The 50,636-nt window shown below is 61.9% G+C and carries 52 protein-coding genes; 14 read left to right on the top strand and 38 right to left on the bottom strand.

The window, feature by feature from the left end:
• The 10 genes from AC1RTA_RS08350 to fliR form a co-directional block, all read left to right on the top strand.
• The coding region (locus tag AC1RTA_RS08350) for a FliI/YscN family ATPase (RefSeq protein ID WP_492784470.1) at positions 1-1,087 on the top strand (1,087 nt) is incomplete at its 5' end.
• Positions 1,088-1,136: 49 nt separating this feature from the next.
• Complete coding sequence (gene fliJ, locus AC1RTA_RS08345; protein ID WP_014236836.1) at positions 1,137-1,589, top strand: flagellar export protein FliJ; 453 nt, start codon at positions 1,137-1,139, stop codon at positions 1,587-1,589.
• Positions 1,590-1,649: 60 nt separating this feature from the next.
• The gene (locus AC1RTA_RS08340; protein WP_492784469.1) at positions 1,650-2,771 is read left to right on the top strand and encodes a flagellar hook-length control protein FliK; all 1,122 of its coding nucleotides are present in this window, start codon (positions 1,650-1,652) and stop codon (positions 2,769-2,771) included.
• A 64-nt stretch (positions 2,772-2,835) separates the two neighbouring features.
• On the top strand, positions 2,836-3,366 hold the full coding sequence (fliL, locus tag AC1RTA_RS08335; RefSeq protein ID WP_014236834.1) for a flagellar basal body-associated protein FliL: 531 nt from the start codon (positions 2,836-2,838) through the stop codon (positions 3,364-3,366).
• Between the two features lie 13 nt (positions 3,367-3,379).
• Positions 3,380-4,384 carry a flagellar motor switch protein FliM gene (gene fliM, locus AC1RTA_RS08330; protein WP_014236833.1) on the top strand — a complete coding sequence of 335 codons (1,005 nt, stop codon included), beginning with the start codon at positions 3,380-3,382 and terminating at the stop codon, positions 4,382-4,384.
• A complete protein-coding gene (gene fliN, locus AC1RTA_RS08325) occupies positions 4,377-4,814 on the top strand; it encodes a flagellar motor switch protein FliN (RefSeq protein WP_014236832.1) in 438 nt (145 codons plus the stop codon). The genes fliM and fliN overlap by 8 nt, the downstream gene beginning before the upstream one ends.
• A gap of 154 nt (positions 4,815-4,968) precedes the next feature.
• Positions 4,969-5,415 (top strand): flagellar biosynthetic protein FliO, encoded by a 447-nt coding sequence (gene fliO / locus AC1RTA_RS08320; protein ID WP_492784468.1) that lies wholly within the window; start codon positions 4,969-4,971, stop codon positions 5,413-5,415.
• Complete coding sequence (gene fliP / locus AC1RTA_RS08315; protein ID WP_492784467.1) at positions 5,412-6,164, top strand: flagellar type III secretion system pore protein FliP; 753 nt, start codon at positions 5,412-5,414, stop codon at positions 6,162-6,164. The genes fliO and fliP overlap by 4 nt, the downstream gene beginning before the upstream one ends.
• Entirely contained in the window at positions 6,161-6,430 is a 270-nt protein-coding gene (gene fliQ, locus AC1RTA_RS08310; RefSeq protein WP_152090747.1) for a flagellar biosynthesis protein FliQ, read from the top strand. The genes fliP and fliQ overlap by 4 nt, the downstream gene beginning before the upstream one ends.
• Positions 6,427-7,212: a flagellar biosynthetic protein FliR gene (gene fliR, locus AC1RTA_RS08305; protein WP_152090746.1), complete on the top strand. Its 786-nt coding sequence runs from the start codon at positions 6,427-6,429 to the stop codon at positions 7,210-7,212. Before fliQ ends, fliR begins: the two co-directional genes overlap by 4 nt.
• A gap of 15 nt (positions 7,213-7,227) precedes the next feature.
• On the opposite strand, the gene AC1RTA_RS08300 is transcribed toward fliR, so the two are convergent.
• The 12 genes from AC1RTA_RS08300 to flgB are packed head-to-tail and all read right to left on the bottom strand — an operon-like array spanning position 7,228 to position 18,325.
• Complete coding sequence (locus AC1RTA_RS08300) at positions 7,228-7,692, bottom strand: hypothetical protein (RefSeq protein WP_152090745.1); 465 nt, start codon at positions 7,690-7,692, stop codon at positions 7,228-7,230.
• Positions 7,692-8,660, bottom strand: coding sequence for a flagellar hook-associated protein FlgL (flgL, locus tag AC1RTA_RS08295; protein WP_152090744.1), 969 nt, complete (start codon positions 8,658-8,660; stop codon positions 7,692-7,694). Before flgL ends, AC1RTA_RS08300 begins: the two co-directional genes overlap by 1 nt.
• A gap of 36 nt (positions 8,661-8,696) precedes the next feature.
• On the bottom strand, positions 8,697-10,868 hold the full coding sequence (gene flgK, locus AC1RTA_RS08290) for a flagellar hook-associated protein FlgK (RefSeq protein WP_492784466.1): 2,172 nt from the start codon (positions 10,866-10,868) through the stop codon (positions 8,697-8,699).
• A gap of 57 nt (positions 10,869-10,925) precedes the next feature.
• Positions 10,926-11,939, bottom strand: coding sequence for a flagellar assembly peptidoglycan hydrolase FlgJ (flgJ, locus tag AC1RTA_RS08285; RefSeq protein WP_492784465.1), 1,014 nt, complete (start codon positions 11,937-11,939; stop codon positions 10,926-10,928).
• Positions 11,940-11,976: 37 nt separating this feature from the next.
• Positions 11,977-13,110, bottom strand: coding sequence for a flagellar basal body P-ring protein FlgI (locus AC1RTA_RS08280; protein ID WP_172974791.1), 1,134 nt, complete (start codon positions 13,108-13,110; stop codon positions 11,977-11,979).
• A gap of 22 nt (positions 13,111-13,132) precedes the next feature.
• Entirely contained in the window at positions 13,133-13,801 is a 669-nt protein-coding gene (locus tag AC1RTA_RS08275; RefSeq protein ID WP_152090741.1) for a flagellar basal body L-ring protein FlgH, read from the bottom strand.
• A 20-nt stretch (positions 13,802-13,821) separates the two neighbouring features.
• Entirely contained in the window at positions 13,822-14,604 is a 783-nt protein-coding gene (gene flgG / locus AC1RTA_RS08270) for a flagellar basal-body rod protein FlgG (protein ID WP_152090740.1), read from the bottom strand.
• A gap of 25 nt (positions 14,605-14,629) precedes the next feature.
• Positions 14,630-15,373, bottom strand: coding sequence for a flagellar basal-body rod protein FlgF (flgF, locus tag AC1RTA_RS08265; RefSeq protein ID WP_492784464.1), 744 nt, complete (start codon positions 15,371-15,373; stop codon positions 14,630-14,632).
• 43 nt (positions 15,374-15,416) lie between these two features.
• A complete protein-coding gene (flgE, locus tag AC1RTA_RS08260) occupies positions 15,417-16,775 on the bottom strand; it encodes a flagellar hook protein FlgE (protein WP_492784463.1) in 1,359 nt (452 codons plus the stop codon).
• Between the two features lie 14 nt (positions 16,776-16,789).
• A complete protein-coding gene (locus tag AC1RTA_RS08255; protein ID WP_152090737.1) occupies positions 16,790-17,470 on the bottom strand; it encodes a flagellar hook assembly protein FlgD in 681 nt (226 codons plus the stop codon).
• A 23-nt stretch (positions 17,471-17,493) separates the two neighbouring features.
• Positions 17,494-17,898: a flagellar basal body rod protein FlgC gene (gene flgC / locus AC1RTA_RS08250; protein ID WP_152090736.1), complete on the bottom strand. Its 405-nt coding sequence runs from the start codon at positions 17,896-17,898 to the stop codon at positions 17,494-17,496.
• A 13-nt stretch (positions 17,899-17,911) separates the two neighbouring features.
• The gene (gene flgB, locus AC1RTA_RS08245; RefSeq protein WP_492784462.1) at positions 17,912-18,325 is read right to left on the bottom strand and encodes a flagellar basal body rod protein FlgB; all 414 of its coding nucleotides are present in this window, start codon (positions 18,323-18,325) and stop codon (positions 17,912-17,914) included.
• On the opposite strand from flgB, the gene flgA reads away from it, so the two are divergent.
• From flgA to AC1RTA_RS08230, 3 genes are all read left to right on the top strand, one after another.
• Positions 18,324-19,223 (top strand): flagellar basal body P-ring formation chaperone FlgA, encoded by a 900-nt coding sequence (gene flgA / locus AC1RTA_RS08240; RefSeq protein WP_492784471.1) that lies wholly within the window; start codon positions 18,324-18,326, stop codon positions 19,221-19,223. The genes flgB and flgA overlap by 2 nt on opposite strands.
• A gap of 121 nt (positions 19,224-19,344) precedes the next feature.
• The gene (gene flgM / locus AC1RTA_RS08235) at positions 19,345-19,671 is read left to right on the top strand and encodes a flagellar biosynthesis anti-sigma factor FlgM (RefSeq protein ID WP_492784461.1); all 327 of its coding nucleotides are present in this window, start codon (positions 19,345-19,347) and stop codon (positions 19,669-19,671) included.
• A 25-nt stretch (positions 19,672-19,696) separates the two neighbouring features.
• Positions 19,697-20,176: a flagella synthesis protein FlgN gene (locus AC1RTA_RS08230; RefSeq protein WP_492784460.1), complete on the top strand. Its 480-nt coding sequence runs from the start codon at positions 19,697-19,699 to the stop codon at positions 20,174-20,176.
• Positions 20,177-20,233: 57 nt separating this feature from the next.
• Here AC1RTA_RS08230 and motD read toward each other — a convergent pair whose 3' ends face one another.
• From motD to motA, 25 genes are all read right to left on the bottom strand, one after another.
• Positions 20,234-21,031, bottom strand: a complete 798-nt coding sequence (gene motD, locus AC1RTA_RS08225; protein ID WP_492784459.1) for a flagellar motor protein MotD — start codon at positions 21,029-21,031, stop codon at positions 20,234-20,236.
• A 4-nt stretch (positions 21,032-21,035) separates the two neighbouring features.
• Positions 21,036-21,776: a flagellar motor protein gene (locus tag AC1RTA_RS08220; RefSeq protein ID WP_014236811.1), complete on the bottom strand. Its 741-nt coding sequence runs from the start codon at positions 21,774-21,776 to the stop codon at positions 21,036-21,038.
• Positions 21,769-22,509 (bottom strand): RNA polymerase sigma factor FliA, encoded by a 741-nt coding sequence (locus AC1RTA_RS08215; RefSeq protein WP_014236810.1) that lies wholly within the window; start codon positions 22,507-22,509, stop codon positions 21,769-21,771. Before AC1RTA_RS08215 ends, AC1RTA_RS08220 begins: the two co-directional genes overlap by 8 nt.
• 12 nt (positions 22,510-22,521) lie before the next feature.
• Positions 22,522-23,412, bottom strand: a complete 891-nt coding sequence (locus AC1RTA_RS08210) for a MinD/ParA family ATP-binding protein (protein ID WP_130459970.1) — start codon at positions 23,410-23,412, stop codon at positions 22,522-22,524.
• Positions 23,405-24,784 (bottom strand): flagellar biosynthesis GTPase FlhF, encoded by a 1,380-nt coding sequence (flhF, locus tag AC1RTA_RS08205; RefSeq protein WP_152090730.1) that lies wholly within the window; start codon positions 24,782-24,784, stop codon positions 23,405-23,407. Before flhF ends, AC1RTA_RS08210 begins: the two co-directional genes overlap by 8 nt.
• Positions 24,781-26,862: a flagellar biosynthesis protein FlhA gene (gene flhA / locus AC1RTA_RS08200; protein ID WP_014236807.1), complete on the bottom strand. Its 2,082-nt coding sequence runs from the start codon at positions 26,860-26,862 to the stop codon at positions 24,781-24,783. The genes flhF and flhA overlap by 4 nt, the downstream gene beginning before the upstream one ends.
• Complete coding sequence (gene flhB, locus AC1RTA_RS08195) at positions 26,855-27,994, bottom strand: flagellar biosynthesis protein FlhB (protein ID WP_014236806.1); 1,140 nt, start codon at positions 27,992-27,994, stop codon at positions 26,855-26,857. The genes flhA and flhB overlap by 8 nt, the downstream gene beginning before the upstream one ends.
• A gap of 178 nt (positions 27,995-28,172) precedes the next feature.
• A complete protein-coding gene (locus AC1RTA_RS08190) occupies positions 28,173-30,062 on the bottom strand; it encodes a chemotaxis protein CheA (protein WP_416242985.1) in 1,890 nt (629 codons plus the stop codon).
• Between the two features lie 12 nt (positions 30,063-30,074).
• On the bottom strand, positions 30,075-30,941 hold the full coding sequence (cheZ, locus tag AC1RTA_RS08185; RefSeq protein ID WP_492784458.1) for a protein phosphatase CheZ: 867 nt from the start codon (positions 30,939-30,941) through the stop codon (positions 30,075-30,077).
• Positions 30,942-30,944: 3 nt separating this feature from the next.
• The gene (gene cheY / locus AC1RTA_RS08180) at positions 30,945-31,337 is read right to left on the bottom strand and encodes a chemotaxis response regulator CheY (RefSeq protein ID WP_014236803.1); all 393 of its coding nucleotides are present in this window, start codon (positions 31,335-31,337) and stop codon (positions 30,945-30,947) included.
• A gap of 18 nt (positions 31,338-31,355) precedes the next feature.
• Entirely contained in the window at positions 31,356-32,294 is a 939-nt protein-coding gene (locus AC1RTA_RS08175; RefSeq protein ID WP_014236802.1) for a chemotaxis protein, read from the bottom strand.
• Positions 32,295-32,315: 21 nt separating this feature from the next.
• Positions 32,316-33,284: a chemotaxis protein gene (locus AC1RTA_RS08170; RefSeq protein ID WP_014236801.1), complete on the bottom strand. Its 969-nt coding sequence runs from the start codon at positions 33,282-33,284 to the stop codon at positions 32,316-32,318.
• A gap of 179 nt (positions 33,285-33,463) precedes the next feature.
• Positions 33,464-35,044: a methyl-accepting chemotaxis protein gene (locus tag AC1RTA_RS08165; protein WP_492784457.1), complete on the bottom strand. Its 1,581-nt coding sequence runs from the start codon at positions 35,042-35,044 to the stop codon at positions 33,464-33,466.
• A gap of 161 nt (positions 35,045-35,205) precedes the next feature.
• Positions 35,206-36,960, bottom strand: a complete 1,755-nt coding sequence (locus AC1RTA_RS08160; RefSeq protein ID WP_492784456.1) for an ATP-binding SpoIIE family protein phosphatase — start codon at positions 36,958-36,960, stop codon at positions 35,206-35,208.
• Between the two features lie 14 nt (positions 36,961-36,974).
• The gene (locus tag AC1RTA_RS08155; protein WP_014236798.1) at positions 36,975-37,280 is read right to left on the bottom strand and encodes an STAS domain-containing protein; all 306 of its coding nucleotides are present in this window, start codon (positions 37,278-37,280) and stop codon (positions 36,975-36,977) included.
• A gap of 68 nt (positions 37,281-37,348) precedes the next feature.
• Positions 37,349-38,374, bottom strand: a complete 1,026-nt coding sequence (locus tag AC1RTA_RS08150) for a protein-glutamate methylesterase/protein-glutamine glutaminase (protein WP_152090727.1) — start codon at positions 38,372-38,374, stop codon at positions 37,349-37,351.
• Between the two features lie 6 nt (positions 38,375-38,380).
• The gene (gene cheD, locus AC1RTA_RS08145; protein WP_130459974.1) at positions 38,381-39,028 is read right to left on the bottom strand and encodes a chemoreceptor glutamine deamidase CheD; all 648 of its coding nucleotides are present in this window, start codon (positions 39,026-39,028) and stop codon (positions 38,381-38,383) included.
• Positions 39,003-39,881, bottom strand: coding sequence for a CheR family methyltransferase (locus AC1RTA_RS08140; protein ID WP_014236795.1), 879 nt, complete (start codon positions 39,879-39,881; stop codon positions 39,003-39,005). The genes cheD and AC1RTA_RS08140 overlap by 26 nt, the downstream gene beginning before the upstream one ends.
• Before the next feature lie 72 nt (positions 39,882-39,953).
• Positions 39,954-42,821, bottom strand: a complete 2,868-nt coding sequence (locus AC1RTA_RS08135; protein ID WP_014236794.1) for a methyl-accepting chemotaxis protein — start codon at positions 42,819-42,821, stop codon at positions 39,954-39,956.
• A gap of 70 nt (positions 42,822-42,891) precedes the next feature.
• Entirely contained in the window at positions 42,892-43,395 is a 504-nt protein-coding gene (locus AC1RTA_RS08130) for a chemotaxis protein CheW (protein WP_130459976.1), read from the bottom strand.
• A 16-nt stretch (positions 43,396-43,411) separates the two neighbouring features.
• A complete protein-coding gene (locus AC1RTA_RS08125) occupies positions 43,412-45,871 on the bottom strand; it encodes a chemotaxis protein CheW (RefSeq protein WP_492784455.1) in 2,460 nt (819 codons plus the stop codon).
• 49 nt (positions 45,872-45,920) lie between these two features.
• Entirely contained in the window at positions 45,921-46,286 is a 366-nt protein-coding gene (locus AC1RTA_RS08120; protein WP_014236791.1) for a response regulator, read from the bottom strand.
• A gap of 15 nt (positions 46,287-46,301) precedes the next feature.
• The gene (locus AC1RTA_RS08115; protein WP_416242991.1) at positions 46,302-47,462 is read right to left on the bottom strand and encodes a methyl-accepting chemotaxis protein; all 1,161 of its coding nucleotides are present in this window, start codon (positions 47,460-47,462) and stop codon (positions 46,302-46,304) included.
• 113 nt (positions 47,463-47,575) lie between these two features.
• Positions 47,576-48,523, bottom strand: coding sequence for a flagellar motor protein MotB (gene motB / locus AC1RTA_RS08110; protein ID WP_014236789.1), 948 nt, complete (start codon positions 48,521-48,523; stop codon positions 47,576-47,578).
• A 30-nt stretch (positions 48,524-48,553) separates the two neighbouring features.
• Positions 48,554-49,411: a flagellar motor stator protein MotA gene (motA, locus tag AC1RTA_RS08105; protein ID WP_014236788.1), complete on the bottom strand. Its 858-nt coding sequence runs from the start codon at positions 49,409-49,411 to the stop codon at positions 48,554-48,556.
• A 275-nt stretch (positions 49,412-49,686) separates the two neighbouring features.
• On the opposite strand from motA, the gene AC1RTA_RS08100 reads away from it, so the two are divergent.
• Entirely contained in the window at positions 49,687-50,235 is a 549-nt protein-coding gene (locus tag AC1RTA_RS08100; RefSeq protein ID WP_492784454.1) for an NUDIX hydrolase, read from the top strand.
• Positions 50,236-50,249: 14 nt separating this feature from the next.
• Here the strand turns inward: AC1RTA_RS08100 and AC1RTA_RS08095 are convergent.
• Positions 50,250-50,636 (bottom strand): energy transducer TonB (locus tag AC1RTA_RS08095; RefSeq protein ID WP_492784453.1); only part of this gene is annotated, 387 nt, incomplete at its 5' end.

The raw sequence follows: 50,636 nt of genomic DNA, 5'->3' as shown, positions 1-50,636 counted from the left end.
CCCCCCCTTCCGCCGCCGTTCAGTGGACAAGGCCAAGCTGGTTCCGGTCGGCATGGGTCTTCTGGGACGGGTGGTCGATGGCGCCGGCCGTCCCCTGGACGGCCTCGGCCCCCTCCATGCGGAAGCCCTGCGCCCCCTGCACAGCCGGCCGGTGAACCCCATGTCCCGGGCCCCCATCAGCCGTACCCTGGATGTGGGCGTGCGCGCCATCAACGGCCTGCTCACCGTCGGCCAGGGCCAGCGGATGGGCCTCTTCGCTGGTTCCGGCGTCGGCAAGTCGGTGCTGCTGGGCATGATGGCCCGCTATACCGAGGCCGAGATCATCGTCGTCGGCCTGATCGGCGAACGGGGCCGGGAAGTGAAGGAGTTCATCGAGCAGATCCTCGGGGAAGAAGGCCGGCGCCGTTCCGCCGTCATTGCCGCCCCCGCCGACACCAGCCCCCTGATGCGCCTCCAGGGCGCCGCCTACGCCACCTCCGTGGCCGAATATTTCCGCGACCAGGGCAAGCAGGTGCTGCTGATCATGGATTCCCTCACCCGCTATGCCATGGCCCAGCGGGAAATCGCCCTGGCCATTGGCGAGCCCCCGGTGACCCGGGGCTATCCGCCCTCCGTCTTCGCCCGCCTGCCCCAGCTGGTGGAGCGGGCCGGCAACGGCCCGGACGGCGGCGGTTCCATCACCGCCTTCTACACCGTCCTGGCGGAAGGGGACGATCAGCAGGACCCCATCGCCGACTCGGCCCGAGCCATCCTCGATGGCCACATCGTGCTCAATCGCCAGCTGGCCGACGCCGGCCACTATCCGGCCATCGACATCGAGCAATCCATCAGCCGGGCCATGGTGAACCTGATCACCCCGGCCCAATTCGACCTGGTACGGCGTTTCAAACAGCTCTATTCCCGCTACCAACGCTCCCGGGACCTGATCGCCGTCGGCGCCTATGTCGCCGGCTCGGACCCCATGGTGGACCAGGCCATCCAGCTGATGCCCCTGCTGGAAAAATTCCTGCAACAGGACCTCTCCGACCGCTCCAGCATTGAAGCCACCCTGGCCATGCTGCAACAGATATTTCCAAGCATCGGCTAGTTTCCCTTTCCCCATACTCTAGAATGGGGAACATGGACTGGAACCGCCAATGACCAAGCCTTTCACCCTGCAACCCCTGCTGGAACTGATGCAGAACCGGGCCGACGAAGCCAGCAAGGAACTCGGCCGGCGTATTGCGGCCGAGCAGGACACCAAGGCTAAGCTGAACATGCTGATCCAGTACCGGGACGAGTACGCCGAACGCTTCCGCCAGGCCTCGGCCCAGGGCCTGAGCCCGGCAGGCTGGCGCAACTTCCAGGAGTTCATCGGCCGCATCGATGAGGCCATCGCCCAGCAGCGGGTCGTGGTACTGACCTCGGAACAGCATACGGCCGCAGGCCAGGCCGAATGGCTGGCCCACCACCACAAGCTGAAAGCCATCGACACCCTGGCCGAACGCCATCTGGCTGCCGAACTGCAACGGGAAATGAAGCAGGACCAAAAGCAGCAGGATGAATTTTCGGCCCGCAAGGCCCGTTCCGATCAATCCGACGCAGCCTGACTCCCTGGCACGGGGATTGCTCATCCATCGACAGTTCCGATTTGCGGATGAGAGATAACCATGCCCAGCCCCGCCGTTGCCGCCCCCGTCAATATGCCTCCCGCCATGGCAGGGGCCGCCAATGCTGCCGCTGCCGCTTCTAGTGCCAGCAACAGCGGCGATGCATCGGCTTCGGCGGCGATCAATGGCCCGATTGGCGCCGATTTCGCCGCCCTGCTTCTGGCCCAGATGGGTACTGCGGTAGAAATGGTGGCGGGTGGCGACATCGCCGCCAATACCGAGTCCGCTGAATTGACGGAAGAAACAACCGACCCCACCGCCAACGCCAGCGACATGTCGGCATTGTTTGCCGCCCTCGCCTTTACGCAGACCCAGCCGACAACACCGGCAGCCCCGGTTCTTGCCAAGGAAGCCGGCAACGGCCCGCTGACAGCGCCGGAACTCAAGATCGGCGAAGGCACCGGTAGCGCCAAGGGAGCCGATCCCCTGGCTGCACAAGCAGAGGGTGGAGTGCCATCCCCGGTCATCGGCGGTAGCGCTGCGGAGAACAGCGGCAACGATTTTGGCGACAAGCCTGGCGGCAAAGCGGCAAACATTGCCGCCTTCGACACCACACTGAAGCAAATCGAGGCCAAAACGGACATTTCCGCCCCCGTGCTGCCGGATGCGCCGCCGGCCGTGCATGCCGCCCATCAGGCCCACGGCAGCGCCAATACGACTTCCTCCGTGACCCAGGCCCGGGTCGACACGCCGGTGCGGGACCCGGCCTTTGGCCAGGAATTCAGCCAGAAAATCGTCTGGCTTGCCGGCCAGGACAAGCAGTCCGCCCAGCTGACCCTGAATCCGCCCCAGTTGGGACCGGTGGAAGTCAGCCTGAAGATCAGTGGCGACCAGGCCACCGCCGTCTTCTCCTCACCCCACGCCGAGGTGCGTGAAGCCATTGAAGCCGCCCTGCCCCGCCTCCGCGAAATGATGGGCTCGGCCGGTCTGGAGTTGGGACAGGCCAACGTCAGCAGCCAGTCTTTCCAGCAGCAGCAACAGGAACAGGCAGCCCAGAACCAGGCTGCTGCCTCCCGGGGCGGCAGCACAGGCGGTATACTTGCGGAAGGTGGCAATGAACCGGCTGCAACTACAGGTACCGTGATTCGCCAGAGCAACGGCCTGGTGGACACCTTTGCCTGAGACAGACGGCCCTGCCGACAAAAACACGACCGCCAAAGCGGCATGACAAATAGAGGAGTCCACTATGGCGAAAGCCGAGGCCAAACCGGCCGCTGAAGGTGAACAGGCGCCAAAGAAAAAGGGCAAGCTGCTCATCATCATCATCGCTGCTGTCGTCCTGCTCGGCGCCCTGGGCGCGGGGGCCTTCTTCATGCTCGGTTCCTCCAACCATGATGAGGACGAAGAGGTTGCCGCCGATGCCCCCAAGGCCAAGAAGAAGAGCGGCAAGGAATCCCCGCCCGTCTATGTGGCCCTGGAGAACTTTACGGTCAATCTGGTGCCCGACCAGGGAGAGCAGTATCTCCAGGTGGCGGTATCCATCGAATTGGGTGATGCTGCGGCCGGTGAGCAGATCAAGCTGCACATGCCCAAGCTACGCAACAAGGTGATGCTGCTGCTGTCGAGCAAGAAAGGCTCCGACCTGGTTTCCAAGGAAGGCAAGGAAACCCTGGCCGAGGAAATGAAGCAGGAAATGAACGGCGTTCTCGACCCTGCAGGCAAGGGCAAGGACGGCCCCATCAAGGAAGTGCTTTTCACCTCCTTCATCATTCAGTAGAAACCGGAACCCAATGTCCCAGGATTTCCTGTCCCAGGAAGAGGTCGACGCCCTGCTCAAGGGCGTGACCGGCGAAAGCGACGAACCGGAGCAATCCGGCGACGCCGAGGCCGGCGTTCGCGCCTACAACCTGGGCACGCAGGAACGCATCGTGCGTGGGCGCATGCCCACCATGGAGTTGATCAACGAGCGCTTCGCCCGTTATCTGCGCATTGGCCTGTTCAACTACATGCACCGCAACGCCGAAATTTCGGTGGGGCCCATCAAGGTGCAGAAGTACAGCGAGTTCATCCGCAATCTGGTGGTACCGACCAACCTCAACCTGGTGTCGGTCAAACCCCTGCGCGGCACGGCCCTGGTGATCTTCGATCCCAACCTGGTGTTCCTGGTGGTGGACAACATGTTCGGCGGCGACGGCCGCTTCCATACCCGGGTCGAAGGGCGGGACTTCACCGCCACCGAGCAGCGCATCATCCAGGGCATGCTCAACGTGGTTTTCGGCGAATACGAGCGTTCCTGGAAGCCGGTGCACGAACTGAAGTTCGAGTACATCCGCTCGGAAATGAATTCCCAGTTCGCCAACATCGCCACCCCTTCCGAAATCGTCGTTTCCACCTCCTTCACCCTGGAATTCGGCGGCGCCACTGCCGACATGCACATCTGCATGCCCTATTCCATGGTGGAACCGATCCGGGACCTGCTCTACAGCACCATGCAGAGCGACCAGCTGTCCACCGACAAGCGCTGGGTGGGCACCCTGCGCCGGCAGTTGCAGACGGCGGAAGTGGAGCTGGTGGCAAATCTGGCCCATGCCACGGTTTCGCTGCGGCAGGTACTGAAGATGAAACCGGGCGACGTCATCCCGGTAGTCATTCCCGAAGTCCTGAACGTGGAGGTCGATGGTGTCGCCATCATGGAATGCAAATACGGCCAGCAGAGCAACCAGTACGCTCTCAAGGTAGAACGATTCATCGCGGCGGACAACCCCGACGCCCCGCAGGGAGAAGCCAATGGCTGACGAAAACACCGAGAACCCCCAGGACGCGGCCGACGCCATCGGCGAAGACGATTGGGCCGCCGCCATGGCCGAGCAGGCCATCGCGGAAAGCACCCCGGAAACCCCGGCAGCCCAGCCGGCCGACATCTTCCAGTCCTTCGGCGGCGCCGATGCCCAGAGCGGCATGATGCGCGAGCTGGACATGATTCTGGACATCCCGGTGCAACTCACCGTGGAGCTGGGCCGGACCAAGATCACCATCAAGAACCTGCTGCAACTGGCCCACGGCTCCGTGGTGGAACTGGATGCCCTGGCCGGCGAACCCATGGATGTGCTGGTAAACGGCACCCTCATCGCCCAGGGGGAAGTGGTGGTGGTGAACGACAAGTTCGGGATCCGCCTGACGGACATCATCACGCCCTCCGAACGCATGCGCAAACTGGGCCGCTGACCCCGCCAGCCACCGCTTCGGTGCCGAACCGCCCTCATCCACAGGTGAGCGGCGGTTTTTTATTTCCGGTGCATGGATTAACATAGCGGCCATCCTTACCGGGAATCCGGCCCTTCATGCCGCCGCCCTGCGGCTTCAACCCATATCGACGCCCGTGCCCCAACACCCCCGCATTCCTTCGACCACGGCAGGCCTCCTGACATTGCTGGCGCCGACGCTGGCCCTGGCCCAGAGCGCCCCGGCAGCAGCTCCCGGCGTCTCCGGCAGCAGCGTCGTGCAGGCCTTTGTCGGTCTGCTCATCATCGTTGGCCTGCTGCTGCTCGCCGCCTTTTTCATGCGCCGGATCTATGGCGGCCGCCCCTTTGGTCAGGGCCCCATGAAGTTGCTGGGCGGCATCGCCGTCGGCAACCGGGAGCGCATCCTGCTGGTGGAAGTCCAGGACACCTGGCTCGTCATCGGTCTCGCCCCCGGCCAGATCCGCACCCTGCACACCCTGCCCAAGGGCGAACTGCCCCAGGGGGCAACCGGTCTGCCCGGTACTCAACCCTTTGCCCACTGGCTGAACCAGGTGATGGCACGTAAAACCGATAGTACTCAATGAATCTCGCAAAACTCCGGCCCCTGCTGCTGCTCGGCATCCTGCTGGCCCCCGCGGTCACCCTGGCCCAGGCCGGCGGCCTACCGGCCTTCAGCAGCACCCCCGCCCCCGGCGGCGGACAGAATTACACCCTGTCCATCCAGACCCTGCTGACCCTTACGGCCCTCACCTTCATTCCGGCCGTACTGCTGATGATGACCGCCTTCACCCGCATCATCATCGTCCTTTCCATGCTGCGCCATGCCATGGGCCTGCAGACCACGCCGCCCAACCAGGTGCTGCTGGGACTGGCCCTCTTCCTCACCTTTTTCGTCATGTCCCCGGTGGCCGACCGGGTCTATACCGAAGCCTACGTGCCCCTGGCGGAAAACAAGATCACTTTCCTGCAGGCCCTGGAAAAGGCCGAGCAACCGGTGCGGGGCTTCATGCTGAAGCAGACCCGGGAAGCCGACATCGCCCTCTTCGCCGGATTTGCCGGCATCAAGAACATCGAGAGCCCGGACAAGGTGCCCCTGCGCATTCTGGTCCCGGCCTTTGTCACTTCGGAACTGAAAACGGCCTTCCAGATCGGCTTCATCATCTTCATCCCCTTCCTCATCATCGACATGGTGGTGGGCAGCGTCCTGATGTCCATGGGCATGATGATGATGTCCCCGGTCATGGTGGCCATGCCCTTCAAGATGATGCTGTTTGTCCTGGTGGACGGCTGGCATCTGGTGCTCGGCTCCCTCGTCCAGAGCTTCGCCACATGACCCCCGAAACCGTCATGAACATCGGCCGCCAGGCGGTAGAAGTGACCATTCTGGTTGCATCTCCGGTACTGCTGGTAGCACTCGTAGTTGGCCTCCTGATCAGCATTTTTCAGGCGGCAACTTCCCTCAACGAAGCAACCCTGTCGTTCGTACCGAAGATCATTGCGATGTTTCTGACATTGATCTTTGCTGGTCCCTGGATGCTAGAGATGATGACTGACTATATCCAACGTCTTTATTCCAGCATCCCGAGCCTGATTGGATGATCAGCTTTACCTCTGCAGAATTAAACGCTTGGATTGCGGCCTTCATCTTTCCTCTGGTCCGCATCCTAGCTTTTGTTGCGGCTGCTCCTGTATTTAGTAACGCGGCGGTACCGCGACGTATTCGTCTGATTCTCGGTTTGGCGCTAAGTGCGGCAATCGTTCCGACCGTACCCGCATTACCGCCAATCGAACCAGCATCGGGAATAGGCTTGGCGATACTTGCCCAACAACTGTTGATCGGCATATCCCTAGCAATGGTCATGCGCTTGGTTTTTGCGGGAATTGGTTTGGCCGGCGAACTGATGAGTTTTCAGATGGGGCTGGGCTTTGCCACGATGTACGATCCACAGAATACGGCCCAAACCGGGGTAGTCGCGGAAGTCGTAACCTTATGCGCCACTATGGTTTTCTTGGCACTGAACGGGCATCTGCTCATGATTGCAGGGCTTTCCGAAAGCTTCCACATCATCCCCATCGCGACCCCATCAGTTAGTGCGGGGCTATGGCTGAACTTGGCCGAAGCAGGTGCCAACGTGTTCAGCATCGGTTTGTTGCTTTCGCTACCGGTCGTTATCTCCCTTCTGATTACCAATCTGGCCCTATCCATCCTTTCCAAGGCCGCCCCACAACTCAACCTGATGGCCATCGGCTTTCCCATTACACTAGCAATTGGACTGGCAACTTTGGCGTTGACGCTGCCTTACATGGTGCCGCCACTAACCCGGATATTTGATGAAGGATTTCGCCTCATGTTGGAGGTCTTCCTCCCGAGCAACCGATAACGAAGCTCAACCCCATCAGGGACTGCTGCGAGCCATTTGAACCAGCCCCTGTGCATAGCGCTGTGCGACCGGGGTGGACGACTCAATACCTTCTACATAATCCACCACGCGGTAAGAGGCAAAGCCATTTTCCCGCCGCAACTGCTCTGCCCTCCGCTTAATCACCATCATAGCCTCCCCGGAACCCCCGGTATGGAAGCGCTTCATTTTCAAATCAAAAACGTAAACGTTCTCACTGACCTTGGCCTCTACGATTTGCCAATTCGGCGCTAAAGGGTCATATATCTGATACAACAGCCAAGCCCCCGCCCCTGCCACAACCAGCTTTTCCAAGGAATAGCTGATCGTGCTGGTCAGTTGGAGATTGCCCTGAGGCAGTAGGGGACCGTTATTCGGATAATTTCCGTCCAGGCTTCTAAGGGACGTACATGCGCCCAAAGCCAAAACAACGGCAATGCTGAAAAGAAGACGTTGCCCCATTACAGCATGCTAAACAGGCTAAGGCCCGATACTGTCATGAAAGCTTTCTGAGCTGCTTGCAACTGGACTTGTTGCTTGCTCAGGTCTGACAAAGCTGAGGCGTAATCCAAATCCCGCAAGTTGGAAATAGACTCCTCGTACTGCAAATCTAGGTCGCTGGATGAGCTAGACAGTGAATCCAGTTCAGCCAGTCGGGCTCCGACAGACGAGCGTATGGTGGAAATATTGTCTTTAGCCGCGTAAAGACCATTCAAAGCATCCGTGATCTTCCCAGGTAAAGCCGCGGCCGCTACCGGATCATTAGCCACTGGGGTATTCAAGGTATCCACCAGGTTTTTTACGGTATCAAAGATACTTTGATTTGAGACGTTACCGTTCCGATCCCGGACTTTGACGAAGATGTTTGCCCCGGACTCGGAGATACCCATATCCCGTGAAGCATCTACCTGCAAGGTGCGCTGCCCTTGGTCCCCGGAAAATACAACATAGGGATTAGCGTTATTGTAGGGTCCGGTGGCCAAGGAGGTAGCAAACGGACGCACAGTAGACTGGTAGCCGGAGAACATGTAGTGACCATTACCGTCCTGACTGTTGGCCAGGGCCACCAATTCATCCAGGCGTACCTGGAGTTCTTGGGCGATGGCTGCCCGGTTAGCATCGTTCAGAGTGGTGTTACCAGCCTGGATAGTACGATCCAAGACGTTCTGCAGCGTATTACCGGCAGCAGTAAGCTGGGTCTCGATTAATTTCAGGCTTTCCTTGGCCTGGGACTGGTTGTCCATGTACTGCGTATTCACCCCCTTGGCTTGGGTCTGAATCAGTACCTGGGAGGCCGCCACAGGATCGTCCTCAGGAGACAGAATCCGCCGGCCGGTGGCAACCTGATTATATGTCTTCAATTGGGCGGCTTGGTTGTTTAGGATGCCGGAAGTACCGGCATTGAACACCATATTGGTACTGATACGCATAGCATTTACTCCTTACAACAAACCCCACACGGCCGTTTAGCTACGGATAGACAGAATGGTGTTGAATATTTCGGATGCAATCGACATCATCTTTGCCGAGGCCTGATAGGCATTTTGGTACTTCAACAAATTTGCGGCCTCTTCGTCCAGATTAACCCCGGACTGAGCTTCCCGGGAGGCGGTGGACTGTTCCAACAAAGCCTGCTGGGCATCCCGGGTAACTTGGGATTCCTTAGTCTTGTTGCCGACACTGCTAACCACTTGGGCATAGCTAGCCTGGAAAGTAGCATCGCCACCAAACATGGTGCCTTTGGTTTGCAGCAGCCCCATACGGGAAATGTTGCGGGTATCAGACACCCCGGTGGTATTCCGCGCCAGCGTAAAAACGTCACCGTTGGCAGGATTGCCACTGATTTCAAAGGTGAAACCATTCACGGTATAACGGGAGGACGGCCCACTGTAAGGTACCGCGTTTGCCGGCGCCGCATAGGTCGTTGTCCCACTACTGGTGGTAACAGTAACAGAGCCGGCAAACGCCGAAAAATCAAAGGTATTGGTCCCGGAATTAAAGGTGAAGTTAGTGGGGGTGGCAGGAGTGGTATAGCCGGGAGAAACGTTCCCCCCTGAAATCACCCCTGTTCCCGTATTCGCAGTAGCCGCCGAAGAACGAACCGACTGTCCTGCTGCTATGAGTCGAGAATCAGCGGCGATAGCCGGATTCAGGGAAATATTCCGAGCGGCCTCGCGAGTCGGCTGGATCAGAAAAGAGTCACCACTAGCCATAGCACCGGTCGCAGTAAAACTAATCCCGTCGCTGGTCGTGAGGGTGGCGGACAAGGTGGCCAAGCTTGGATCCGTCCACTTTTTACCATCGCTGAGACGCTGCACCGTGTAATTGGCGCCATCGTAACTCAACCGGTAATCGCTGCCGGTCAGGTTGGTCGTGTAGTTGGCCGAGGCCAAATCCAGGGCCACTCCCGTCGCCGTCGCCACCTGTTGCACCACGCTGTTCAGAGCATTTGCACCGGTCGCCGTCCAGGTTGTCCCATCAGACTTCCGGGTTGCCGTATAGGTAGCGGAGGCAGAGTCGAAAGTCAGGGAATAGGTATTCCCATTGAGAGACATAGGAGGGGGACTAACGAAGGTAGTGGCGACCACACCGGTTCCGCTGTTTAGCGAATTGGGCCAGGTTCGGGGATTCGAAAGTTGGAAAAAAGTGGAAGCAAAGGCACCATTTGCTGCCGTCTGACCCAACATATCCTGTCCCAGGGACTGTTGGGCATTGAAAGTCAATGCAATAGAGGCCGCCACCTGTCCAAGAGAGTTAGCCGCCTTATCCAGGGACTCGCTACGAAAACGCAGTAAGCCGCCGAGTACACCGCCAGTGAGCAGGTTTTCCGGTAGTTCCTGAGCGCCGCCCGCATTAGTCAAGGCGACTGCCATCCGTTCCGGATCTGCACTCGAAGTTTTCACCTGCAGTTCATTGGCGCGAAGCCCCACCACCAACTGCTGACCTGTACCGATGAAAACATTGAGACCACCGTTGGCATCCTCCACCGTGGTTACTGCCACCTGCTTGTTCAACTCGGCAACAAGGTAGTCCCGCTGATCCAGCAGCGAATTGGCGGGCTGGTTGGTGGCTGCCTGGGCCAACATGATTTTTTCATTCAGCTCGGCAATCTGAGTGGCATAGGAGTTAATGGAGGCCACCGTGCTCTGCAACTGGTCATTAACCCCCTTATACATCCCGGAAAGACGGGACTCCATACTCTGCAGGCGGCTAGTCAGTGTTTGGGCACTGGACACCATGGCATCCCGGGAAGTAATCAAGGCCGGATTAGAGGCCACTTCCTGTATTCCCTTGAAGAATGCTTGCAAGGAGGGAGACAAGCCGGCCTTTTCGTCTGCCAGCATGTTGTCAATCTGCTTGATCTGGTCGTAGTAGGTGGAGTACTCGCTGACCTTGGTCTGGGCGCTGTTGATCTGCTCGGTGACCACCTGATTATAAACACGGGAAATGGTATCAACCCGAGTTCCCATGCCGATGAAACCGGAACCGGTAGCAACAGAAATGTTGTTCGCCTGGATGATCCGCTGACGGTTGTATCCCGGGGTGTCCACATTGGCGATGTTGTTGCCCGTGGTCATCAAACCCAGTTGGGCGGCGTTGATGCCGGTAATACCGATTCCGAAAAGACCGTTAGACATGACGCACCTCGATTCCTGCCGGCTTTAACGGCAAACTGCGGGAGAAGTTGAGGCAGGTCAGCCCTGTAGGGCCTGGCGTAAGGTAGGGCCGTTGATGATGCGGCCCAGTTTGTCCGCGTACATCGGATCCGTCGCATAACCTGCCTGTTGCAGGGATCGAGCAAACTCTGTGCCATCTTGGCGACCAAGAGCACCAGAAAAGCGGGGACGCTGTAGCAGGTTAGCGTAATCCCGAAACGCCTCGGCATAGGAGCCGTAAACCCGGAATTTCTCCTCCACGGTCTCAGCCCGGCCATTCTCGTATTCGGTGGTGGTGGCGTTCACCGTCGGACCCCGCCAGCTCTTGCCGGCTTTGATACCAAAGAGGTTGTAGCTGGTTCCGCCATCAGCCCGGCGAATTTCCGACTTACCCCAACCTGTTTCAAGTGCCGCATGGGCAATGAGGAAATGGGGAGGTACTCCGGTGGCCTGGGATGCCTCTACGGCATGGGGCCAGAGGCGATTAACAAATTCCCGGCCATTATTTGCCGGCATCTGGGGCGCACTAGCGGCAGAATCGACGGCACCGGCGGCAGCATTTGCCGCCGCCGTAGCCGCTGCTCGGGCCCCATCTTTGGCAGAGGCCTTCTCCCGGGCCAGAAGCAGAGCCTGGCGCATCACTTCCGGCGAAGCCAGTGCGGACATGGGAGACACCGCTTCCTGCAGGCCGCCCCCTAGGCTGGCGCCCAAACCGCCCACCTCTCCCGCCGCCCCCTCCTCTGGGGGCAAGAAGCGGCCCATCTGCTGTTCGATGAGTCGGGCAAAGCCCAACTGGCCGGAGGTGGACAGCTTCTGGGCCAACTGCTGGTCCAGCATGGAGGTATACAGCCGGGTCTGGTCGCTGCTGAACAGTCCGTCCTGGGGCAGGGTATCCCGCATGCTCTTCAACATCATGCCGATGAACAGGGACTCAAACTGCTGAGCCACCTGCTTCAAACCCTCCCGCGGGTTCTGCTTCAGCTTAAGGCGTAGATCTTCAGTCTGCCGTACGTCGACTGCCAGACGGTTGGCGGAAAGGTCATCAGGCTTCATGAATGCTTGTCTGCAAAGGATGACGAGAGAAGCAAGCCTAAATCACTTCCAGCTCGGCCCGCAATGCGCCCGCCGCCTTCATGGCCTGGAGAATGGCCAGCAGGTCCTGGGGATTCGCTCCAAGGGCATTGAGCGCTTTCACCACATCAGCCAAATTGGCACTGGCCTTAACGTTCTGCAGAGCCCCTGCATCTTGCTTGATCTGGATATCCGCCTGATTGGTCACCGTCGTCTGGCCGCCAGACAAGGCATTGGGCTGACTCACATTAGCCTGATTGCCCACTGTGACATTGAGATTGCCATGGGCAACGGCACAGGCATCTACCATCACCGACTGATTCATCACGACAGAACCGGTGCGGGAATTGACAATAACCTTAGCTGGCAATTTCTGTGGTTGAACATCCAAGTTCTCTAGACGGCCAAGGAAGGCAACCCGGGCGCTAGGATTCTCGGGAGCTCGGATCTGCACAACCCGGCCATCCAGAGCCTGGGCCACAGGACCATATTCCCGCCCCATTTCCCGATTGATCACTTCCACCATGCGTTGGGCCGTGCCGAAGTCAGTAGTATTTAACTCATAGTGCACATAGGGGCCCTGTCCGACGGCCGTCGGAACCTCTCGTTCCACCGTAGCCCCCCCGGCGATCCGCCCAGCGGACAAATGATTGATCTGGGCCGAAGAGCCTCCGGCGGAAGCCCCCGCACCGCCAACCACCACATTGCCCTGTGCCATGGCATACACATTGCCATCAGCACCCTTCAGAGGAGTCATCACCAGAGTGCCACCGCGCAGACTCTTGGCATTACCCATGGAAGAGACTGTAACGTCGATCTGCTGGCCTGGCTTCGCGAAAGCCGGCAAGTTTGAGGTAACCATCACCGCAGCCACATTACGTAGCTGTAAAGACTGCCCGGGAGGCAGGGTCACCCCCAACTGAGAAAGCATGTTGATGATGCTCTGTACGGTGAAGGGGGTCTGGGTGGTCTGGTCGCCACTACCATCCAAGCCTACCACCAGACCGTAGCCCACCAATTGGTTATTACGCACACCCTGAACATTGGCCAGATCCTTGATGCGCTCAGCCTGGGCAGGTAGCGGCAAAAATAGCAAAAGGGAAGCGGCAACAATTGCCCCCCCCCGCCAGGTATTCCCCAAATTCAGGCCCATGATCCTTCTCCTGCGTTTTCTCCTAGAACGGCAGGAAAGTAAGGAAGAATCGTGCCAACCAGCCCATAACCTGAGCCTCATTAATGTAACCAGAGGACTTGTATTCGATCCGAGCGTCAGCCATCTGGGAAGAATTCACCGTATTGGCGGCAGTGATCTGGTAAGGATTGACAATACCGGAGACGCGGATGAATTCCTGGCCTTGGCCGATGGCCACCTGCTTTTCCCCGGACAGCAGCAGATTGCCATTTGGCAGTACCTCAATGACGGTTGCAGTCATGGTGCCGGTAAATACGTTGCTACCGCCGGACTCACCCTTACCGGCAAAGGTATCGGAACTGGAAGCACTGGCATTCAGCCCCTGAAATGTTTTGCCGGGAACACCGTCGAGGGCCGTAACGGAAGCATTGACGGAACCCGTTTTCTGGGCGCTGGACGCGCCCTTGATAGTGGCCTGGGTATTCTCGACGATATTCACCACAAGAGTATCGCCAACGAAGCGTGCACGGCGGTCCTCGAACAGGGGCCGACTAGCGCTCTGCTGATAGATGCCGCCGTTATTTGCCGCTAAGTCACCCCGAGGCTGGGGACGAGCCGTCATAGGCTGGTGCACATTGGTGGGCGGCACGGAGGCACAACCGGCTAGTATTGCCAGGGTGGCCAGGAATAGGCCGGCAATTGTGGTTTTCATTGTATTACCCCGCATCAGTCTTACATTTGGGTCAGGCGGCCCAGCATCTGGTCGGACGTGGACACTACTTTGGAGTTCAGTTCATAAGCCCGCTGGGTCTGGATCATCGACACCAACTCTTCCGCCACATTGACGTTGGAAGTTTCCACGTACTTGTGGTTGAGAACACCCAGGCCGTTGGTTCCCGGAGTATTGGGGGTCGGCGTGCCGCTAGCGGAGGTTTCCAGATAGAGGTTCTCACCCACGCTCTGCAAGCCCGAAGGATTGATGAAACTCACTAATTGGATCGCACCAATCTGGATGGCGGCAGTATTCCCGGGCTGGGTAATGCTAACCGTGCCGTCCTTACCGATGGTCAGGGAGGTGGCATTCTGGGGAATGGTGATGGAAGGCTGTAGGGGATAGCCGCTAGCCGTCACCATCTGGCCCTGGTTATCCTTGTGGAACGAACCGTCCCGCGTATAGGCTGTGGAACCATCCGGCATGAGAATTTGGAAAAAGCCAGCACCGTTGATGGCTACGTCCAAATCGTTACCAGTCTGCTGCAAATTGCCCTGGGTGTGGATACGTTCGGTAGACACAGGTTTGACCCCGGTACCCAGCTGCAGACCGGCGGGAATCTGGGTCTGCTGGGAAGACTGGGCGCCAGGCTGGCGCAGAGTCTGATACAACAGGTCTTCGAAGACCGCGCGGGATTTTTTGAAGCCGTTGGTGGAGGTATTCGCCAGGTTGTTGGCGATAACGTCCAGCTGCATTTGCTGGGCATCTAGGCCGGTACGGGCAATCCAGAGGGAGCGGATCATGGTTATTTCCTAGTCGAATCCAGGGTCAGCGGGCGTAGGCCAGGAGCTGGCCGGAGGCACGGGCGTTAGCATCAGCGTTTTGCAGCATTTTCATCTGCATATCGAATTGACGAGCGATGGAAATCATATTGACCATGGCATCCACCACATTCACATTGCTGCCTTCCAGGGTTTCCGGGACAACGCGGACATTGGCGTCCAACTCGGCAGGCTGACCGTTCTTCTGACGAAACAGCCCATCGGCGCCACGCTCCAGCTGCTCCTCAGGGGGATTAACCAGCTTCAGGCGGCCGACCACATTGGTGGTATTCGGAGTACCGAAGGTGGGAACCACGGAAATGGTACCGTCCGGAGCAATGGCGATGGTGGAATCCGGCGGAATGCTGATGGGACCACCCTCTCCCATGACATTGTTGCCATCCTTGGTCTGCAGCTGGCCGTTGGCATTGACATTGAAACTGCCGGCTCGCGTGTAACCTTCCCGGCCATCAGCACCCTGCACCGCGATCCACCCCTTGCCCTGAACAGCCACATCCAGAGAACGGCCGGTGAACATCATCGGCCCCTGGTCCATGACATCCTTCACAGAAGCATCCACCGTGAAGGTGCGGGAAGGGAAGCCCTCCCCCTGCAGGGGCACCGCCCGGAAATGATGTTCCTGGGAGCGGTAGCCGATGGTGGAAGCGTTCGCCAGATTGTGCGCCACGCCGGCCTGCCGCATGAAAGCATGCTTGGCACCGGTCATGGAGGTATATATCAGGCGATCCATTGGTGTAGTCCGTACAGTTGAGGTAGGTGATTCAGCTTATTGATCAGCGCAGATTGACGATGGTCTGCATGATCTGGTCCTGGGTCTTGATGGTCTGGGAGTTGGCCTGGTAGTTTCGCTGCTGGGTGATCATTTTCACCAGCTCCGAAGTCAGGTCCACATTGGACTCTTCCACCGCATTGGATTGCACCGCACCGAGGCGGCCGCTACCCGGGGACCCTACAGTAGGCTGGCCAGACTCCGAAGTCTCGATCCACTGATTGCCACCGATGGACTGCAGGCCATTGGGGTTGTCAAAGTTAGCCAGCACCATCTGCCCGATATTGCGAGTCTGACCGTTGCTGTAACGCCCCTGGATAACACCTTCACTGCTGATGCTCATACCATTCAGGTTGCCAGCACTGTAGCCATCTTGCAGCATGCGCTTGACTGAGGTGGCTTGGCCGGTCTGGGTGCTACCGGTGAAGTTGATATTGAAGGCCAGGGTGGCTGCCGCGCCGTTGTTGGGCACAGCAGGGTTGGCAGTCTGCAGGTCAGACACAACCTTATTGATGTTGAAGGATAGGGCAGCCTCGAAAGGGGTGGTGGCATCCCCATTGAAGCTCACCAATTGACCACTGGTGTTGAAGGTCACCGGGACCCCCACGTCCATGTTCAAGGGGGTGTTACCATCCGCCGAACGTGTGGATGTGCCATCCACGGAACCATACATGCGCCAGCTGTTTGTAGCTGCTTCCTTGACGAAGTAATAGGTCAGGGTATGGGCATTACCCAAGGTATCGTAGATAGTCTGGGCCGTGGAGTAGTTGTACATGGCCGGGTCAACGCTGGGAATGGCCTGGGCGGCGGGCGGAGCAGTCCAGGTCTTGGATTTTTCCCGGGAGTCCAGAGCCAGGGACAGGCGTACCCCAGCGTATTCCCCACCAACACTCTGACCGGTAGCCACCGGATTCAGGCTGAGGAGGTCGGGGGTAATCTGTAATTCCGTCGGCGTCTGGGGACGGATGGTGCCGTCGGCACCGGCGGGATAGCCCGTCAGGCGCAGATTTTGGTCATTGACAATGTAACCGTTCTTGTCCAGATGGAACTGGCCGTTGCGGCTGTAGCTCACCGCGCCGTTCTGGCTGAGGCGGAAAAAGCCGTTGCCGTTGATGGCAATGTCCAGGGTATTGTTGGTGGTAGACACGTTCCCCTGGGTGAATTGCTGCATGATGGCGGCCAAATTGGTACCGATACCGATCTGGCTTGCCCCCCCGTTACCCAGGGAAGCAGCATAGACATCGGCGAAATGGCCCTCGGCAGCCTTAAAGCCTACCGTGCTGGAGTTGGCAACGTTGTTGCCGATGACGTCCAAAGCCTTTGCCGAGGAATTGAGGCCGCTCAAGCCTTGCTGGAATGCCATATCTTTCTCCTGCCTTACAGAATTTGCCGTACATCGTCATAGTTGATCAGGGTGCCGGTGCCCACATCAAGCTGGTAACCCGACTTCCCTCGTACTACAGCAGAAACCATGCCAAGTTGCAGGGGGCGACTGGTCACCGCCGTACCGCCCTTAGTAGCCTCTACCGTCACGGTATAGGTTCCGTCCTTCAACACCGTGTCAGTATCATCCTTGCCATCCCAGGCATAGAGATGGCTGCCAGCCTTAGCGGCACCGAGATCCACGGTATTTACCACCTTGCCGTCGGCATCCTTGATGGTCAGGGTTACCTTATCCGCATCGCCGTCCAGCTCAAAACCGCCTACCGCCTGGCTCTTCACTAGGCCAAGATTGCCGCCCGGGATGAGGACGTTTTTGCCGAGCATTGCCGCCGCCTGCATGGACTGGGAAGCGTTGTAGGTGCTCATCATGCTGGATAGGGTGGAATTGAGTTTTTCGATGCCGCTAACGGTATTGATCTGCGCCAGCTGGCTGGTCATTTCGGCGCTCTGCATGGGATTCAGTGGATCCTGGTTACGTAACTGGGTCACCAGCATGGTCATGAATTGGTTCTGAATCTCGTCAGCAGAGCTCTTACTGGAAGATTTGTCGGTGGTCTTGCCTGTGGACACACCATTAAGACCGGAATAGGGATTGTTTTCGACGGTGGTAGCCATGTTCATTTACTCCTGCAGTCGGGTTACTGGCCCATGGCCAGCGTGCGCATCAGCAATGTCCTGGCCGTGTTCATCACGTCAGCATTGCTCTGATAGGAACGGGAGGCAGAAATCATATTGACCATCTCCTCCACCACATCCACGTTAGGCATCGAGACGTAGCCGTCGGCATTTGCTGCCGGATTTTTGGGATCAAACACCATACGAGGCGGCGCAGCGCTCTCTACTACCTCTTTGACCCGCACCCCCTGGGCTGCCTCACTGCCGACTGGAGTGGTTTCGAAGACCACCTGCTTGGCCCGATAGGGACGGCCGTCGGCGCTGGTGATGCTATCGGCGTTGGCCATATTCGAGGCCACGGCATTGAGACGGACGGATTGGGCGGTGAGAGCGCTGCCCGCCACGTGGAACATATTGAAAATACTCATGGCTTAGATTTCCTTATTGGCCGCCCTGGCCCTGGATAGCCGACAGCATGGTCTTAAACTGGCCGCCGATGAACTGAACGCTGGCCTCGTACTGCATGGCGTTTTCCGCGAATTTGGCCCGCTCAATGTCCATGTCCACCGTATTGCCGTCAGCGCTAGGTTGGAAGGAACTGCGGTAAAGCAGGGGCGCAGGGCCAGAATTGCCGGCACCAGCGATGTGCCGGGTGGAGGTGCGAGCCAAGCCCAGGTCACCGGTCTGCTTGCCCGCCAAGGCATTGTCCAGGGCGGCGGAGAAATCGATGTCCCGAGCCTTGTAGTTAGGCGTGTCCGAGTTGGCGATATTCGCGGCTAGCACCTGCTGCCGATAGGCCCGCAAGCCCAGTGCTTGGCGATGAAAATTGATGGTCTGATCAAGCTTGCTCACCATGGCTACACCTTTACATTTGTCTTGCAACAAGCAATGCATACTTCGTGCCAGAAATTCACTCAGTGACCGAGTGGGAAGTCTCAGTGTGAGCAAAAAAGGAGCTGGCCCCAACGGCAAATCTTGCCGCGTCCGGCAGGAACAGATACCGGTTTCCTACCGCCTGGGGCAAAATAGGCCCATGACTACCCTTGCCCGACTCCTGATCCGCCTGCGCTTGCTAGGTCGCAAGTCCGCCTTTCTGTTGCTTGTCTTCCTTTCATCTTGGGTATGGGCCCAGAGCAGCGGAGACGTTGTCATCAATGCTGTAGACCAGTTCCTCCGCACCCAGACCAAAGGCCTACCCGGCCGGGTCCAGTTCAGTATCAGCCCCCTGGATAGTCGGACCCAACTCACCCCCTGCCCCGCTGTCGAAGCTTTTCTCCCGCCCGGGTCTAGACTGTGGGGGAAAGTCACCGTGGGGGTTCGTTGCCTAGGGGACGCCGGCTGGATTATCTATGTCCCCGCCCAAGTCAGTGTTCAGGCCAACTACATCATCAGCGCCCGCCCCCTAAGTCCGGGACAACCCCTTTCGCTCAACGATGTATCCACTCAAAGCGGGGATTTAGCCAGTCTGCCGGCCGGAGTTGTCACTGACGCCCAGCAAGCCATTGGCAAAACCATCCGCAACGCCATCGGAGCAGGACAGCCGCTACGAGCGGAAATGCTTATGGCGCCCCTAGTAATCCAGCAAGGGCAGACAGTAAAAATTCTCTCCCGAGGCCCTGGATTCTCAGCAAGTAGCGAAGGTCGAGCCATGAACAATGCTGCAGACGGCCAGATTGCCCAGGCCCGCACAGCCAACGGCCAGAGCGTTAGCGGTATTGCCAGGCCAGGCGGCATCATCGAAATCGGTTACTGAGCCCGCACCCAACCCCGGAGGTAACTAAGACTTTCATGCTCGCTTCCGCTAGAATGGAGAAGGGTGTAGGTGCTGCAAAGCCACATTCCGGCCTCAAGTTTTGCCGCCTCGTGTCGTAGTAGTGTTTGAGAAATACTTATTGAAAGGGTTCGCCGTGAAAATTGACGCCTCTCTCGCCCCGGCCGGCAGCCCCGGATTAGAGACAGCAAAGCGCGCCAGCCGGCCCCAGTCCCCCGTCACTGAAGGTGGCGGGGAGGTTCAGTTGAGCCTATCGGGACGCCTACACTCCAGCTTGGAAGCAGACGGAGCAGGCCAAGTGGATTCCAACCGGGTAGCCGCCATTAAGCAGGCCATCGCGGAAGGACGGTTCTCCATCAATGCCGGAGCCATCGCTGACCGACTCATAAGTTCGGCACAGGAGTTGCTTGCAAAGCAGGCCAAGACCTGACTTGCCCCGCAGGGGCTTAACGCCTATGCCTGATGTTATTCACTCCCTACCTGATCATTTGGCCGCTGAGGCCGAGCTAATGGAGTCATTCGTCGCCCTACTGCAGAAGGAACAGGAAGCCATAAAGGGCGGTGATACCCAAGTGATGGAATACATCACTGCGGAAAAAATGACCTTGGTCGCCGCCCTCAACCGTCAGAGCGATAATCGCAACCAGTTCCTCTCTACCTGCGGCCTACAGCATGACCGAACTGGGATAGAAGCGTGGCTAGCGGAAAATCCAAAAGCGGCACATATCGCCGACCTGTGGGGCCAGCTGAAAAAGCTCGTGGCGGAGGCCAAGGAACTGAACCTTTTGAACGGCAAACTCATCTCCATGCGCATGCAGCACAATCAACAGTTGCTCAACGCCTTGGTGACCACCTCCAGGTCTCATAACAGCCTCTACGGCCCTGATGGGCAGCCTACTCAGCTCTCCGGCCGGCGCATCATTGACGCCGCCTGAGTTTGCCCTATGCGCCCCCAGAATTCCTTCCACTCTCCTGTAGAGAGCATCCTGCTTTTAATTGGTAACCGCAGCAGTTCCTGGCGCGGTAGGCGTTGGCTTTTCCGGCAGCATGGAATCAATCAGGATGCTGACCCGCCGGTTCCGGGCCCGCCCTTCCACCGTCTCATTCATCTCGACCGGCCGGGTTTCGCCGTAACCGATGGCTGTCAGATGGGTAGGAGCGACTCCGGCATCGACAAACAACCGCAGCACCGTGGTGGCCCGCACCGCTGACAACTCCCAGTTCGACGGAAATTGGGCGGTTCGGATGGGGATGTTGTCGGTATGCCCTTCGATGGTGATGGGGAAATCCGTCGGCGCCAGTACCTCACCGACCGCCCGCATGGCCCGGATGGAGGTCTGTTCCAGCTGGGCCTGACCTGGGGCGAAGAGAATGCTGTCGTTGATTTCGATAGTGACGCCACGGGCCGTTTCCAGCACCCTGACCTTGCCCTGCTGCACCAGGGGCGCCAGGACGGCAAAAATGTCCTTGGCCACATTGCGCATCTTGTCCCGTTGCTGCTGTTTGGCCTCGACGACCTTGGGATCCTCCTTCACCACGATCTGCTTGACCACACTGTCCGGCGTCCGCTTGGGCACGACCGTGATGGCGCCCCCATCGACGATGGAGGGATTCTTGAAGGCAGTGATCAGGGAATCCGATAGCACCCGGTACTTACCCTCGTTCACCGACGAGATGGCGTACATCACCACGAAGAAGGCAAACAGCAGGGTAATGAAGTCGGCGTAGGAAACGAGCCAGCGCTCCAGATTTTCGTGCTCGTCCGCGTGCTTTTTATTGCGGCGTCCCATGGGATCAGCTCACGTAACCCTGGAGGCGGCTCTCGATTATGCGCGGGTTGTCGCCGTTGGCGATGCCGACCAGGCCATCCACCAGCATTTCCCGCAGGGTCACCAGGCGGGCAATATGAGCCTTCAGTTTGGTGGACATGGGAATCAGCACCAGGTTGGCCATGCCGACGCCGTAAATGGTGGCCACGAAGGCGACGGCGATACCGGCCCCCAATTTGGAGGGATCGGACAGGTTCTCCATCACGTGGATCAGACCCATCACCGCGCCGATAATGCCGATGGTGGGAGAGAAGCCGCCGGCGGATTCCCAGAACTTGGCACCGGCCTTCAGCTCCTCTTCATAGGTGCCGATTTCCACCTCCAGCACCTCCCGCAGACGTTCCGGCTCCGCACCGTCCACCAGCAGTTGCAGCCCTTTCTGGATAAACGGATCGCGCAACTGGGCGATGAACCCCTCCAGGGCCAGCAGGCCCTCGCGCCGGGAGACATGACTCCAGTCGGAAATGCTGTTGATCATCCAGGCGTGATTGACCGCCGGCGGCACCCACACCCACTTGAGCATCTTGAAAGCCCGGACCACGGTGGATACGGGACTTTGCAGCAGGACGGCACCGAAGGTCCCCCCCAGCACGATCATGGCAGCGGTGGGCTGCAGCAGGGAGCCGAGGTGCCCCCCTTCGAGAATCTGACCCCCGATGATGGCGCCAAGCCCCAGGAGCAAACCGATAATGCTTATGCTATCCATGGCGTTTTTTCTTCTTTCCTGAAGTCTCACCCAGAACCTTGGCCCGCAAGCGGGCGATGGCCTGACTATGCAGCTGACAGACGCGGGACTCGGTCACCCCCATGACTTCGCCGATTTCCCGCAGATTGAGGTCCTGCTCATAGTAGAGGGCCATCATCAATTTTTCCCGTTCCGGCAGCTCGCCGATGGAAGCCACCAGGGTCTGCCGCAGGCTCTGCTCCTCGAGCAGGCGCAGGGGATCGGCATCGTGATCCGTCAGGTGGCGCTCCAGGAAGCCTTCCTCGCCCTCTTCGGTGAAGTCTTCGAAGTAGAGCAGTTGATGGCCCCGGGCTTCGCCCAGCATTTTCTGGTAATCGGCCAGGGACATGTCCATGGCTTCGGCCAACTCCTTTTCCGTCGGCACGCGACCGTGCTCCTGTTCGAGTTGGGTGATGGCTTGTTCGATGCGGCGCAGGTCCCGGCGCAATCCCCGGGGCAGCCAGTCGTTTTCCCGCAGGCCATCCAGCATGGCCCCCCGGATGCGCTGCGCCGCGTAGGTCTCGAACTGGGCGCCGTGCCCGGTCTCGAACCGGTTCATGGCATCCAGCAGACCGATCATCCCGTTCTGCACCAAATCCTCCACCTGCACACTGGACGGCAGGCGTGCCATCAGGTGGTAAGCGATGCGCTTGACGAGAGGAGCGAAGCGCTGGACGAGCTGTTCCTTGTCGAGCTGACCAGCGGCGTTATACATATGTCGGTTGGGCTATCCGGCGTGGATAGGGCTCGGCGTAATGCGTTGGCTCAAGTGTAGCAGCTGTTGCACGAATTGTTCGAGTCCGCCCCCTTCCCTACCCGACTGAGGCCAGTGCAGCATGTCGGCCGCCAGGCCGCGCAGGCTGCGGGCTGCCGGACTGTCCGGGAACGCCGTAACCACAGGCTGGGCGAGTCGGGACGACTGGCGCAGGGCATCGTCCAGGGGGATGCAGCCGCTGTAGTCCAGGCTGACGTGCAGGCGCTGGCTGGCAACCTGGGCGATGTTGTCGAAAATCGCTTCCGCATCGGCGGCGGCCTTGACCTTGTTCACCAGGATGCGGAAGTCGCGCCGGGCGTAGCCGGTGCTCATTTTCTTGATCAGGGCATAGGCCTCGGTGATGGCGGAGCCGGTGGCAGAGAGCACGATCACCGTTTCCTGGGCTGCCAGGCCAAGGGGCGAGAAACCCAGGGGATGATCCACCGCCGTATCCACCAGGATGACGTCGGCCGGATGCTCCATCTCCGCCAGGCCTTCCACCAGGGCCTGCTTCTGTGCCAGGGAAAAACGGGAAAGCTTCTTCACGGCCCGGGCCGCCGGCAGCAGGCGCACACCGGCTCCAGCGGCGAGCAGCACCTCTTCCAGGGGCTTTTCCCGATTCACCACGTGCACCAGGTCATAACGGGCCGGCACGCCGAACAGGGCGGCCTGGTTATCGGCGCCGGTATTCTCGTCCAGGATCAGGACTTCCTTGCCCTGGCGCGCCAGGGCGGCCGCCAGATTGGCTACGGCAACGCTTTTGCCGACGCCTTCGCAGCCGGCGGCAAAACTCACCACCCGCAGTTGCTCGCGCCCGAACAGGCGGCGCAAGCCGGCCGCCTGGTCACCCCGGAATTCAGCCACGACGGCCTCCATAGGTGCCGGTCAGGCCCGCATTGGCCATCATCAGGGCCGGCTCGACGCCGGCATAGCGATGGGGAGAGGTTTCCGGCAAGTCCTTGAAGGCCCGGTGCAGCAGATAGGCCCGGTTAGGCAGGTGCAGATCTTCCGGCACGCGCTGGCCGTTGGAGACGTAGTGCAGCTTGAGGCCGTGGCGCATGATGGCATCCAGGGGCGTCGCCAGGCTGGCAGCTTCGTCCACCTTGGTCAGGATGCAGCCGGCCAGGTCTTCGCCCTGGTAGGCGGAAATCACATCATCCAAAGTATCGCCGCGGCTGGTGGCCGACAGGCAGAGCAGGCGGCGCACGTCGCCGTTGGCGCCCATCAGCATGGAGATCTGCTCGGCCACCAGGCGGTCCTTCTGGCTCATGCCCATGGTGTCGATCAGCACCATGTGCTTGTGGGACAGTTCTTCCAGGGTATTGCGCAGATCGCCCACGTCCCGCACCAGATGCACGGAAACGCCGAGGATGCGGCCATAGATACGCAACTGCTCGTGAGCGCCGATCCGGTAGCCGTCGGTGGTGACCAGAGCCAGCTTGTCGGCACCGTGGCGCACCACGCAACGGGCGGCCAGCTTGGCGGTGGTGGTGGTCTTGCCGACCCCGGTGGGACCCACCAGGGCGTACACGCCGCCCCGGTCGATGATGTCATTGTCGTTGCCGATGGTCAGCAGGGAACGGTCGGCGGCACCCTTGATCCAGGCCTGGGCCTGGGATGCATCCAGTTCGGCAGGTAGCTCGGCCAGCAGTTCGCGGGAAAACTGGGGGGAGAAGCCGGCATCCAGCATCTGGCGCAGCATGTCCGTCTTCACCGGCTCCATGCGGGCGGTCTCGCCCCAGGCGAAACCGGCCATGTGCTGCTCGACGATTTTGCGCAGGGCGCGGATCTCTTCCATCATGACCGCAGCCGGGATTTCCTCTTCCTCGCGCACCGCGCGGGTAGCGCCGGAGCGGGCGGCCATCTCGGGACGGGGCGCCGGACGCTGAGCCGGGCGGGCGACGGCCGGGATGGGGCCACTGGCGGGGTTTGCAGCGGCACCACGCTGGGAAGGCTGCATTTCTGCGGCTCGGGGAGCAGGGGCAGGCCGGGCCGGCGCCGCAGCTGGTGCAGGGCGGGAGGCGCTGGAGAGGCTGACCTTGTAGTCCTCCACCGCCACCTCGTCCCGGGAGGGGCCGGGCACGATCATGGCCATGTCGCGGGAAGCGACCGCCATTATTTCCACGCCGCCGGGAACGCCCCGGTTGGAGAGGATGATGGCGTCGGGACCCAAGGTCTCTTTGACCTTACGCAGGGCTTCCCGGGCATTTACGGCGATGAATTTTTTGACGTTCATGATCTACCCCCGATGAGCGAGGTGACTTTGATGATTTTGGATTCGGGAACTTCACTGTGGGCGATCACCTTGAGCTGGCTCACGGTGCGCCGCAGGAAGCGGGAAAGAAGGGTACGGATGCTGGCCGGCACCAGCAGCACCGCGGGCAGGCCCAGTTCTTCCTGACGCTGGGCGGCGGCGGCGGTCTCGCGCATCAGGGTATCGGCCAGGCCGGGCTCCAGGCTGCCTTCGCCGGAACCGGCAACAGCCTGGACCAGGATGCGTTCCAGTTGAGGGTCCAGGGACATGACCTGCATGTCGGCGGTGCCGGGATAGAGCTGCTGGATGATGCTGCGCCCCAGGGCGACGCGCACGGTGGAGGTCAGGGCCTCCGGATCGGCATTGCGGGGCGCGTGGTCGGCCAGGGTTTCGATGATGGTGCGCATGTCGCGGATATGCACGCCTTCTTCCAGCAGGTTCTGCAGCACCTTCTGCAGCGTTCCCAGGGGAATGACCTTGGGCACCAGATCCTCGGCCAGCTTGGGCATTTCCTTGGCCAGATGGTCCAGCAGCTGCTGGGTTTCCTGGCGCCCCAGGAGTTCGGCGGCATGGGACAGGATCAGGTGGTTGAGGTGGGTGGCGACCACGGTGGAGGCATCCACCACGGTGTAGCCGTAGGACTGGGCCTGTTCCCGCAGGCTGGCGTCGATCCAGACAGCCGGCAGGCCGAAGGCCGGATCCTTGGTCGGGGTTCCGGACACGGTACCGGCCACCCGGCCGGGATTGATGGCCAGGAACTGGCCGGGGAAGGCTTCGCCACCGCCGACCTCGACCCCCTTCAGCTGGATGCGATAGGCGTTGGGGCGCAGTTCCAGGTTGTCCCGGATGTGCACCGGCGGCACCAGGAAGCCCACTTCCTGGGCAAATTTCTTGCGGATGCCACGGATGCGCCGCAGCAGTTCCCCATCCTGGGACTTGTCCACCACCGGGATCAGACGGTAGCCCACTTCCAGGCCCAGCACGTCCAGCGGCGCCACGTCGTTCCAGCTGGCTTCCATGTTCTCGGGCGCCGGCGGCGCCTGCACCGGCACCGGTGCAGTCTTGACCAGCTCAGCCCGCTTGGAAAGCAGGTAACCCAAGCCACCCAACATGGCGGCAAGGAGGATGAAAACAAAGTTGGGCATACCCGGAATCAGGCCCATGATTCCGAGAATGGCGGCGGTAATCCACATCACCCGGGGATTGGCGAACATCTGGCCAAGGAACTGGCTGCTGATGTCCTGGTCATCCCCCACCCGGGTCACCACCATACCGGCAGCGATGGAAATGATCAGCGCCGGAATCTGGGCCACCAGGCCGTCGCCGATGGTCAGCAGGGTGTAGTTCTTGGCCGCCACCCCCACGTCCATGTTGTGCTGCAGGACGCCGACGATGAGGCCGCCGATGACGTTGATCAGCATGATGATGATGCCGGCCATGGCATCGCCGCGCACGAACTTGGAAGCACCGTCCATGGAACCGTAGAAATCGGCTTCGCTGGCCACCTCAGCCCGGCGACGGCGCGCCTCGTCCTCGGCGATGAGGCCGGCGTTGAGGTCGGCGTCGATGGCCATCTGCTTGCCGGGCATGGCGTCCAGGGTGAAGCGGGCTGCCACTTCGGCTACCCGGCCAGCACCCTTGGTGATGACCATGAAGTTGATGATCACCAGGATCAGGAAAACGACGATACCCACCGCCGTATTGCCGCCCACCAGGAAGTGGCCGAAGGCTTCAATCACCTTGCCGGCGGCGTCCGGCCCCGTATGCCCCTGCAGCAGCACCACCCGGGTCGAGGCCACGTTCAGGGACAGACGTAGCAGGGTGGTCACCAGCAGGATGGTGGGGAAGACGGAGAAGTCCAGAGGCTTGAGCGTGTAGATCGCCACCAGCAGGACGATGATGGAAAGGGCGATGTTGAAGGTGAAGAAGAGGTCCAGGGCAAAGGCCGGCAGGGGCAGGACCATCATCGCCAGGATCATCAGGATCAAGACGGGTGCCGCCAGCTGGCGCGGATTGAGGCGCCCGAACAGGCCTTGCAGGGACATGGCGTTACTAGCCATTGGCAGCCTCCACCATCATGTCCTGGGGAATGGGCAGATCCCGGGGCGGCACCGGATAGCTGCCGCCGACTTCCCGATAACGGTTCAATTGATAGACGTAGGCCAGCACTTCGGCGACCGCGTTGTACAGGGCACCGGGAATCTCATCCTCAAGCTCGGCGAAGCGGTACAGCGTACGAGCCAGGGGCGGAGCCTCCAGCAGGGGCACGCCATGCTCGGCACCGATTTCCCGGATGCGCAAGGCCACGGCATCCACGCCCTTGGCCACCACCTTGGGCGCCCGCATGCCTGCGGTGTAAGCCAAAGCAACAGCAAAGTGGGTCGGGTTGGTGACGATGACATCGGCCTTGGGCACCGCGCTCATCATGCGACGCTGGGCAGCCTCACGCTGCAGGCGGCGGATGCGTCCCTTGACCTCGGGACTACCTTCCATTTCCTTGTGTTCCTGCTTGACCTCTTCCTTGGTCATCTTCAGCTTGTCGTAGTACTGCCACAGCTGGAAGGGCACGTCGGCGGCAACGATGAGGAACATGGCCGCCACAATCAGGAGAAAACTCCAGGAAATCATGTCGCCGGCCATAGCCAGACCGGCATCCAGGGGCAGGGAGAGCAACTGGAAGAGCTGGTCCTGCTCACGCCAGATAACCCATACCGCCACGCCGCCGATGAGACCGGCCTTGGCCACGGCCTTGACCATCTCGACCAGCCCGTTCCACGAGAAAACGCGCTTGATGCCGTTCAGCGGATTGAGGCGGGTCAGGTCAGGGGTAAAAGCTTTGGGGGCGAAATTCCAGGCATTCAGGAGAAAGGGGGATGCCAGCGCTGCCAGCACCAATGCCAGGATCAGGGGCCAAAAAGCAACCACGGCATCCCAGGACAAGGCCGAAAAACGGGTCAGGGCATATTCGGGATCATCCACGGCCCGCCGGTCCCACACCAGCCCCTTGCGGAACACCAGGGAAAGACGCTGCACGAACCAGCCGCCGAGGAACCATACCGTGCCGGCGGAAACGATCAGGACGAGAAAAGAGCCCAGTTCCCGGGAATGGGGAACCTGACCCTGCTCCCGGGCCTGCTCTATGCGCCTGCCTGTTGGCGCTTCTGTTTTCTCGAGATCGCTATCTTCCGCCATGACCGGCATCCATATGGATTACGGCCATTATAGGAAAAAATCAAAAAAATTAAAGAGGTAAGCGATTTATTTTGTGAACAGTCTCAAAATTTTGCCGCTCCTCGGCAACTTTTGCCGCCCTGTAAACGACACCGGGGAGGCCAAGGCTCCCCGGTAGTACGTTGACTGCTAAGGGTTTTCAGGCGAATTCCAGCGCCCGCGCGCCGCCGCCCGGCCCCAGATCCAGATGCTGACCCAGATCCGAGAGCAGCTCCTTCATATCCAGGATCAAAACGATCTGGCCATTGGACAGGGTGGTAACACCGGCCACGCCACGGGGACGGAAGTCGTCGAGGGACTTGATCACGGCATCGTCCCGGCCGGCGAAGCTGTCCACCGACAGGATGAAGCTGCGCTCCGCCGTCTGCATCAGCACCCCATACTCGGGATCCCGATCCTGGGGCCAGCCCAGCAGGCGGGCCAGGGAAATGACCGGCAGGATTTCGCCGCGCACCACCAGGGTCTCCTTGCCGCCCACTTCCTGCAGCTTGTCCTTCTCGATGGGCAGGATTTCCCGGACCATGGACAGGGGCAGTGCAAAAGGCTGATCGCCGAGCAGCACCAGCAGCACCGGCAGAATGGCCAGGGTCAGGGGCAGGGAGATGATGAAAACGGAGCCCTTGCCCGGCTCGGAACGGATCTCGATGGCGCCGTTGAGCTTCTGGATGTTGGTCTTGACCACGTCCATGCCCACACCGCGGCCGGATACGTCGGAAATCTGGGATTTGGTGGAGAAGCCGGGCAGGAAGATCAGGTTCAGGCTCTGGCGTTCGTCCAGGGTATTGGCTTCCTCTTCGGAAATCAGCCCCTTTTCGATGGCCTTGGCCCGGATGCGCTCGGCGCTCATGCCGCGGCCGTCGTCGGCCACGATCAGGACGATGTGGTCACCTTCCTGACGTGCTTCCAGGCGCACCACGGATTTCACCGGCTTGCCGGCCGCCGAACGTTCGTTGGACGGCTCCACGCCGTGGTCCACCGCATTGCGGATCAAGTGGATCAGGGGATCTGCCAGATCCTCGATCATGGTCTTGTCCACTTCGGTTTCTTCACCGGCCAGCACCAGTTCCACATCCTTGCCCAGCTGCCGCGCCAGATCGCGGGCAATCCGGGGATATTTCTGGAACAGGCGGCCGATCGGCTGCATGCGGGTCTTCATGACCGAGTTCTGCAGGTCGGACACCAGCAGATCCAGCTGGCTGACGGCCTGATCCAGGGCATGCAGGGTTTCGGCGTCGGTCTTGCCGGCCAGGATATCGGCCCGCAGGCTGGTCAGCCGGTTCTTGGTCAGGCCGATCTCGCCGGACAGGTTGAGCACCTGGTCGAGACGGGCCGTATCGACACGGATGGTATTTTCCCGTACCGCGGCACGCTCTTCGACGCGGCGCCCCACCGGCGCGCCGCCGGCCCCCGGCTTGTCGTTCACACGACGGCCGGAAGGCGGGAAATGGGGTTGTACCGGAGCTTCCGCCACCACCACTTCGGCAGCAGCAGGAACCACTGCCGCAGGTGCGGCAGGTGCCACACCGGTCACTGCCGCATGCAAGGCCTGCCAGTCGGGCTCGCCGGACTGGGCCGCCGGGGCAGCAGCAGGCACCGCCACCGGCTCGGCAGCGACGGCTGCCGGAGCGTGGGCTTCCCCACCTTCCAGCACATGCCGCAGGGCATCCAGCATATCGTCTGGAGCAGGACGGGGCTGCACGCCGCCGGAAAGCTCGCCGAACATGTCGCGCACCCCCTTGGTGGCGGCCATGATGATATCCATGAGCTCAGGCGAGAGCTGCATTTCCCCATTGCGCAGGCGGTCGAACAGGTTCTCCGTCAGGTGGCACAGAGTCACCAGTTCGGTTGCATTGAGGAAGCCGGCACCACCCTTGATGGTGTGGAAGCCGCGGAAAATGTCGTTCAACAAGCCCCGGTCGTCTGGCGCCTTCTCCAGATCCACCAGTTTATTGTCCACATCGGACAGAAGGTCGTTGGCCTCCTGCAGGAAATCCTGCAGCAGGTCTTCCATTCCGGCGAAGTCGCTCATGGCGCTACTCCCTTAGAAGCCGAGGCTATCCAGCAGGTCGTCGACCTGCTGCTGGTTCACCACCACATCGGTACGGCCTTCACTGCTGATGACAGGACCGTTGAGGAGGCTGTTTACGTTTTCGTTGCGACGTGCGTCGGGAATCACATCCACCAGCACCTGCACCAGTTGGTTTTCCAGGTCCTGGGCCAGCACCACCACCTTCTTGATGACCTGGCCGGTCAGATCCTGGAAGTCCTGGGCCATCATGATTTCCAGCAACTGATCGTTGGTGGCGGCCGCCTTCTGGGGTGCCGTGTCCCGGAGGAAGGCACGGGTTTCCGCCGCCAGCTGCTTGAACTCCTCCACCGACAGCTGGTTGGCGTACAGCTTGTCCCAGCGAGCCCCCAGGGCGCGGGAGGAAGTTTCCAGCTCATCCTGCAGCGGCTTGGCAATATCGGTTGCGTTGAGCACCCGGCACGCCGCCTGTTCGGTCAGGTTGGCAACGTAGGCCAGGCGATCAGTGGCATCGGGAATGGCATGGACCGTCTTTTCCAGGAGCTTGTCGTAGCCCAGCTCATGCAAAGTGTCGTGCAGCTGCCGGGCCATGTGGCCGATCCGTTTGAAGACCCGGTCCCGTTCGTCGCCCGTCGCCTCACCCTCACCGTCCTCGGCGGCAGGAATGACTTCAACAGCAGGCTCGGCGACCGGTGCCACGGTGGCGGCAACGCTGTCAAACAGCGCCTGCAGGTCGTCGCTGTCATTGGTAGCAGCGGGGGCCGCCGCAGCGGCAGGGGCTGCCGGGGCAGGAGCGGCAACCGGCTCGGGACGAGCCGAGGCAATGCTGTCGAAGAGGGCTTCCAGATCGGCGCTGTCGCCGCTGAGATTGGCATCGCTCATGACTCAAGCCCCCATTTTTTCGAAAATCTTTTGCAGCTTTTCAGCCAGCACCGCAGCAGTGAAGGGCTTGACGATATAGCCGCTGGCGCCGGCCTGGGCCGCGGCGATGATGTTTTCCTTCTTGGCTTCCGCCGTGATCATCAGCACCGGCAGATGCTTGAGATTGGGCGTCGCGCGAATGGTCTGCAACAGGGTCAGGCCATCCATGTTCGGCATGTTCCAGTCGGAAACCACGAAGTCGAAGCCCCCCCCTTGCAGCTTCTGCAGTGCGATGGCCCCATCCTCGGCCTCATCGACGTTGGTGAATCCCAGTTCCTTGAGCAGGTTGCGGACGATGCGCCGCATGGTGGAAAAATCATCCACCACCAGGAATTTCATCTTTGGATCAGCAGACATGCTTCACTCCGTTAATTCTTATCGTTCGAGCAGGGGACGCAAGGTATCGGCCAGCACTTCGGCGTCGAACTTGGCCACATAGGAGTCCACCCCTACGGCCTTGCCCATCGCCCGGTTGGCTTCTGAAGACAAAGAGGAATGCATGACCACAGGCACGCCTTCGAAACGTGCATCCCCCTTGATGTTTTTGGTCAGGACATAGCCGTCCATTTCCGGCATTTCCGCATCCACCAGGATCAGGCGGATTTCGTCGCGCAGGCTCTTGCCCATCTGCTGGGCATGGGCGGCAATGGCCTGCAGTCGGGTCCAGGCCTCCATGCCATTGGTGGCATGCTTGTGCTTGACGCCAAGTTTGTCGAGCACTTCGGAAATCTTCTTGCGGGCCACGATGGAGTCATCCACGAAGAAGATGCTCACCTCTTCTTCGACGCGGGCCGGAGCGATGTCGATGATGATGGCCTCGCCGAAGGCATTGGCCAGAATCTGCTCCACGTCGAGGATGGACACCAGATGCCCGCCCTCCAGCTCGATGACGGCGGTGATCAGTCCCTGGTTGGCGGCCAGCACGGTTTCCGGCGCCTTCACCCGCTCCCAGTCCACACGGATGATGCGATCCACCTCATGCACCAGGAAACCCAGGGTGCGCTTGGAATACTCGGCCACCATCATGGTCTTGCCCAGACCGGCGGGGGGATTGTCCAGCTCCAGGAAGGAGGCCAGGGACAGCACCGGGATCACGTTGCCGCGTAGGGAAATCAGGCCTTCCACCCCCCGGGGCATGTTCGGGGTCTTGGTGATATGGGGCGTACGACCGACTTCCCGCACCTTGAACACGTTGATGCCGAAAGTCTCCCGTGTTCCCAGGGAGAACAGCAGGATTTCCATCTTGTTGGAACCCGCCAGACGGGTGCGCGCATCCACGCTTTCCAGGAGGTTCTTCTTTTCCGACATATCCATGATGGTCAGCTCCGGGCAGTATCAGGCTTCAACGGTGGCGGGAAGGGTAGCCCCCAGGCGCCGCGCCAGGGTCTCGGAAAGCTTCTGGGGCTCGAACTTGGGCACATATTCATCCACCCCGACCGATTGGCCCAGCTTCTGGTTGGACATGCCGGACAGGGAGGAATGCATGATCACGGGCACACCGGCAAAGCGCGGATCACTCTTCACCTTCTTGGTCAGGATGTAGCCATCCATTTCCGGCATTTCGATGTCGGTCAGCACCAGGCTCACCATTTCATTGACCGGACGCCCCAGGGAAACGGCATAGGCAGCCATTTTCTCCAGTTCTTCCCAGGCCTGGCGGCCGTTGATGGCCGCCACGTACTTGACGTTCATGGCCTGCAGGGTACGTTCGATCTGCTTGCGCGCCACCACCGAGTCGTCGGCAAAAAACACCGTACATTCGGGCTTGTCGATGGGGACGATGCTGCGGTACATGAACTCGTCGTCGTACTTGGTGGTTTCGGACAGGACCTTTTCCACGTCCATCATCATCACCAGACGGCCATCGGCCAGTTCCGTCACGGCGGTCACCAAGCCGCCCATCTGGGCCACCAGCATCTCCGGCGGCACCCGCATCATGCCCCAGTCAAGGCGCAGGATGGTATCCACCGCCTCCACCAGGAATCCCTGAGTGTGGCCGTTGTACTCGGTGACGATCATGATGTCCCGCGGCGTGTCGGTCTGGACCCCGGCGTACTTGGCCAGATCCACCACCGGCACCAAGGCGCCGCGCAGGCTGACCATACCTTCGACTGCGGCCGGCATGTCCGGCGCCGCCGTGATGGGCGGCGTGCGCATCACCTCGCGGACCTTGAAAACGTTGATACCGAAGGTTTCCCGCCGGCCATTGCGCGAATCGGTGCCCAAGGTAAACAGCAGGATTTCCAGCTTATTGGTGCCGGCAAGTTTAGTGCGGGCGTCGATACTTTTGAGCAGTTCAGACATGACCACTACCCCTCGAATGCGGGAACGATTGTTCTTAGAGATTCTAATTGCAATGGGCCAACAATCTACCTAGGTCGTTTCCCAGGGAAACCCATCACTTTTAACGACAATATACCTATAACCTTAAGAATACATGCAAAACCATGGGAGCGGAAAGGTAGAAAGCCACAGGAAGCCCATCAGGACTCCGTCCGGTAGCCAATCCGGACACCTCCCCAATGCTTGCCCTTGATGTAAACGGGGGCGGAAATGTCGTGCATGATTTCCCCCGTGTCGCGCCGGTAGGTCTGCAGCAGGAAAGGCTGTTCATGGGAACCACATCGCCGCCCGACCGGGTCGTCAAACACCCGCTTGGTGCGGTTGTTGATGAAATCCACCTTTTCGTCACCGGTCAGGGGCTTGGAAAAGCGTTTGTTATGGGTCGGCACGTAACCCTTGCGATTGGTGGAAATGGCATAAACCACATGGGGATGCCGTTCCAGCAGCGGCTCCTGCAACTTTGGCAGCAACTGGTCGCACAGGGCGTCGAAGCGGGTGGAAAACTTCTGGGGCCGGGTTCCGGCGATGGGGGAGTAGTTTTCGTCGAACAGGTCCGCCAGGGAAATCTTGCCGGAATCGATGGCCTGCTCCAGCAGCTGGCCGACGCTGCCGGCCAGTTCCTGCACCATGGACGGCATGCTGGCGTGGACCGCCACAGACTCCTCGCCGGCGCTGCCCAGGCGGAAGACGTTGCCGATTTCCTTCAGATTCGTCGCCAGGTATTCCAGCTGACGGGCTTCCTGCAAGGTGAGCTCGGCGGCGGCACTGTTCGACTGGGCCATTTCCATGATCTGGGCCACATGGGAGGCGATGTCCTGACCGGCCTGGCTCTGTTGTTCGATGGCCCCGGCGATGGCATCCACCTTTTCCATGGTCTCCTGGGCGCCGCCATTGATGCGGGTGAGGGAGTCTGCCGCCTGGCGGGCAAGATCGGCGCCGCTCTGGGCCTGGCCGGTACCGGCCTCGATGCTGGTGATGGCGGTGGCGGTTTCCTCCTGGATGGAACCGATGACGCTGCTGATCTCGCCCGTCGCCAGGGAAGTCCGCTCGGCCAGCTTGCGCACTTCGTCGGCCACCACGGCAAAACCGCGCCCCGCCTCGCCGGCCCGGGCCGCCTCAATGGCCGCATTGAGGGCCAGGAGGTTGGTCTGGTCGGCGATTTCCCGGATGGTCTGGACGATCCCGGAAATCGCCTTGGAGCGGTCGCCCAGGGCTCGCACCACCTCGGCGGAGTGGGTCACCGACTCGGCGATCTTCTCCATTTCCCGGGAGGCATCATTGACGATGCCCACCCCCTCGCCGGACAACTCGCTGGCAAACTGGGCAATGGATGAGGTCTCGTGGGCCCGCTGGCTGACCTCGTGCATGTTGCTCGACAGCACATCCACGGCTGCTGCGGTGGCCTGGGCGGCGTCATGCTGCTGGGTGGAGCCGGCAGCGACCTGGTTGGCCTCCTCCAGGACCTGGCGGGAGGCCTTGGCCACCTCGACCGCATTGAAAATCACCTTGCCGATGATGGTATGGATGCTGGCCACTAGGCGATTGAAGGAGGCGGAAGTCTCGGCCACATCGCCCTTACCGGCCACCGGCACCCGTTTGGTCAGGTCGCCGTCGGCATACATGGTTTCGATCCCCTGACGCAGCACCCGCATGGGGCGCAGGAACAGGGCATCCATCACCGCCCCCAGCGCCAGGGACGTTCCCAGGGCCAGCAGCAGCATGGTCCCCGCCGCCGCCCAACCACCGCCGAGAGCCCCCCAACTCCACGCCCCCGATCCGAGAGCTGCCAGCATCACCACCAGGGCGATCGCCCGCCATGTCCAAACGGCACTCATCTTGTCTCCATCCCCTGGTTTTCCCAGTGTCTATAAGTATCTTCGGCTTACTGTCGGTCCCCGGCGTAGCCAAAGTCGGTCATATCATAATACGCGATGACCTCGTTACCCGGTGCGCAATAGTGCAGGGCGCTGCACAGGGAATGGACCAGGCGGATGCCCCGGCCATGGGGAACCTTGCCGCTACATTCGCTTTCCAGACTGGCCATGAAGGCGGCGTGATCGAAACCGGGGCCGGAGTCCCGCACCCGCATCACCAGCTCCGTGCGGCCACCGCGATGCTGCTGGGTCACTTCGAGGTCCACCGTGCCGTCGCGCAAGGCAGCCAGACGCCGCCCCCGCTCCTCCAGGTAGCGCTCAAACCCCTGGCTCTGGGCCTTGAGGCCCGAATCCAGGCCGAGCACCCCATGGTCCAGGGCGTTGTTATACAGCTCGGAGAGGATGAGGAAGATGTGGCTGCCATGGTCCTTGTCCCGATTGAACTGGCTCAACACCCCCATCAGGGTCGGCACCGGGTCCAGGTTGCGAATGTCGTCGGCGGAGAGTGACATGGTGACCTGCCAGGAACCGGAGTGGCGCAGCACCCGGGGAGTTCCGCCACCGATGCGGGGGCTGCGGGCCGTCTGGTGGTAGCAATGCACCAGCATCAGGGAAAGGTCGTCCTGGGCGCCGCGACCGGCCAGATGGGCATCCAGGGCCCCCACCACGCCGGCCAGGCGCTCTTCCCGTTCCTGGCTGAGCAGGGCATTGAGCAGGCGCTCCCGGCCGAAGGGCGTACCGCTGCCGTTTTCCGCCTCCACCACACCGTCCGAGTAGATCACCAGCTGCTTCGGCTCCTCGATGAAATGCACCTCGGTGGAGGCATCGAAGTCCTCGTCGGCGAGGATGCCCAGGGGCAGATGGGCCTTGGCAAAAGTGATGCTGGACAGCAACCCCTGGCTGTTCACCAGGAACGGCGGAGGATTGCCCCCATTCCACACCTGGATGGAACCGCTGGCCGAATCCACGGCGGCCAGGGTGGCGGCGACGAAACGCCCCACGGGCAGCAGTTCGGCCACCTTGCGGTTCATCTCCCGGGCGATGGCATCGATGCCGAAACCCTTTTCGGTCATGCGGTAGAAGGGCTGGGTCACCGGCATCACCGCCAGGGAGGCGGCCAGACCGTGGCCGGTGGCATCGGCCAGAAGAACATGCAGGATGCCGCCCGGGGTACGGGCGGCGGCGATGAGGTCGCCGCTGTAGGTTTCCGCCGGCCGCATCCAGTGGCTGACGGCCAGATCCCCCAGCAATTCGGCATTGACCAGGCGATGCATCAGGTGCAGGGCGACGCTCTTCTCCTCCTCCACCTGGTCCCGATAGCGCTGCAGCAGCCGCTCCCGGGCCTGGGCCTCACGCTGCAGGTGCAGGCGCTGCTGGAAGACGCCCAGCTTGGCCTGCAGCACCGGGCGGCTGATGGGCTTGTGGATGAAGTCGTCGGCACCGGCCTGGTAGGCCTCCACCAGGGAGCTTTCGCTCTGGGTGCCGCTCATGAAGAGTACCGGCAGCCAGTGGGGGTGCTCCCGGGACTTGAGCTGACGGGTCAGTTCGCAACCGCACATGCCCGGCAGGGAAATATCCGTCACCACCAGATCGGGACGGAAGCTGGCGTACAGGGCCAGGGCCTCCTCGCCGCTGCGGGCGACGCTGACCCGGTGGCCGAAACGTTCCAGCTCGATCTGGGTCAGTTCGGCATCGAGGGGATCATCCTCCACCAGGAGGATGGCGAGCGCAGGAACAGCAATGGGGCCGGCTACCGCTTTCATGGCCCCGAACGGCATCAGGAGATTTTGAACAACTTGCCGAAGTTGGCGATATCCAGCACCTGCCGCACATTGCCCTGACAGTTGGCCAGGGAGACGGCCTTGTTTTCCAGGGCCACCTTGTCGCGCAGCAGGAGCAGCATGCCCAGGGCCGAACTATCCAGATAATCGACGCCGCCCAGATCGACCACGAATTCCTTCAGGTCGCCACGGCCGAGAAGGTTCTCGTAGGCAGCGCGGAATTCCCGGTGGGAATTGAAATCGAAGCGGCCGGAGAGCTTTACCACGGCCCGGCCATTGTCCTGCTCAACACTGGTATGCATACCACTCCCTTATCAATTATTCGTGTCTTGGCACTGCGGCCTATTATCTATGGAGCCGCAAGCGGCGGCTAGCGCCCCAGGCCGGCCAGCACCCGGCGCGACATTTCGTCAAGGCTGACCACCTCGTCCACCGCACCGATCTGGGCGGCTTCCCGGGGCATGCCGTAGACCACGCAGCTGGCCTCGTCCTGGCCGTAGGTGCGGGCTCCGGCCTGATGCATGGCCAGCAGGCCCTGGGCGCCGTCCTTGCCCATGCCGGTGAGGATCACCCCGAGGGCGTTGCGCCCCACCAGCTGGGCGGCAGAATGGAACAGCACATCGACCGCCGGCCGGTGCCGGTTCACGGGCGGGGTCTGCAGCAGTTCGGTCACCAGACCAGAGGCGGTCTTGCGCACCTGCAGGTGGGAATGGCCGGGGGCGATATAGACGGTTCCAGCCTCCACCTTTTCATTGCCCTTGGATTCAATGACCCGGGGCGCGCACAGGCTGTCGAGGCGCTTGGCGAAGGAGGCGGTGAAGGTCTCGGGCATGTGCTGCACCACCAGGATGGGCGGGCAATCGGCCGGCATGCCCAGCAGGAAATGCTTGAGGGCCTCGGTGCCGCCGGTGGAGGCGCCGACGAAAATGATCTTGTTGGTGGCCACGCCCCGGGGCACGGAGGGTACGGGCTGGGCTGCGGCCGGCGGCTTGCGCAGGCGCGCCCCCTTGGCCGCCCGGATCTTCTCCGCCAGTTCCTGGGCGTAGTCGTCCAGGGAATGGCCGGGCTCCACCCGGGGCTTGCCGATGAATTCGACGGCGCCCAGTTCCAGGGCCTTGAGGGTGGTGTCGGAACCGGCCTCGGTATAGGAGGAGACCATCACCACCGGCATGGGCCGCAGGCGCATCAGGCGCTCGAGGAACTCCAGGCCGTCCATTTTCGGCATGGCCACGTCCAGCGTCAGCACGTCCGGATTGACGGTCTTGATCATCTCCCGGGCCGTCGGCGCGTCGGGAGCGGCTCCCACGACCTCCAGGTCGGGCTGGGAATTGATGAATTCGGTGAGCAGCTTGCGCATCACCGCCGAATCGTCGATTACGAGTACACGGATAGGCATGGCGGGTCAGGTAAAGAGTTCGATGTCCCCTTCCACCTTCGCTTGGCCCAGACGGGACTGGTATTCCTTTTCGCGGGTGAACAGGGTGTCGTTGTGGACCCGGTGCAGTTTCTTCACCAGGACCTTGCCGGTCTGGGGAAAGTAATAGACCTTCCGGGGATAGGAATCGAGCAGGTCCTTGGCAACCACGGGTATTTTTTCGGTCTTCAGGAAATTCAGCACAAACTCCGCATTGCGGGCGCCGACCTGGGTGGACGCCAGGCTGGAGAGGACCGCCCCGCCACCGAAGACCTTGGCCTCGAGGCGGCCGCGACGGGCGCCCAGCTTGAGCAGATGGTTGATCAGCACTTCCATGGCGTAGGTGCCGTAGCGGGCCGAGGTGCTGACCATGCCCTCGCCGCCCGCTTCGGGCAGCATGAAATGGTTCATGCCGCCGATCCCGGAATCGCCGTCGCGGATACAGGCGGCGACGCAGGAGCCGAGCACGGTGACCAGCAGCATGTCGTCCCGGGCCACGAAATATTCGCCGGGCAGGATCTTGGCCGCCGGCCGCTCGAAGCTCCGGTCGAAATAGCGATTGGTCGCCAGGTGCTCCACATACTCGGCACCGCCGGCGGCCGCAGCCAGGTCATCCCGGCTTTCGCGCCAGCTCATAGACTGTCTTTCCGAGGGAACGGAACAAGTCCGCAGCATGCAGGAAGCTCTCGGAATGGCCGGCGAACATCAGGCCCTCCGGGTTCAGCATGGGCGCAAAACGGGAAAGAATCTTGTACTGGGTCGGCTTGTCGAAATAGATCATGACGTTGCGGCAGAAGATCACATCCAGGGGGCCGCGCACGGACCAGCTGGGGTCCAGCAGGTTGAGGCGCTGGAAGGTGATCATGCGGCGCAGTTCCGGCCGCACGCAGACGTAGCCCTCCTGGTTGCCGGTGCCCTTGAGGAAGAAGCGCTTGACCTGCTCCGGGGACATTTTCTCCACCCGGTCGGCAGCATAGACGCCCTTGTCGGCCGTAGCCAGGACGTTGGTATCCAGGTCGGAGGCGATGATGGAAACATTGCTCGCCGCATTGCCCAGGGCCTCCTGCACGGTCATGGCGATGGAATAGGGTTCCTCGCCGGTGGAGGCGGCACAGCACCAGATCTTCAGGGGCCGCTTGCCGGCATGCTTCTTCAGGTAGTCGGCCAGGATGGGGAAATGGTGGGGTTCCCGGAAGAAGGAGGTGAGATTGGTCGTCAGGGAATTGACGAACTTCTCCCACTCCTGGGAATCGCTGTTCTTTTCCAGCCGGTCCAGATAGTCGCTGAAGGACTTGATGCCGGTGGCGCGCAGGCGCCGGGCCAGGCGGGAATAAACCATGTCCTGCTTGACCGGCGACAGGGAAATGCCCGCATGCTTGTAGATGAGCTTGCGGACCCGCTCGAAATCGGCGCTGGTGAAGACGAATTCCCGGGTAGCCGGGGCTGCCGCCGGCGGCAGGTTGAACAGGGGGCGCTTGGCATCGGTCATGGCTGACACTTCCTTGCTCGGAGAAGCTCCCGGCAACAAGGGCCGGGAGCGGGCTGGGCGGATGGAAAGGGCTTAGAACTCTTCCCACTCGTCATCGAGGGAGGCCGGCAGGTTGACGGGCTTGCCGCCGAACTTGGGTGACGGCACACGCACTTCCTGCTGCAGATGGGGAATGGCGGCCTGCGCCTGCCCCATGGCCGGGCTCGGGCCGGCGTGGCGGCCTGCCGGCGCCTCGTGGCCGAGGCGGAACACGGAAACTGCCTCCATCAGGCCGTGGGCCTGCTCCTCCAGGCTTTCGGCGGCAGCAGCGGCCTCTTCCACCAGGGCGGCGTTCTGCTGCGTGACTTCGTCCATCTGGCTCACCGCCAGGCCCACCTGCTCGATGCCGGCGCTCTGCTCCCGGCTGGCCTCGGCGATGTCGGCCATGATCTTGGCGACGCGCTTGATGGAGGTCACCACCTCTTCCATGGTGCGGCCGGCGGAATCCACCAGGCGGGAGCCGTTCTCCACCTTCTCCACGGAATCGGAGATGAGAGCCTTGATTTCCTTGGCGGCGGCGGCGCTGCGCTGGGCCAGGTTGCGCACCTCGGTGGCCACCACGGCAAAGCCGCGGCCCTGCTCGCCGGCCCGGGCCGCTTCGACGGCCGCGTTGAGGGCCAGGATGTTGGTCTGGAAGGCGATGCCGTCGATGACGCCGATGATGTCGGCGATCTTGCTGGAGGAGTGATGGATGGCGCCCATGGTCTGCACCACCTGCTCCACCACCTCGCCGCCCTTCACTGCCACCTGCTGGGCGCCGCTGGCCAGCTCGTTGGCGGTACGGGCATTGTCCGCATTCTGCTTCACCGTGCTGGTCAGCTGCTCCATGGAGGAGGCGGTCTCTTCCAGGCTGGAGGCCTGCTCCTCGGTGCGGGAGGAGAGGTCGGTGTTGCCGGAGGCGATTTCCTGGGCTGCCGTGTTGATGGCCTCGGTGGCGCCCTTGATGCGCTCGACGATTTCCTTGAGCTGCTCGACGGTGCTGTTGGCATCGTTCTTCAGCTGGCCGAAGGTGCCGGCATAGTCGGCCTCGATGCGGCTGGTGAGGTCGCCCTGGGACATGGCGTTGAGCATGCGGGCCACGTCGTCCAGGCCCTTCTGGCTGGTTTCCAGAAGACGGTTGATACCCTCGGAAAGCTGGCGGAAGAAGCCGTCCTTGCCCTCCAGCACCAGGCGCCGGGTGAAGTCGCCGTTGGCGGCACCGTTCACGATGTCGGCCACCTCGGCCTCCACCGCCACTTCGGCGGTCCGGTCCAGCCATTCCACGGCGGAGCCGAGGCGGATGCCGCGCTCATTCACCACCGGGGTCACGGTCAGGGAGAAGGTGCGGCCGCCCAGGTGCACGGTGGCGCGGTGGGAGCCGCTGAGGCGCGACAGCAGCCCGCGCTGGTGGGCCGGGTTCTTGTGAAAGACGTCGATGTTGGAACCGAGCAGGGTGGCAGCGCGGAAGTCGGGCAGGTCGCGGCGGATGTCGTCCTCCACCCGGCGGAACATGTCTTCCACCGCCTTGTTCATGTAGATGATGTTGTGCTGGTCGTCCGCCACCATGACGTTGGTAGCCACGTTGTCCAGGCCGATCTTGATGCGCAGGTTCTCGTTGGCGATGCGCTGGGCCTCGGCCACATCGAAGCCCAGCTTGATCTGCATGGCCTGAATGCCCTGCAGCAGGCGGCCCATCTCGTCGTTGCGGGTGATGTCCACCTGGTGGTTGTAGCGGCCCTGGCTGACGGCGCCGAAGGCGGCCTGAGCATCGGCCAAGGAGCGCAGGATGCCGCCGGAAAGGCGCCAGGCGATGAAGGTCAGCAGCACGATGACCAGCACGATGGCGCCGACGATGGTGCCGGTGGTGGTGGCCTTCAGGTCATCGGCAGCCTGGGCGTCCTTGCGCGCCTGGTCGGCGTGGTACTGGTAGAGGGCGTCGGTCTTGGCGGAAACCTCGTCGTAGAGCGGATTGATCTTCTCCGAGAGGATGCGCTGGGCTTCGGCAAAATGGCCTTCATTGAGGGCGTCCCGGGCCGGGTTGATGCCCTCGTCCACATAACGCTTGCGGGCGATGAAATAGGCTTCGGCCAGGGCCTTGTGCTCGTCGCTGCGGATGCTCTGCTGGTAGCGCTGCCAGATGGCCGTCAGCTCTTCCCGGTTCTTGGCGATGATGTCGGTGTGGGCCGTCACCGGATGCTCGTGGCTGGCCGCATTGCTGGTGCCCGGCTCATGCTGCAGGCCGAGCAGCACCTGGGCCCGGTTGTCCGCCACCAGCTTGCCGATGCGGGCCAGACCCTGGACCGGCTGCAGGCGGTCGGTGAAGGCCCGCTCCAGGCTCTCGTTGGTGTTGTTCAGGGCATACAGGCCCAGCACGCCGACCACCACGGCAAACAGGACTGCCAGGCCGAAACCCAGGCCCAGACGGGTGGCCAGGGACAGGCTGGCAAAACGGTCGCCCAGGCTGGGACCGCCGCGCACCACCTTGCCGCAGAGGATGCGCAGGGAGCCGGCCCGGTTCTCGCGGAACAGGCGGTAGGCATTTTCCGCCGCTTCCACCTGATCCCGGGAGGGCTTGCGGCGCACCGACATGTAGCCGACCACCTGGTCGTTTTCCCGGATCGGCGTGGCATTGGCCTCGACCCAGTAGTGGTCCCCGTTCTTGCAGCGGTTCTTCACCAGGCCGGTCCACGGCCGTCCCGCCTTGAGGTGGGTCCACATGTCCGCATAGGCTTCGGACGGCATATCCGGGTGGCGCACGATGTTGTGGGGCTCGCCGATCAGCTCGGCCTCGGTGAAGCCGCTGATCTCGATGAAATCCCGGTTGATGTAGGTGATCTGACCCTTGAGATCGGTCTTGGAGACGATCAGGGTGTCATCCCGCAGGGGCACTTCCACATTGGTGACCGGCAGATTGGTGCGCATGTTGGTCTCTCCGTCTGTTCCGGCCACCGCTTCCGGCGGCCAAGCAATTTTCTCTGTCTGGGTGCCTGTCTCAGGCCAGGGCGGCCACGTCGTCCATCAGTTCCATGTCCCGGGTGCTCATCAGCTGCTCGATGTCGGTGACGATCAGCATGCGTCCTTCCACCGAGGCCAGGCCCAGGATGAAACGGGTATCGAAACTGGCGGAAAAATCCGGGGCGGGGCGAATCTGGGGCGGGGTCAGGGCGATGACGTCGGAGACGCTGTCCACCACGATGCCCACCACCCGGCTCATCACGTTGAGGATGATGACCACGGTGAAGGGGGTGTATTCGATCTTGGGCTGCTTGAACTTGATGCGCAGATCGACGATGGGCACGATCAGGCCCCGCAGGTTGATGACGCCCTTGATGAATTCGGGCGCATTGGCGATCCGCGTCACCATATCGTAGCCGCGGATTTCCTGGACCTTGAGGATATCGATGGCGTATTCCTCCTGGCCCAGGGTGAAGGTCAGGAATTCGCTGGCCACCTGGTCTTCGTCGGTGGCGCCATTGCCGGCATTGTAGTTTTCCACTGTCTCGCTCCTTTGCTCAGGCTGCCCCGTCCGTCGCCTGGCCCTTGGCCATGGCCACCAGGGCCGAGGTATCCAGGATCAGGGCCACCCGGCCATCCCCCATGATGGTGGCGCCGGACACGCCCTGCACCTTGCGGTAGTTCTGTTCCAGACTCTTGATCACCACCTGGTGCTGGCCCACCAGTCCGTCCACGAAGAGGGCGGCCTTGGCCCCGTCCGCGTTGAGCACCACCATGATCCCTTGGTGGAACTCCCGCACCTTGGGCTCGGCGGCGAAGACCTCGTGCAGCACCACCACGGGCAGGTATTCGCCCCGCACCTGGATCACCCGGCCCTGGTTGGAAACGGTCTTGATGTCGCTGGGCTTCGGCTGCAGGGACTCGACCACGTAGGACAGGGGAATAATATAGATTTCTTCCCCGACGGCCACGCTCATGCCGTCCAGGATGGCCAGGGTCAGGGGCAGGCGCACCGTCATGCGGGTGCCGATGCCGGTCATGGATTCGATTTCGATGCGGCCGCCCAGGGCCTGGATGTTCCGCCGCACCACGTCCATGCCCACGCCCCGGCCGGAAACGTCGGTCACTTGGTCGGCGGTGGAAAAGCCGGGCTCGAAAATGAGGGCCCACACGTCCTGGTCGCTCATCTGGTCGGAGGCCGCCAGGCCCTTCTCCCGGGCCTTGGCGAGAATTTTCTGGCGGTTCAGGCCGGCGCCGTCGTCCCCCACCTCGATGACGATGTTGCCACCCTGGTGGGCCGCCTTGAGGGTGATGGTGCCGCCCGGCGGCTTGCCGGCGGCGACGCGCTTCTCCGGCGATTCGATGCCGTGGTCCAGGCTGTTGCGGATCAGGTGGGTCAGGGGGTCGGTGATCTTTTCGATGAGGCCCTTGTCCAGCTCCGTGGTCTCGCCGCTCATCTTCAGCTCGACCTGCTTGCCCAGCTTGCCGGAAAGATCACGCACCACCCGGGGGAAACGGGAAAAGACGAAGGAGATGGGCAGCATGCGGATGGACATCACCGCTTCCTGCAGATCCCGGCTGTTGCGTTCCAGCTGGGTCAGGCCGTTGAGCAGACGCTCGGGCGCCGCCTCCTGCATTTCCTGGGCCGTGGCCAGGAGCATGGCCTGGGTGATGACCAGTTCCCCCACCAGATTGATGAGCTGGTCCACCTTTTCCACCCCGACCCGGATGGAACTGTCGCCCGCGGCCACCGGCGGCGCCTTCGGACGGCTTTCGACGCGGGCTTCGGCTGCCGGCGCCACTAGCGCCGGCGCCGCGGCGGCAACGCTTGCCGGAACCACCGCAGGAGCGGTCGGAGGCGACGCCAGCGGAGCGGGCGCAGGCTCGCTCACCGGCGGCATGGTGCCGGCCTGGGGGAGCGGCACAAAGAAACCGTAGCCCTCCCCTTCCTCCAGCACAGGAGGCTCGGCCACCCCGGCAGCCGCACCGGCAGTGGCCGGCAGAGGCTCGAAGAAGCCGTAACCATCCCCTTCTTCAGCCACCGCTGCCGGAGCGGCAGCAGGATCGGGCAGGGGAGCGAAAAAGCCGTAGCCCTCACCTTCCTCGGCCACGGCCGGGATGGGGGCAAGGGCATCCTCCGCCGCCACCGGCTCGGGCAAGGGATCGAAGAAACCGTAGCCATCCCCCTCTTCCGCCATCGCGGCAGGCGCGGCGGGGGCCAGGCCGGGGGCGTCGTCGAAGAAGCCGTAGGCGGTCTCGTCCTGGGGCGCTCCGGGGGCATCGTCGAAGAGGCCGAAAGCCTCGTCGGCAGCTGCCGCCGGGGCTGCCAGGGGCGACAGGCGCCAGGCATCGGTCTCGGCGACGAAATCGAGGGATTCGGCCAGGGCTTCCCGCGCCACCTGGCCGTAAAGGCGCAACTGCCACAGGGAGGGAACGGGGCCGCTGGAACGGCTGAGCACTTCCAGGCGCCCCAGGCGCCCCAGGTCCTCGAGGAAATTTTCCAGGGTTTCCGGCACCGCCAGGGAAGCGGGCGTCGGCACGAACTCGATTTCCCAGCCGCCATCAACGCCGCTTTCCGCCGGGGCCACAACGGTTTCCGGCACAACGGCAGCAACCGCCTCGGCCCCTTCGTCCCGGGACAGCTGGCGCAGCTTTTCGCAGATGGCCTCCTGGGCCTCGGCGCTGACCGCCTCGCCGCCCTGGTGGGCGGCCAGCAGCAGCTTGAGCAGATCGCCGGCCTCGAGGAAGGCATCCACCATTTCCGGGCGCAGGCCGATCTCGTGCTTGCGCAGTCGGTCGAGCAGGGTTTCCAGGACGTGGGTGACGGCGGTCAAGTCGGTGAAGCCGAAGGTGCCGGAGGAACCCTTGATGGAGTGGGCCGCCCGGAAAATGGCGTTGAGGTCCTCATCCTCCGGGGCGCCCACGTCCAGCCCGAGCAGCAGGGATTCCATTTCCGCCAGGTGCTCCGCCGACTCCTCGAAGAACACCTGGTAGAACTGGCTCATGTCGATGGCCATGTTCGCCTCTCTGACCGACGCAGGGACTGAAGGGGACCGGGGCCGCGGCTCAGCCGATCACCTTCTTCACCACTTCCACCAGTTTCTGGGGATCGAAGGGCTTGACCAGCCAGCCGGTGGCGCCGGCAGCGCGCCCCTGGGTCTTCATGGCATCGGAGGACTCGGTGGTCAGCATCAGGATGGGCGTGGCCTTGTACTGGGGCAGGCCGCGCAGGGTGCGGATCAGGGTCAGGCCGTCCATGCGCGGCATGTTCTGGTCGGTCAGCACCAGGTTGATGGCGCGGGCCTTGGCCTTTTCCAGGCCGTCCATGCCGTCCACGGCCTCGACCACGTCGTAACCGGCACTCTTCAGGGTAAAGCTCACCATCTGGCGGATGGAGGCGGAATCATCGACGGCAAGAATGGTTTTGGGCATGGGAGACTCCGATTTTCAGAAGAGTTCGATTTCGCCGGTGTTGAAGCCTTCCTGGCTCACCGGATTATTGGAAGTGCGCTGGCGCAGGCCGTCCACCTGGGTGCGGGCCTGGAGCAGCGACTGCCGCAGGCTGTCGGCCTGGGCCGCGGACATCTCGCCCTGGCCGCACTGGGCCGCAGCCGCCAGGGCCCGAACCTCGCCCAGTACCGCCTGGACCGATTCGAGCCGGCCATTCACGTGGGACAGCAGCTGGGTCACCATGTCCTGGAACTGCAGGGAAACCACCGCCTGATTGACGCTCTGCTCCATGCTCTCGGAGATGTGGTTGAGCTCGTCGATGGTCTCGCCGGTACGGTGGTTGAGGGCCTCGATGTTCTGCATGGCCACCTCCACCCCCTGCTTGGACTTGAGGGCGAAGGTCATGTCCTGGGCCGCCATCTTGTTGATGGCCTGCTCGGTCATTTCGATGGATTGCTGCATGGTCACCAGCTGGCCGCGGATCTGCTGGCTGAAGTGGCTGGTGCGGCCGGAGAGGTCGCGCACCTCGTCCGCCACCACGGCGAAGCCGCGGCCCGCCTCGCCGGCCCGGGCCGCCTCGATGGCGGCATTCAACGCCAGCAGGTTGGTCTGTTTGGAGATGCCTTCGATCTCGCCCAGCATGCCGGTGATGCGCTTCATCTGTTCCGACATCTTGTCGGTCATTTCCACCAGTTCCATGGCCAGCTTGGAGTTGGCCACCACGCTGTCCACGAAGGCGTGCAGGGTTTCCGAGGTGTGCTGGGCGAAGCCGGCAAAATCGGCGGCGCCGTCCTCGCCGCGCTGGCTGCTGATGATGCCCGTGCCCAGCTCCTGCTGGCGCCGGGCCTGCTGGCTCATTGCGGTGAAACTCTGGATCAGGGTGCCGATGGCTTCCGAGAAAATCTGCTGGGTCCGCGTCACGTCGGCCCGGGCTTCCTCGAACTGGCTGTGGAATTCGTCGCTGGCCCGCTGCATCACCTCGCCGGTCTCGGCCAGCAGGCGCACGCCTTCGCCAGCGGCCACGTCACCGCCGGACGACTCCTTGCCGTCGGCGGAGGAATCGCGCAGCAACAGGGAAAACAGCAGCCAGCCGACGACGATGGCGCCGATGCCGACGGAAAAGGGGGCGCCGCGCAGGGCAGGGTCGATCGCCGCCATGGTCGCCGCCACGAGCAACGCCCATACCAGTCCGAAGCCAGACAATTTGGCCCATCCGTTCATCGTACCCAGTCTCCCCTTATTAGTTTGCTTGTGCTGGCTGACCGGACATTCTACAGGGGCGGGCGCCCGGATGGCACCTTGGTGCCGGGGGTCAGCGTTTCGGACGCAGGGATGGCGTCGTTGCTCACTTCCACATCAGGCGCGGCGTCCCGCAGGAACGCCTCCTCCGTCTCCTTGTTGAGGACGACGATGCTGATGCGGCGATTGACCGGATTGAGGGGGTCGTTGCGATCGAACAGCACGGTGGAGGACATGCCCACCACCCGCAGGACCTTGTGATCGTCCATGCCGCCGCTGACCAGTTCGCGCCGGGAGGAATTGGCCCGGTTGGCGGACAGCTCCCAGTTGGAGAAGCCCCGGGCGCCGGCGGCGAACTGGGCCGCATCGGTATGGCCGGAGAGGGTGATGCGGTTGGGCACCGCATTCAGCACCTTGCCGATTTCCTTGAGGATTTCCCGGGTATAGGGCTTCAGCTGGTCGCCGGCCAGGTCGAACATGGGCCGGTTCTGCTCATCCACGATCTGGATGCGCAGGCCCTCGCTGGTGATGTCCAGCAGCAGCTGGTTCTTGAACTGCTGGATGGCCGGATTGCTCTGGATGGCATCCTCGATGCGCTTCTTCAGCTCCTTGAGCATGGCCCGTTCGCGCTGCTTGGCTTCTTCGGAGGACTTGGAAACGCTGTGCTTGGCCGCGTCCTCGCCTTTGCGCACCTGGCCGTTCTGCCGGGTCAGGTCGAGGCCGCCGCCCTGGATCACCGCCGTGGCGTCGCCGGAACCGGAACCGCCCTGCATGGAAACCTTGAGTGGATTCTGGAAATACTCGGCGATGCCTTCCAGGTCGCCCTTGGCGGTGGAACCGAGCAGCCACATCAGCAGGAAGAAGGCCATCATGGCCGTGACGAAGTCGGCGTAGGCCAGCTTCCAGGCCCCGCCATGGTGGCCGCCGCCACCCTTCTTGATGCGTTTGATGACTATGGGGCGAGAGGAATCGTCGCTCATCGGCGCTTACCGGGCAAAAGGGTTCAGGACTTACTTGCCCTTGCGAGCCTTGAGTTCTTCTTCAAGTTCGCGGAAGGACGGACGGACATCGGAGAAGAGAACCTTGCGCCCGAACTCGATGGCCACCTGGGGAGCGTAGCCGGACATGGCGGCCAGCAGCACCACCTTGATGCACTGGTAAATCTTCGAGCCTTCGTGGGCCTTCTGCTCCAGCAGGCTGGAGATGGGCGAGACGAAGCCGTAGGAAAGCAGGATACCGAGGAAGGTGCCCACCAGGGCGCCGCCGATCATCTTGCCGAGCACGGCGGGCGGCTGGCCCACGGAGCCCATCACGTTCACCACCCCCATCACCGCCACCACGATACCGAAGGCGGGAGCGCCGTCGGCCACCTTGGCCATGGCATGGCCCGGCACCTCTTCCTCGTGATGGTGGGTCTCGATTTCCATGTCCATCAGGGCTTCGATTTCCAGGGTATTGAGGTTGCCGCCCACCATCATGCGCAGATAGTCGGTGATGAAATCGAGGACGTGGTGGTCGCCGGCAATGTCCGGGTACTTGCTGAAGATGGGGCTGGATTCGGGGTTTTCCACGTCGGCTTCGATGGCCATCAGGCCTTCCTTGCGCACCTTGGCGAGGATTTCGAAGAGCATGGCCAGCAGGTCGATGTAGAGGGCCTTGGTGTACTTGGAGCCCTTGAAGATGGAAGGCAGGGCGCCGACCGTCTTCTTGATGACCTTCATGCTGTTGCTGGCGACGAAGGCGCCCACCACCAGACCGACGATGGCGGCATATTCGGCGGGCACCCACAGGGCAGCCAGGCTGCCGTGGATGGCGTAGGTGCCAACCGAGGCCAGCAGGATGACTACATAACCAATGATGAGAAACATGCTTCCCCCCACTGCCCTTCCGGCAGCGCCTGCTGTATTAATTCGGTGTATGCCATTCTAGCAACAACCCTTACGGCTGAGCAAAATAGCATCGGGCCGGACAAAAGCCCCAGAAAAACTCCGCCAGCCGGCGGATTCTGGCCCCCGGAGGCGATCCATTTTGCCATTCATTATGGTGTCCCAAGGGCCCGGGGGCGAGGACAAATGTCTCTTATTTGGGCCCGGAAACTGTTTTAAACTGGCAAACATGCGCCACGCACACTCCTCCTCCCGCGATGAACTACTGTAGCCACTGCGGCGCTCCGGTGCACCTGCGCATCCCGCCGGGAGACAGCCTGCCCCGCCACGTCTGTGACGCCTGCGGCACCATCCATTACCTCAATCCCAAGCTGGTGATCGGCTGCATTGCCGAATGGGAGGAGCGCGTCCTCCTCTGCCGCCGCGCCATCGAACCGCGCCACGGCTACTGGACCCTGCCGGCCGGCTTCATGGAAAACGAGGAGACCACCGGCCAGGCCGCGGCCCGGGAAACCCTGGAGGAAGCCTGCGCCCGGGTGGAAATCGGCAGCCTTTTCGCCGTGGTGAACGTGCCCCACATCAACCAGGTCCATCTCTTCTACCTGGGCAAGCTGGTGGACGGCCGCCACAGCCCGGGGGAGGAAAGCCTGGAAACGGCCCTGCTGCAGGAAAGCGACATCCCCTGGCACGACCTGGCCTTCCGTAGCGTGCGCTTCGCCCTGGAACGCTATTACGCCGACAAGCGGGCAGGCCACTTCCGCCTGCACAGCCTGGACCTACCCCCGCCGCCGGCGGACTACCTCTAGGGCCGGCCCGCCCCCTACTCCTCCAGCTTGAATTCGATCGGCAGCACCAGCCGCAGCTCCCGGCCGCGCAGGGCTTCCGGCAGCGGCGTCGCGGCCAGGGCCCGGTTGAGCATTTCCAGCCCCTGGTCGTCGAGCAGTCCGTAGCCGCTGGAGCGCTGCAACTGCACCGTGCCGGCCAGGCCGGCGGGACCGCCCACCAGCACCACCACTTCCACCGTCCCCTCCCAGCCCCGCTCCCGGGCCAGCCGCGGATAACGCTTGAAGCGCCGCGCCTCCAGGGCCAGGGCCAGGCGGTACTGGCGCAGGGCATCGCCGCTGGCGCCTTCCCGGGCCGGCGCTGCCGCGCCCCGCTCGCCGCCGCCGGCCGCCGGACTGGCCGCCGCGCCGGACTGGCCCTCCCC

The sequence above is a fragment of the Azospira sp. MPR-E4 genome (assembly GCF_058809645.1).
The sequence above is the reverse complement of the archived record's forward strand: the minus strand, read 5'-3'. Positions and strand labels throughout refer to the sequence as shown.

Coding starts and splice junctions, on each gene's coding strand:
- fliR (WP_152090746.1), top strand. CDS start 6,427: ATGATCAGCTTTACCTCTGCAGAATTAAACGCTTGGATTGCGGCCTTC.
- flhA (WP_014236807.1), bottom strand. CDS start 26,862: ATGGCTAGTAACGCCATGTCCCTGCAAGGCCTGTTCGGGCGCCTCAAT.
- AC1RTA_RS08135 (WP_014236794.1), bottom strand. CDS start 42,821: ATGCGCACCAATCTGCCGGTCACCAATGTGGAAGTGCCCCTGCGGGAT.
- flgB (WP_492784462.1), bottom strand. CDS start 18,325: ATGGTGAGCAAGCTTGATCAGACCATCAATTTTCATCGCCAAGCACTG.
- AC1RTA_RS08160 (WP_492784456.1), bottom strand. CDS start 36,960: ATGAAAGCGGTAGCCGGCCCCATTGCTGTTCCTGCGCTCGCCATCCTC.
- flgC (WP_152090736.1), bottom strand. CDS start 17,898: ATGAGTATTTTCAATATGTTCCACGTGGCGGGCAGCGCTCTCACCGCC.
- AC1RTA_RS08340 (WP_492784469.1), top strand. CDS start 1,650: ATGCCCAGCCCCGCCGTTGCCGCCCCCGTCAATATGCCTCCCGCCATG.
- AC1RTA_RS08175 (WP_014236802.1), bottom strand. CDS start 32,294: ATGGATATGTCGGAAAAGAAGAACCTCCTGGAAAGCGTGGATGCGCGC.
- AC1RTA_RS08100 (WP_492784454.1), top strand. CDS start 49,687: ATGAACTACTGTAGCCACTGCGGCGCTCCGGTGCACCTGCGCATCCCG.
- fliP (WP_492784467.1), top strand. CDS start 5,412: ATGAATCTCGCAAAACTCCGGCCCCTGCTGCTGCTCGGCATCCTGCTG.
- AC1RTA_RS08190 (WP_416242985.1), bottom strand. CDS start 30,062: ATGAGCGACTTCGCCGGAATGGAAGACCTGCTGCAGGATTTCCTGCAG.
- AC1RTA_RS08170 (WP_014236801.1), bottom strand. CDS start 33,284: ATGTCTGAACTGCTCAAAAGTATCGACGCCCGCACTAAACTTGCCGGC.
- AC1RTA_RS08120 (WP_014236791.1), bottom strand. CDS start 46,286: ATGCCCAAAACCATTCTTGCCGTCGATGATTCCGCCTCCATCCGCCAG.
- motB (WP_014236789.1), bottom strand. CDS start 48,523: ATGAGCGACGATTCCTCTCGCCCCATAGTCATCAAACGCATCAAGAAG.
- fliL (WP_014236834.1), top strand. CDS start 2,836: ATGGCGAAAGCCGAGGCCAAACCGGCCGCTGAAGGTGAACAGGCGCCA.
- flhB (WP_014236806.1), bottom strand. CDS start 27,994: ATGGCGGAAGATAGCGATCTCGAGAAAACAGAAGCGCCAACAGGCAGG.
- AC1RTA_RS08140 (WP_014236795.1), bottom strand. CDS start 39,881: ATGACCGATGCCAAGCGCCCCCTGTTCAACCTGCCGCCGGCGGCAGCC.
- flgL (WP_152090744.1), bottom strand. CDS start 8,660: ATGCGTATCAGTACCAATATGGTGTTCAATGCCGGTACTTCCGGCATC.
- flgE (WP_492784463.1), bottom strand. CDS start 16,775: ATGGCATTCCAGCAAGGCTTGAGCGGCCTCAATTCCTCGGCAAAGGCT.
- flgG (WP_152090740.1), bottom strand. CDS start 14,604: ATGATCCGCTCCCTCTGGATTGCCCGTACCGGCCTAGATGCCCAGCAA.
- cheD (WP_130459974.1), bottom strand. CDS start 39,028: ATGAGCTGGCGCGAAAGCCGGGATGACCTGGCTGCGGCCGCCGGCGGT.
- AC1RTA_RS08280 (WP_172974791.1), bottom strand. CDS start 13,110: ATGGGCCTGAATTTGGGGAATACCTGGCGGGGGGGGGCAATTGTTGCC.
- flgK (WP_492784466.1), bottom strand. CDS start 10,868: ATGTCTAACGGTCTTTTCGGAATCGGTATTACCGGCATCAACGCCGCC.
- fliM (WP_014236833.1), top strand. CDS start 3,380: ATGTCCCAGGATTTCCTGTCCCAGGAAGAGGTCGACGCCCTGCTCAAG.
- flgA (WP_492784471.1), top strand. CDS start 18,324: ATGGCTACACCTTTACATTTGTCTTGCAACAAGCAATGCATACTTCGT.
- AC1RTA_RS08300 (WP_152090745.1), bottom strand. CDS start 7,692: ATGGGGCAACGTCTTCTTTTCAGCATTGCCGTTGTTTTGGCTTTGGGC.
- AC1RTA_RS08165 (WP_492784457.1), bottom strand. CDS start 35,044: ATGCTGCTGCTGGCCCTGGGAACGTCCCTGGCGCTGGGGGCGGTGATG.
- cheZ (WP_492784458.1), bottom strand. CDS start 30,941: ATGAGCGATGCCAATCTCAGCGGCGACAGCGCCGATCTGGAAGCCCTC.
- flgJ (WP_492784465.1), bottom strand. CDS start 11,939: ATGAAGCCTGATGACCTTTCCGCCAACCGTCTGGCAGTCGACGTACGG.
- motA (WP_014236788.1), bottom strand. CDS start 49,411: ATGTTTCTCATCATTGGTTATGTAGTCATCCTGCTGGCCTCGGTTGGC.
- AC1RTA_RS08115 (WP_416242991.1), bottom strand. CDS start 47,462: ATGGCGGCGATCGACCCTGCCCTGCGCGGCGCCCCCTTTTCCGTCGGC.
- fliN (WP_014236832.1), top strand. CDS start 4,377: ATGGCTGACGAAAACACCGAGAACCCCCAGGACGCGGCCGACGCCATC.
- AC1RTA_RS08255 (WP_152090737.1), bottom strand. CDS start 17,470: ATGGCTACCACCGTCGAAAACAATCCCTATTCCGGTCTTAATGGTGTG.
- AC1RTA_RS08215 (WP_014236810.1), bottom strand. CDS start 22,509: ATGTATAACGCCGCTGGTCAGCTCGACAAGGAACAGCTCGTCCAGCGC.
- motD (WP_492784459.1), bottom strand. CDS start 21,031: ATGGGACGCCGCAATAAAAAGCACGCGGACGAGCACGAAAATCTGGAG.
- flhF (WP_152090730.1), bottom strand. CDS start 24,784: ATGAACGTCAAAAAATTCATCGCCGTAAATGCCCGGGAAGCCCTGCGT.
- AC1RTA_RS08155 (WP_014236798.1), bottom strand. CDS start 37,280: ATGCATACCAGTGTTGAGCAGGACAATGGCCGGGCCGTGGTAAAGCTC.
- fliQ (WP_152090747.1), top strand. CDS start 6,161: ATGACCCCCGAAACCGTCATGAACATCGGCCGCCAGGCGGTAGAAGTG.
- AC1RTA_RS08125 (WP_492784455.1), bottom strand. CDS start 45,871: ATGGCCATCGACATGAGCCAGTTCTACCAGGTGTTCTTCGAGGAGTCG.
- AC1RTA_RS08230 (WP_492784460.1), top strand. CDS start 19,697: ATGCCTGATGTTATTCACTCCCTACCTGATCATTTGGCCGCTGAGGCC.
- flgF (WP_492784464.1), bottom strand. CDS start 15,373: ATGGATCGCCTGATATATACCTCCATGACCGGTGCCAAGCATGCTTTC.
- cheY (WP_014236803.1), bottom strand. CDS start 31,337: ATGTCTGCTGATCCAAAGATGAAATTCCTGGTGGTGGATGATTTTTCC.
- fliJ (WP_014236836.1), top strand. CDS start 1,137: ATGACCAAGCCTTTCACCCTGCAACCCCTGCTGGAACTGATGCAGAAC.
- AC1RTA_RS08150 (WP_152090727.1), bottom strand. CDS start 38,374: ATGCCTATCCGTGTACTCGTAATCGACGATTCGGCGGTGATGCGCAAG.
- AC1RTA_RS08275 (WP_152090741.1), bottom strand. CDS start 13,801: ATGAAAACCACAATTGCCGGCCTATTCCTGGCCACCCTGGCAATACTA.
- AC1RTA_RS08220 (WP_014236811.1), bottom strand. CDS start 21,776: ATGGATAGCATAAGCATTATCGGTTTGCTCCTGGGGCTTGGCGCCATC.